This is a genomic window from Bradyrhizobium sp. A5 (assembly GCF_042076515.1).
Lineage (GTDB): Bacteria > Pseudomonadota > Alphaproteobacteria > Rhizobiales > Xanthobacteraceae > Bradyrhizobium > Bradyrhizobium cosmicum.
The window spans coordinates 2712040-2769710 of sequence record NZ_CP148990.1 but is presented as its reverse complement, the minus strand read 5'-3'; the positions used below and the strand labels follow the sequence as shown (position 1 = coordinate 2769710).

Genomic DNA, 57671 nt, shown 5'->3' with positions numbered 1-57671 from the left:
GCCGCACCGATCTGGACGCTCGACGGCGTCGTCAGCGAGAGCGAGCCCTGCAACGGCAATTGTCCGTTGCTGATCTGCCGCTCACCCGCCGTCGAGCCGAAATACATCGTCCCGAGCAGTGACGGATTGACGGTGACCAGGCCGACGCTGCCGGCGTCGTGGCCTTCGGTGTAGCCGGCCGAATAGACCTGGCTCTGCGAGGACCAGTATTCGGTGACGCCCCAGCGTGCATGATTGACGACATACTGGCCCGCGATCCCGACATAGGTCATGTTCGGGTCGGCCTTGGCGATGTTGTAGATGCGGCCGTCGCTGCCGATCAGGCGCGTGGTGTTGACCATCCCGGGCAGGAACTTGACGCTGCCGCCGGCGACGTTCATGACCGATCCATCGGTCTTGACGCTGGAAGCGCCGTTGTTGGTGCCGAGATCGGTGTTGAGGCTGATGCTTCCGCCGACCGTCATCAACTGGTAAATGCTGCGCGGCACCTTGGCGACATAGCCGCTCGCATCCGCGAGCGGCGTTCCCACCCATGTGGTGCCGTCGGCGTAAGTTCCGGTGTTGCGGATGTCGATCCACAGCGTCTGGCCGTACACCACGCCGGTCCCGTCGGCGTTCACAGTGGCGTAAGGAGGACGCTGCAGCGGCGAGTCGGCGAATTCCGACTGAAGCTTGACGGCGATGATATTGTAGCTCGCCGGCAGCTCGACGTTTTGGAGGCCAGCAACGTCGATCGTCGCGCCGGGCGCGAGAAGGACGGACTGGGGGTCTTGAGAATTGGAAGAGACGCCGTTCTGGTTGCCTCCAGTCACGCCGTTGCTACCCTGTTGAAAGAGGCCCGGCGGCAGTTTGTTATCTGCGTTACCTAACGGCAATACTTTCGCGTTCAGCGAGACCTGGGCGGATGGTGCCGAGATCAGGCCGGTCGAACCGACCGTGACATTGGTTTGCGCCGTGGCCTCGATATAGGCCGGCGTGAAACTCTGCGTGCTCGGCAATCCCGCCGCGCCGTCGTCGAGCGGCAGGCTTGAGATCACACCGTTCATGGTGACGCTGGTGGCCGCGCGCAGCAGCACGAAGCTGTTGCGGTCGATGCTGGTGTCGACGGAGATCACGCCCTGGAGGAGTTTTCCGGCACTATCGGTCAGGGCATGACCGCTTACATCGGTGGGATTACCGATGGTGACGGTATCGCCGTTCATCACGACGATGCCGCGCGCAGCATCGATCAGGCCATCATGAACGACGGCGCCGGTGCCCGGCACATAGCGACCGATCGAGCCGGACCCCGCATAGCCAGTGGCGCTGTCGTACTTTATATCAAACTGCGACAGCCTGAACTCGGTACCGCGGAACTTGATGGTTCCCTTGTCGTCCTTGCCCAGAACGCTATCCGGAAAAGCCGAGTATCCATTCGAAACGACATCGATGGTTCGCGCTGCGACCATCGCGACCTCGCCACCGTTCACCTTGATCGAACCGGAATTAGTGACGTTGGCGCCGAACAGATAGACCGAGCCGGGCGAGCCGAGCGAGACCTGGTCGGACAGGATATTGCCGGTAATGGACGCGCCGCGCTCGACCTTGATGTCGCCGGCGATCAGATTGGTAGCCGCTCCCCCGTCCTTGTCATAGATCGAAAAGGAGTTGAGATTGGCGATGCCCTGGTCGCGGAAAAACGCGTCGCGATCGCTCAAGGAGGCGCCGAGCTTGCCGACGTCGAGGCTGGAGGCGATCAGGGTGTGGACGTTCACCTGCGAACCGGCGCCGAAGATGATGCCGTTGCGGTTGATGAGGTAGACGCCGCCCATCGCGTTGATCTGGCCGAGGATGCGGCTCGGTGAGGCGCTCGGATCCACCCGGTTGAGCGCGATCCAGTCGGACGCCGATTGCTGGAAATTGACGGTGGTGTTGGCGCCGACGTTGAACGAGTCCCAGTACAGGATGCTCTTCTGCTGGGTCTGCTTGATATTGACCGAGACGTTCGAACCATTCGTCGTCTGCACCGGTGCGTTGGCGCCGGTCCATTTCGACGAATCGGCCTTGATGCCCGCCAGCGGATCGCCGTTGGTGCCGCCATAGGGCATCAACCCGCCCGTGACCAGCCCGTTCGGAACGGACGAGGCCGCGGCCCGTGCGGCGGCCGCCGCGTCCGACTGGAGTTTTCGCGCGGCGGTGAGTGCGGCGGCCGCACGGACGAGCGAGGCTTCCGCCTGGCTGGCCGCGCCGGCCGACTGAAGCGCGGCCTGGATCGCCGCCTGCTGCGCCGCCGCCGTCGGTGCCACCGAACTGCCGCCAGGCGTCAAATTGCGCGCATGACCGAAGCCGCTCGCCAGCGACAGCGCGACCAGGCTGACGCCGCACAGCAGCGAGCGCTCGAAGGCGCGCCGCATTCCGGGGGGCTTCAAACCTTGCGGTTTCAAGCCTCGGGGAGTCTGAATGATGTCGCGATGGGGCACGCCGCAGCACTTTCCAATTGCAAGCTCCAGCCAGGCCTACCCATGCAGGCACACTGGTGCGGCGCATTTACGTATCGTTTACTAACATTCATATGTCAGATTTGTAGCATTGCTCGCATTTGACGCAGTTCCACGATGATGCTCAACAACATCATGAATCTGCGTCGAAACGGTGTGATTCCCGCGCAAACTTGCCGCGTGAGCGAAATGTTACCGGCTGTTATGAAGCGGGCGGAACCGCGTGATAGCGCGTTAGCGCTGACCCTGGGCCGCCATGGGATTCACCAGCCCTGCCGGCAGCCTGAGATTGGCAGGCTGCGCCCGGCCGACGGGCAGCTTCATGTTGGCGCCGGGATGGACATAGGTGCCCCCGTTCGGTGCGCCCGCCGGCAGCGCAGCCGGCATGGCGACCTGGGGCGCAGCCGGCATCGGCGGCGGTCCGGCCAGCATCGGCGCGCCGGGCGCTCCGCTTCCCTTCATGTCGGGCGCCGGAATATCCAGCACGACGCGGTCGAGCCCCCGGGCAAGCTCCACCTGGCGCCGCTCGACGCCACGCAGCGTCCAGCCATTGTGATTGTCGCCGGCCTTGAGCCGGACCACCGACTTGCTGGCCGGATCCATGAACAGGCCGATCTTCTCGCTGCCGATGATGGTGCCGAGCAGCGACAGCTGCGGCTTCTCCGGCTCGGGCGGCTTCGGCGGCGGACCGACCTGCACCGGCACAGGCATCGCGACGGGCACCGGTGCCGGCGGCCGCCGCGTCGGCGCGAACAGCGGCCGTTCGCGGCTGTTCGTGAGGCGGCTCAGAGGGATCGCCCATAAGGGATTGTCACTGAGAGCACGTTGCGGCGGCAGAGCAACCGGCACCCGTTCGACCGCGGCCGGGATTGGTGCAGGCGCGACGGCGGGAGCGGGATTGGCCGGCTTCGTTGCGAACAGATCGTCGCGCGATTCAGTGGAAAACGAATCCATCGATCCCGGTGCATTGACCGCAACAACCGGTCCCGTCGCAACGACGCCAGCGAGCAAGATAGCGAGAAGGCGCATCGACATGGCGGGCCGTCCTTGATCAGCCCCGAGCGATAACGTTACACCTTATCAATGATGTGACACTTGCAAATCGGATGCTGCCGCGTCGTCTCGATCACGACAGGAGCCGCGCTCGCCCTCCTCTGGCGACAAGCCTGAAAACAAAAGATGCACCCGGCGCGAGCCGGGTGCAAAGGTCATGTCGATCGTCGATCAGGCCGAAGCCCGAGCAGTGATCAGTAAGCGCCGACCTTGCCGGAGCAGCCGCTGCCCTGCGGACCGTTAGCCGGGTCGTTGAACAGCGCGTAGATCTCGTTCTGCCAGACGGCGGGCACCTGAGCGAAGCCGTTCTCGTTGAAGATACCGGTCGCACCCGTGCCGTACACGAAGTCGATCCAGGTCTTGAACCAGGTGTAGGCGTTGTTGGTGTTGCTGTGGGTCTGATAGCACTGATACATCTCGATCCAGCTGAAGCCGGCGATCGGGTACGCACCGGCAACCACCGGGTTCGGAGCAACACCCTGCAAGCTCCAGGTCAGCGGGTTCGCGCGGCTCGTGGCATCGAACTGCGGAATGGCCGTGGCAAGCGCCTTCTGCGCGCCGGCGAAGGTCGGCGGTTGGAACTTGCCGGTCGCGCCGGTGATGTCCCACTGCGACTGGATGTTGGCCGTCTTCAGGCCACCGGCCTTGACGGGCAGCCAGAAGTCGCCGGACGCGTAGCCGATCGCACCGTTCGTCGTAGTGACGAGCGAGACGAGCGCACCAGAACCCGAAGCGTTGGCGAAGGTGCCGCCGCCCGAATTGGCGTTGGCAGTGCCGCACTGGTTGGTCGCGAACTGATCCGGCCAGTTGACCTGGTTCGCACCGCGCGGAACGAGCGGGGTGGAGCAGGACTGGGCGCGATCGGTCCAGGGGAACGCGTAGGAAACGACGGTCGAATCGGTCTCGTTGTTCGGGCCGAACTCGTAGCGGCACTGCTCGACCAGGGCATTGGTGAGCAGGAAGGTGGTGCCGCTGCCGTCGGTGCGGTGCACGAAGGTGATGTTGCCGGTGCCGAGCGCGCCGCCGTTGAGCGCGGTCAGGATCGGGTTGTTCCACTTCGTGATGTGACCCGAAGCGATACCGCAGACCGCGTTACGCGACAGGTTGAGGCCGGAGCTGCCGCCGGTCGGGGTCGCCGGAAGGATGTTCAGCGTCGCGCCGGTGCCGTCCTTGCCGTTGAAGCCGAACGCAACCGCGCCGATCACCGCGGGAATCTGGATCAGGTTGCCGAACTTCGACTGCGGGCTGGTGGTGCCGCCGGTGTTCCAGGCGGTCATGTCGGCTTCGTTGACGACGTCGTCGCTGCCGATGAACTGCACGCCGTCATAATCGGCCGTGGCGCTCACGCCGATGTTGGCGCTGGTGTAGGGAGGAGCAGAGCTCGAGGGCGTGCCGATCAGGGTCTTGTCGTTGGCGCGCAGCACCGACTTGCCGTTGCCCGATCCCGTGGGAGCGTAGAGGATCATGCCGTGGAAGCCGCTGGTGTTGAAGCTGCCGCAGTTCGCGGCCTTGGCGAGCGGACCCGGCTTGCCGGAGCTGCCCTGAGCCTGGTCGTACATGCAGTCCATCAGCTGACGATAGACGATCTGCGGGAACGTCGCGCCAGCGCCGAACGCAAACGACTGCGCCTGCGCGGATTCGGAAGCGACGCCCATCGCGGCGAACGCAACCGTACCCATGAGTAGAGCCTTCATGTTTCGCATAGTCTCACTCTCCCTGTTTGGATCACCCTGAACCGCCAAGATCAGCAGAAGGGTCCCGGAGCGACGCGGACGCTATCGGCGATATGTGAGACTTTGATTGTTGTTTTGTGAATTATGTTATTCGCATCTCATCGCGATGTGAGAGCCGCCGCTCGTAGCGCGCCGAACACGCGGAAACTCCGCGAGAAAACGCTGCATTCGACACTGCGAAAAAATGTTATTCACAGGCGATCGACATCGCATCATGTCGCGCGCGCGGCGGCGGATGGACAACCCCGAGTACAGCGCGCGCAACGACAACAACCGCAAACGCCGGTTTCTTGCGTGCATCAGCCGATGACGATCAGCAAAAGCATCCTGCGCCACGCGGCGAAAGAGCGCATTGCACCGATGATTCGCCAACGCGCTCACCCGGCGCGCGTCGGGGAATGCCGCCTTCACAGACCTGTCTTGCCGGCATCACATCACCGTCAACGTCGCGTCGCTAAAAGCGCCCCGCAAACCGGCCGCGCCGTGCGCACAACGCTTAAATGTTACGAGTAACATTCAGGCACTCGCGCAAGCGTCGTGCGGATCCGGACAGTCCGTCGAAGAGGAGCCTCGCCATGAACATTCTACCCGCTTTTCGCATGCCCCGTCCGGTCACACGCACGCGTGCCGGTGCGGCGACCGTCTGGCTGGCCGTCATGCTCGGCGCCGGAGCGCCGGCACTCGCTCAATCCCCGTCGGCGGAGTCCGTTGTGGCCGTCGTCAACGGCAACAAGATCCTCGAAAGCGACCTGCAAGTCGCCGACGAGGTCGTCGGGCGGAACCTGCTGGCGCGGGAGCCGGTCGAGCGACGCGAATCTCTTCTGAAGATGCTGATCGACAGCATCCTGCTGGCGCAGGCGGCGAACGACCGCCACATCGCGGACGAGGCCGACCTCCAGCGGCGCGCGGCCTTTGCGCGCAATCAGGGTCTCGCCAACCACCTCCTGACCGTCATCGGCGAGCAGGCCGCCACCGAGGAGGCGATGCGCAAGGCCTATGAAGAGGTCGTGGTCAAGGCGGTCGCGACCGAACCCGAACTGCATCTGCGCCATCTCATCTTCATGATCGCGCCTCCCGCCGACGAAGCCGCGATCATAGCGGCTGGGCAGAAGGCCAAGTCCGCGATGGAGCGCATCAACAAGGGCGAAGACTTCGCGGCGGTCGTCGCCGACATGTCGGAAGATCCCGTCACCAAGGCCAGAGGCGGCGACTATGACTGGCGCGGACGCGGCGAGATGGGCAGAGAATATGCCGACGTCGCGTTCAAGCTGAAGAAGGGTGAGGTTTCGGCGCCGTTCAAGACCGCGGTCGGCTGGCACATCCTCAAGCTCGACGACCAGCGCACCCGCAGGCCCGCGGACTACGACAAGATCCGCGACCGGCTTGCGGCTCTCGTTGCAAACGCCGCACAGATGGAGCTGGTCGACAAGGTTCGCGCGCAAGCCAAAATCGAGCGTCTGGACCAGACGAACACCGCCGAGAAGGGAACCGTCGGGCTCAAATAGCGCCCTTCCCTCTCGCGATGACCGCACCTCCGGCTGACGCGCGTTCGCGTCCCGACGACAGCGATGGGTATTCGATATGACGCGCGCTCACGCCGCCATCGTCGCCGTGCTCCAGTGCCTCTGGAGCGCGGCGGCGGAAGCGCAGCCCGCGATGTTCTGGTTCAACGATCCCGTCGGCCCCGACCAGACGGTGCTCGTCACCGGAGCCGATCTCGACCAGATCACATCCGCAGCCGTCGTTCGGATCGGCGACGGATCGGCCCGCTATGCCGGACAGCCGACGACCGTCCCGATCCTCCAGGCCAACCCCCTCTCCCTCAAATTCGTGATCCCGGAGAGCTTCAAACCCGGCATTTACAGCTTCGCGCTGACGCATGCGCAAGGCTCCATCGGTGGCCGGATCAACCTGCCGACGATCTATTGGGCGCAGGGCAACCTCGGCGACGAGGCCTCCCCCGGCGGCTGGCTGCAGGTGTTCGGCCGCAACGTCGTTCGCGAGGCAAGCCGCGCGCAACTCTCAATGCTGCCCGACGCCGGGAATGCTCAGACCAAGGCCGTCCTGACCAGGGGCGATCTGTGGCGCGGCGCATTCCGCATCCCGGATCAGATCTCGCCCGGCCGCTACCGGCTTCGCCTGTCCAATGGCGACGGCGGCGAAAGTGAATGGGTCGATGCCGGCAACATCTCCGTGCGCGCGCCTGCGCCTGCGTCTTCGCAATCCTTCGACGTCCGCGCCTATGGCGCTAGCGGCGACGGCAGGTTCGACAACACCCGCGCGGTCAGAGCCGCGATCGACGCGGCGAAGGATGCCGGCGGCGGCATCGTCTACTTTCCGCGCGGACGCTATCTGATCTCGGACATGATCAGCATCCCGCCGGGCATCAAGCTCCAGGGCGAACGCGTCGATCTCGTCAATCTCGCATGGCCGGATCTGGAAAGTCCGCCGATGGCGCTGATCCAGGGGACGTCGCGGTTCGCGATCGAGAATCTGACCATCTACGCGTCGAACCATCCGCATATCATCTCGGGCGGCTTCCAGTTCGGCGACACGCAGGCGGCCGGCGCAGGCGACATCGCCATCAGGCATGTCCGCATTCGCGGCTCCGCCTTTCGCGGCCTGATGGAGCCGGACGCGACCGCGCGGCGCATGAACGAGTTCCATCGCGCCTATGCCGCCGGCGCGCCCGACACCATTCGATTGAGCGGAAACCGCATCGAAGTCACCGACTGCGACGTGCTCGGATCCGGGCATTCACTGCGTCTGTTCAAGGTGACCAACGCGGTCGTCTCGAACAACATCCTGAGCAACGGCCGCTACGGCGCCTATTCCCTGGTCGGGTCGCGTCAGGTGATTTTCGAGAACAACGTCGTGACGTCGGCCGACCTTCAGGCCAGCGGCGGCGGCATCACCACGCTGTCGAAATCGGTCAGCGCGTCCGAGAACATCTTCATCGGCGGCAACAGCTTCAAGGCCATCTACGGCCTCGACCGCGAAGCGATGACAACGGACGGGCCGGGCGGCTATTATTTCGGCCATGCGGAGACGATCGCGCCGGATCGCCTGTCGCTACAGGGCACGCCCAATCCTTACCCGTCGAGCCTCGATTGGACCGGCGCGGCCGTCATGGTGGTGAACGGCCGCGGTGCCGGCCAATACGCCAGGCTCAAGACGTTCCAGAACAAGCCGCCCCTGTTGTCGATCACGCTCGACCGGCCATTGGCGGTCACGCTGGACCGGAGCTCGGAAATCACGATCACCCAGGCGCAGCAGAACTATCTCGTCATCGACAATGTCTTCGAGGACACCGGCGTCGCCGCGCAGGCCTACGGAACGGCGCTCGATCACGTCATCGCCGGCAACCGCTCCAACAGGACCAGCGGCTTCGCCGCGTTCGGCCTGTCCTACGAGCAATTCCAGCCGGTATGGCGGACGCAATTCCTCGACAATCACATCCTCGAGGGGAACGTCTACCGCGCCGGCCCCGAGCGGACCGTCTTCTCCAACGAGGCCTCGATCCTCGTCCGCGGAAACCAGACTGCAACCGGTGCGGGCCGCCCACCGATGGTCCAGGCTGTCATCATCAGGGGCAACCGCCTCGATCAGGACGCTCACATCGAGATCAAGGGCTTCGCGCCGGCATCGCCGGGCGTGCGCGACGTCGTGGTCGAGGAGAATACGACCGGGGCCTCGCGCGAGGGTCTGACGATCGATCGCGGCGTCGCGTGGTGGCTCGCCCGCAAGAACGTCGAGGCGCGGCGCATCCAGAAATAGCGTCATCCCCCTCGCCTCACGCGCCGGGGAGTCAGTCACCTAAATGATAAGTTCGATTGTTAGTTACGTCTCTCGTGCGATTGCCGTCCTACCACGCCAACACAACGTTCTCTTCCGAAACTGCATTACAACCTGAAAGACCGCCCTGATGACCGCTATTCTCGGCCTCAACCTCAACCATCCTGATGCCTCCGCGGCGCTCATCCTCGATGGCAAGGTGGTCGCCGCGGCCGCCGAGGAACGCTTCGGTCAACGCATCAAGCACGATCCCTCGTTCCCGCAGCACGCAATCAAGGCCGTTCTTGCATCAGGCGGCATTTCGGCGAAGGACCTCGACTTCATCGCGGTGGCGCGCGATCCGTCGCGAAATCGCGCCGCTCAGGTCTCCTATGTCCTGCGCAATCCCATCTCCGGCGGCATGGCGGCGATGGAGCACATCCGGCGCGCCCGGGTCGATCTCGGCATCGGCGACATGGTGGCCGAAGCGACCGGCGAGGCGCCGGATGCCGTCAAGGCCAGGATCGTGAATGTCGAACATCACCTGTCGCACATCGCGAGCTCCTATTACTGCTCGCCGTACGAGACCCTGACCGCCGGCTTCTCGTATGACGGCAGCGGCGATTTCACCAGTATGATGGCGGCGCGCTGCGAAGGCACTCAGATTGAAGTGATCGACCGCGTTCATCTGCCAAGCAGCCTCGGCTTCTTCTATACGGCATGCTGCCAGTTCATCGGCTTTGACGGCTTTGGCGAGGAATACAAGGTCATGGGGCTCGCGCCTTACGGCACCGACGCCTATGTCGGCGAGATGCGCGACCTGGTCCAGACCCGGCCGGACGGGTGGTTCAAGCTGGCCGACGGCTATTTCGGCATGCATCGCGGCGGCGAGGGCGGGACGATGGACGAGAACCACCGCCTCGACATGCTGCGCCTGTTCACCGACAAGTGGACCGGAAAGTTTGGCGCGCCGCGCCAGCGCGGCGAAGAGATGACGCAGCGGGACAAGGACATCGCGCGCTCATGCCAGATCCGTTTCGAGGAAGTCTCGATGCATTGCTTCAAGCGCCTGCACGATCTGGTGCCGACCACGCAGGTCGCCTATGCCGGCGGCTGCGCGCTCAACGGCGTCATGAATGCGCGCCTGCTGCGCGAAACGCCGTTCCAGCAGACTTATATGCAGCCGGCCTCGTCGGATGACGGCCTGTGCGTCGGTGCGGGTCTGTGGGCCTGGCACAATGTCGCGGGAGGGCGCGAGCGCTTCCACATGACCCATGCCTATTGGGGGCCTTCGCACTCCGACGAAGCCATGCGGCGCGCGGCGGAATCGGCGCAGTGCCCGATGCGAGAGCTGTCCTCCGGCAACGTTCCCAAGGCCGTCGCCGCGCTCCTGCATGCCGGCCTGGTCGTAGGCTGGTATCAGGGACGCTCCGAGTGGGGCCCACGCGCGCTCGGCAACCGCTCGATCCTTGCGGACCCGACCCGGCCCAACATGAAGGACGTGATCAACGCCAAGATCAAGCGACGCGAGAGCTTCCGGCCGTTCGCCCCGAGCATTCTTCAGCCGGCGGTGTCGACCTATTTCGAACAGGACGTGTTCAGCCCGTTCATGATGCACGTCGTCAAGCTGCGCCCGGAATGGCGGGAGAAGCTTCCGGCCATCACCCATGTCGACGGCACCGGCCGCCTGCAAAGCATCGCGCGCGACACCAATCCGCTCTACTACGAGCTGATCGAAAACTTCGGTCAGCTGTCGGGGATTCCGATCGTTCTGAACACCAGCTTCAACGAGAACGAACCGATCGTCGACACACCCGAGCAGGCGATGAGCTGCTTCCTGCGCACCGGGCTCGATGCCATTTGCCTCGGCCGCTACCTCGTGGTGAAGGGCGAGCACGCCGGACTGCTGCCGGATGCCTAAAGCATGATCAGGAAAAGTGCGCAGCGATTCTCCGAAACGATCATGCTCAAACAACAACCTAAAGCGCGATGACGATTCATCCCAATCTCATCGCGCTTTGAGCCGTCAGATAAGCCTCGTAGGCGCGCTTCAAGCCATCGTGAAGCGAGGTCTTCGCGCGCCAGCCGAGCTTTTCGAGACGGCTGACGTCGAGCAGCTTGCGCGGCGTACCGTCGGGGCGCGAGCTGTCGAAAGCGATATCGCCGCTGTAGCCGACGATTTCGGCGACGACACGCGCGAACTCGGCGATGGTGATGTCCTCGCCGGTGCCGATGTTGACAAGCTCTGGGCCGGAATACGTCTTCATCAGGTGCACGCAGGCGTCCGCCATGTCGTCGACATAGAGGAATTCGCGCCGCGGCGTGCCGGTGCCCCAGACCACGACGCTTCCGGCACCCGCGACCTTTGCCTCGTGGAAGCGGCGGATCAGGGCGGCGACCACGTGGCTGAGTTCGGGATGATAATTGTCCCCAGGGCCGTAGAGATTGGTCGGCATCACGCTGATGAAGTCGCACCCGTACTGGCTGCGATAGGCCTCCGCCATCTTGATGCCGGCGATCTTTGCAATCGCATAGGGCTCGTTGGTCGGCTCCAGCGGACCGGTCAACACCGAGTCCTCGCGCAGGGGCTGCGGCGCCAGCTTCGGATAGATACAGGACGAACCCAGGAATAGCAGCTTCTCGGCGCCGCTCTGATGCGCCGCCTGGATCACGTTGGCCGCGATCGCAATGTTCTCGTAGATGAACTCGGCGCGCAGCGTGTTGTTGGCGACGATACCGCCGACCTTGGCGGCGGCGAGAAACACGACCTGCGGCCGCACTTTCGCGAACCAGTCGAACACGGCAGCCTGGTTGCAGAGATCGACCTCGCGCCGGTCCGCCGTCACGAGCTCGACGTCCTCCCGCGCCAGCCTGCGCACCAGCGCGCTGCCGACCATGCCGCGATGGCCGGCGACGTAGACGCTTCTGCCCTTCAGCTCAAACGGTACGCTTGCCACTCGCCGCGTCCCGTCTTGCGTCCGCCAGATCGCTCGCCATCATCTCCTGGACAAGCTCGGCAAACGTCCGCTTCGGCTTCCAGCCGAGCACCTCGCGCGCCTTGCTGGCATCGCCGATGAGAAGATCGACCTCGGTGGGGCGGAAATAGGTCGGATCGATCTTCACGACCGTCTTGCCGCTGTTCGTATCGATGCCGGTCTCCTCGACGCCCTTGCCGCGCCATTCGATGCGGCGCCCGACCTGGGCGAACGACAGCTCGACCATCTCGCGCACCGAGCGCGTCTCGCCTGTTGCGAGCACGAAATCGTCGGGCTTGTCGGCCTGCAGGATCAAATGCATGCCCTCGACATAATCCTTGGCATGGCCCCAATCGCGCTTGGCTTCGAGATTGCCGAGATAGAGCGTGTTTTCCAGGCCGACCTCGATGCGGGCGACGCTGCGGGTGATCTTGCGTGTGACGAAGGTCTCGCCCCGGATCGGGCTCTCGTGGTTGAACAGGATGCCGTTGGCCGCGAACATGCCGTAGGCTTCGCGATAATTCACCGTGATCCAGTAGCCGTAGAGCTTTGCGACCCCGTAAGGCGAACGCGGATAGAACGGCGTGGTCTCCTTCTGCGGGATCTCCTGCACGAGGCCATAGAGCTCGGAGGTCGAGGCCTGGTAGAACCGCGTCTCCTTCTCCATGCCGAGGATGCGGACCGCTTCCAGCAGCCGCAGCACGCCGATCGCGTCGGCATTGGCGGTGTATTCCGGGCTCTCGAAACTGACGGCGACGTGGCTCTGGGCCGCGAGATTGTAGATCTCGGTGGGTCTGATCTGCTGCACCAGGCGGATCAGATTGGTCGAGTCCGTCATGTCGCCGTAATGCATCAGGAACGGCACGTCGCCGACATGCGGATCCTGATAGAGATGGTCGACCCGCGCGGTGTTGAACGAGGACGAGCGCCGCTTGATGCCGTGCACGACGTAACCGAGCGACAGCAGATGCTCGGCCAGATAGGCGCCGTCCTGGCCGGTGATGCCGGTGATCAAAGCGATGCGCTTACTCATCTATGAACCTGCCCCGCAGCAACTCGACGACGGGCGCTGCCTTGAACCCGTCCCTCTTTGACATATCAGCCGACCGGGTCAACCCAATACGTCGGCACGATCGTGAATTTTTCCGAAAGTCGGACGCGATGCGCTTCTAGAACTGGAAGTAGATGAACTCGGCGTGTCCGAAGATTCCGAACAGGATGACGTAATACGCCATTGCAACACCGGCGCCCGTCGACAGCCAGCGCATGCTGCCCAGCGCATGAAGCCGCTGCGGCCGGAACGCCAAATGGAAATCGACGACGAGCAGGATCACGAGCGAGACGGCGAGCATCACCAGCTCGACGCTTGCGAGGCCAAGCATCTTCAGCGTGAAGTACGAGATCGGACCGAGATCGACCATGCTCCGCAAGGTCATGAGGGCATTCGCCACGCTGCTCGAACGGAAGAGGATCCATCCAACCAGCACGACTGACATCATCCACAACCAACCAAGCAACCGACGTGGCGTCTCGCCGAGCCATGCTTCAGGCCGCGCCAGGCGCGCGAATATCCGCTCGATCACCAGACCGAGCCCGTGCAGCACGCCCCAGGCAACGAACGTCCAGGCCGCACCGTGCCAGATACCGCTCACCGCGAACACGATCATGAGATTGCGTGCGGTGGCGAGCTCGTGGCCGCGGCTGCCGCCGAGCGGAATGAACAGATAGTCGCGAAACCAGGTCGACAGCGAGATATGCCAGCAGCGCCAGAATTCATTCATGCTGGTGGCGAAATAGGGTTGCCGGAAGTTGATCATGAGATCGAACCCCATGATCCGCGCCGTTCCCCGTGCGATATCCGAATACCCGGAGAAGTCGCAATAGATCTGGATCGCGAACAGCACCGCAGCAAGCAGTTGATAGCCGCCGGAATATTGCGCGGGGTTGGCATAGATTCCGTTGACGACCGGCGCGACGACGTCGGCGATGCACATCTTCTTGAAGAGGCCGTAGCCGACGAGGAACAGGCCGGACGTGACGTTCTGGTAGGTGAGCCGATGCGCGATGCGAAACTGCGGAAGCATGTGTGCCGCGCGCTCGATCGGCCCGGCGATCAACTGCGGAAAGAAGCTGACATATTGCGCATAGGTGAGGAAGTCGCGTTCGGCCTCGACCTTGCGGTTGTAGACGTCGAGCGTATAGCCCACTGACTGGAATGTGTAGAAGGAGATGCCGAGCGGCAGTATCAAGCCCAGCGCATAATCCGGGATCACATAGCCGAACAGGCCGGCGGCGCCGATCACATTGGCGATCAGGAAATCCAGATATTTGACCGTGCCCAGTACACCCAGGTTGATGGTGAGCGCGACGATCATTGCGGCCTTGCGGCCTACTTCGGTGCGCGAGCGCGCCATCATCAGCGCAGTCGCGTAGTCAACCACCGTCGTCAAGCCGAGCAACAGACCGAAGGATGGCCGCCAGCTCATGTAGAAGACGTAGCTCGCGACCAGCAGCACGATCGGCTGGGCTCGTGGCGGCAGCGCAAAGAACACCACCAGGAAGGTCACGAAGAACGCAAGGAACTCGAAGGAGTTGAAGAGCATCAGTCGAACGCTCCGCTGGCCTTCAGCAGCCGGGCGAGATCGGCAGTGTAGACCAGCGCGCCGGTCGGATTCATGTGCTGCGGATCGGCAAACAGCGCCGGCGGATAGGTGAGGTAGTCCGGTCCGAGCACGCGCATGAGCGGATGCTCCGAGATGGTGATCAATCCCGTGCCATCCGGCGCCGGCCAGGAGGCCGCCTCACCCACCCGAAAGAATGCTGGAACGAAGATCACTTGAAAGCCGTACTGGCGCGCCAGTTGCTCGAGGCGATCGCGAGCCAGCGATTTTTCCGGAATCACGCGCCGCTCGACGCGGGTGGAATGATCGCTCGGAAGCGCATAGTCGTCGGGAAGCCGGTCGCCCGGATAGTGGCTCTGCGACTTGATGAAATACCAGCCGCGGTCGTCCAGCATGGCCGAGCGTTGAGCATCCACGTCGCGGACGGCGTCCCGCAGCCGGCTTCTGTTCTGAACGAGAAAAAGCGCCGCGTCTCGAGGCAGGGTGCGAAAGGGAAACAGCTTTCCGGCCAGCGCATTGTCGTCGTGGAAGATCGCCGCCACGCCATCGGCTTCACGCTTGCCGTCCCAGGGAATCGTGAGCAGCACATGGGTGGGGATGTTGCCGGCCGCCAACGCGACTTCCAGAATGGGAAGAAAGCGCACGTCGCCGGGCAGGCCCAGATTATAGGAGCGAAAGCCGGGTCCGAGCGCGGCATCGAGAGCCCGCGGCCGCAACCCCGACAGGACCTTGCTGTAGCCGAACATCATCACCCGATACCGGTCCTGCACGCCGAACATCGGGCTCTTCACCAGGGTATCGAATTTCGCATCCGCAATTACGACCGAACCCGGCCTCAGGAAGGGCAGCAGCGCATGCGCTGCATAGAGCGACAGCCACACCGCGCCGAACAGCAGGATGAACGCGGCGACCGGCTTCAGCCAGGCGGTCGTGATAGGCCTGTCTCCGTCCTGCCGCGCCTCTGACGGCGAACGGGCGGAATCCATCATTTGCGCTGTCCGCTCCGGCACGTGCGAGACAAGCGATATCCGATCGGAGGCCTGGTGCCGGCGCGGCTTCGACATTTCCGGTCCAACTCACATGGCATTGGGAAAATCAGCTGCCGGCGGATGTGACGAACGAACCGCTTTCCCGACCTGCAAGGCCGCGCGCAACCTGCCCCTGGAAAATCGGAGCGGAAGCAGCCCAGCCCTGTTACCATTTTGTTACGTTCGCGCTGCGAGTACCAAAATAACATTACAGTTTGAAGATATCGATTGCGTGCATCTACGCGTTGCGATGCATGATAACATTGGATAGACAGACCCGCGTCCGCGGCGGCGCGGCGGGGCCGATGGACGGCCCCGAGGCGGATGAGAGTTCGGGACACGGCATTGCGGCAACGGTCACATCATCACCGGCAACCGGCGGCAGAGCGCGCATGCTGACGTCCTTTGCTGATGCCGGCGAACTCGGCGGCTGCGACGTCTGCGTGGTGGGCGCAGGACCCGTCGGCATCGCGCTGGCGCTCGCCTGCGAGCAGCGCGGCCTGTCGGTGCTGCTGCTCGAATCCGGACGCGAGGAGCAGGATCCATTCGCGGCGTCGCTGACCGCGGGACACGTCGCCAACGAGCAACGCCATGCGGCGACCGGGATCGCGATCTGCCGCGGGCTCGGCGGAACGTCGCGCTGGTGGGGCGGTCGTTGCGTTCCGCTCGACGATGTCGATTTTGCAAGCCGGTCGTATTCACCCGGCACGGCATGGCCAATCCCGCATCAGGACATCTCGCGCTGGTACGATGCTGCGGCCGACTTCTTCGGCATCGGCCCCGCCCGCTTCACCACGGCGCCGGCGGCGCCGGCTCTCGACGAGGTCAGAACCGATCAGCTCGAGCGTTGGACACCGGACATCGATGCCGGACGCCGGCACCGCGCGCATCTTGCCGCTTCCCGGTCGATCACGGCCGTGACCGGCGCGACCGTGACGGAGCTTCTTCTATCGGACGACGGCCGCCGTATCATCGGGCTCGTCGCCGGCAATGCCAGCAAGACCTGCCGGATCGCTCCGCGCCGGACCGTGCTGGCCTGCGGCGGCCTCGAAACGACCAGGCTGCTGCTATGGACACGACAGAAGCGGCCCAATCTGTTCGGCGGCGCCGGCGGCGCGCTCGGCCGTTTCTATATGGGACATGCCTCTGGCAAGATCGCCGACCTCGTGCTCGCCGATCCCGCCGCCGTCGCCGCCTATGATTTCTTTGGCGACGACGGCGCCTTTGCGCGGCGCCGCTTCACACTCGCGCGCGAGGCACAATTGCGCGAAGGACTCCTGAACATCGCCTTCTGGCTCGACAATCCGCCGTTCCATCAGGCCGGTCACCGCAACGGAGTCCTGTCGCTGGTCTGGATGGCGCTCGCGATCCCGCCGGTCGGCCGACGGCTGGTGTCGGAGGCGATCCGGATCATCCACGTCGGGGAAGAACCGCATCGCTGGGGCAGCCATCTGCGCAACGTGATGATGTCGCCCCTCGCGACGCTGCGGAACATCGCGGCCATCGTGCATGGGCGCTTCCTGACCAAGCCGCGCCGGCCGGGCTTCCTGATCAAGAGCGCGGAGGGCCGCTATGCCCTGCATTTCCTCGCGGAGCAGACGCCCATCCGCGAGTCCCGCGTCACGCTCTCGGACCGCAAGGACGCACTCGGCGTGCCCTTCCTCGATATCGATCTGCGCTATTCGGAAGCCGATGCGCGCTCGGTGCTGCGCGCCCATGAAGTCCTCGACCAATCGCTTCAAAGCGCCGGATACGGCCGTCTCGACTACCGCGTGCCGCCGGAGATGCGGCTGACGAGCATCCTGCAACAGGCCAGGGACGGTTTTCACCAGATCGGAACGACCCGCATGGGGCTCAGCCCCGACGACAGCGTGGTCGACGGCGATTGCCGCGTCCACGGCATCGAGAACCTCTACGTGTCATCGAGCGCGGTGTTCGCGTCGTCAAGCCAGGCCAATCCGACCTTCGCCACCGTTGCGCTCGCGCTGCGGCTGGCCGTGCACCTCGCGGAGAAGGCAAAGGCCGGAGATATCGGAGTGGCCGCGTGAGAATGGTGCGTGTTCCCAGGCTCGGCCGCGCCGTCTCCGCGATCGGCTTCGGCTGCGCCTCGCTCGGCTCGCGCATTTCGGCGGCCGACGGGCACCGCGCGATCGTCCGCGCGCTCGATCTCGGCGTGAGCTGGTTCGACGTCGCACCACCCTATGGCGATGGCCACGCGGAAGCTCTGCTCGGCCAGGCGCTGCGGGGACGACGCGACAAGGCCGTCATCTGCACCAAGTTCGGCATCGCCGCGCCGCAGCTCTCGCTCGCGGCACGGCTGATCCGGCCCGCGGCCCGGCAGGCGGTTGCGACATTCCCGTCGCTGCGGCGCGTCGCATCCACGGCGAGGCCGACGGGAACGCATGCGCCCATCGATCCCGCGACGATCGAGGCGTCCGTGACAAACAGCCTGCGATCGCTCGGCACAGACTATATCGACGTCCTGGCGATGCATGATCCGGCGGCGGGCGACGCGGAAAATGACGAAATTTTCGTCGTCCTCCGCCGGCTCATCGACAAAGGATATGTCCGGGCCGTGTCCATCGCCGGCGCGCCGGACAGCATCATCGCGGCCATCCGCAGCGCGAAGCCGGTCGACATCGCACAGTTTCCCGATACGCCGCTTGCGAATGCGGCGCCGCTGCTGCGGTCTCGACTTCCGGCGCCGCCGATGTTCGTGACGCATGGCGTGTTCGACTCCGATGCCGCCGAGGCCATCGCCCGCCGCGATGGCGCGGCGCGGGATCGAATCGTCGCGATCGCCGGACATCACGGCATCGACGCGTCAAAAGCGCCAAGCGACCTGCTGCTGCCCTTCGCATTCTCGAACAATCCCGAAGGCGTGGTGATCGTCTCGATGTTCAATCCGGCGCACATCGAGCGCAACATCGCGGCCGCCACGGCACTCCCCAAGCCGGGCTTTGCCGCCGCCTTGCGCGACGCGCTGGCACCGGCTCTTGCCGAGAAGCCGTGATGCATCCCCTCGCAAACATGCCGGCACACTGAACCATGTGCGGGATCAACGGCAGCTTCGCCTACCGCGCGGACGCGCCCCCTGTCGACCGGGCCGAGCTGCTGCGCGTGCGCGACGCGATGACCGCGCGCGGGCCCGATGCCGCGGGTCTCTGGTTCTCCGACGACGGCCGCGTCGGCTTCGGGCATCGGCGCCTCGCCATCATCGATCTCAGCGAGGGCGGCGCGCAGCCCATGCTCGATCCCGACACCGGCAACTGGATCTGCTTCAATGGCGAGATCTACAATCACCAGGAGCTTCGCACCCGCCTCAATCGCGACGGGATCGTAACGCGTACCCAGTCGGACACCGAGGTCCTGCTCAAGCTCTATGCCCAGCGCGGCGACGGCATGTTCGGCGATCTGCGCGGCATGTACGCCTTCGCAATCTGGGACGCGCGCCGCCGCGAAATGCTGCTGGCTCGCGATCCCTTCGGCATCAAGCCGCTCTATGTCGCGGACGACGGTGCCACCATGCGGTTTGCATCGCAGGTCAAGCCTTTGCTGCAGGCGCCGGTCGACCGCCGCCCTGAGCCGGCGGGCCATGCCGGCTTCCTGATGTGGGGATCGGTGCCCGAGCCCTACACGCTCTATCGCGGCATTCGATCGTTGCCGCCGGGGCACTGGCAGCGCTTTGCGGACGGACGTGCCGGGACACCGGTCCGCTTCGCCAGCATCGTCGATGCGCTCGGCCGCCTGCCCTCCGCCGCCGGCAGCAAGACCGACGACGCGCTCGACCAGATCGCCGCGGCTGTCAAGGACAGCGTCGCCGCGCACATGGTCGCGGACGTGCCGGTCGGCGTCTTCCTCTCGGCTGGCCTCGACTCCACCATGCTCGCGGCCTGCGCGGCGAGCGCGGGCGAGTTGCGCACGCTGACCCTCGGCTTCAACGAATATGCCGACGGCCCCTATGACGAGGCGGGACTTGCCGACGAGGTCGCCGGCCTGCTCCACGCCAAGCACGCGCTGCACCGGATTTCGGCGCGCGATTTCGAGGCCGACCGCGACAAGCTGATCGATGCGATGGACCAGCCGTCGATCGACGGCATCAATGTCTGGTTCGTCTCCAAGGCCGCCGCAGCACAAGGCCTCAAGGTGGCGATCTCCGGCCTCGGCGGCGACGAGCTGTTCGGCTCTTATCCGAGCTTCCACCAGGTGCCGCGGCTGGTAAAGCTGATGCGGCGCGCGCCGGTCGGCGAGCGCGCCGGCATTCTGCTGCGCCATCTCGCCCAACCGTTCGCCGCGCATCTGCCATCGCCGAAATATGCCGGCCTCGCCGAATACGGCCGCAGCCTGTCGGGCGCTTATCTGCTCCGCCGGGCGCTGCACATGCCCTGGGAGCTCGGCCGGCTGATGGAGCCCGCGATGGCCAGGGAGGGCCTCGACGAGCTCGCGACCATGAACCGCCTCGATGCCAGCATCGACGGGCTGGACAGCGACCGGCTCGCGGTCTCCGCGCTCGAGATGCAATGGTACATGCGCAATCAGTTGCTGCGCGACGCCGACTGGGCCGGCATGGCACATTCGCTCGAGATCCGCGTGCCACTGGTCGACATGCAATTGCTGAGGGATTTCGTCGAGCTGCCGGACCTGGACGCGGCCAGCGAGAAACGCACCATCGTCAGGCGGGTGGCACCCGAATTGCCCGAGGGCGTGCTGAACCGGCCGAAGACCGGCTTTTCCGTGCCGATCCATCAATGGCTCAATCCGGGCGCAGCCAGCGGCGTAATGCGGCATCGCGACTGGGCCCGGCAGCTCTACCGGCATTTCGCGGCGGCATGAGGTCAAGGCCATGAAGCTGCTGCACGTCGTCTCTTCCGTCGATCGCCGCTTTGGCGGGCCCATCGAGGGCGTGCTCCAGCGCGGACTACGACTGCGCGAAATGGGACACCAGATCGAAGTGGCCTCCTCCGACGATCCCGGCGCGCCGCATGTGGAGGCATTCCCGCTCCCCGTGCATGCGCTCGGGCCGCCCAGACGCGGCGGCTATTACTATGCAGCGTCCCTCCGCCCGTGGCTGCGCGCCCATGCCGGCAGTTACGACGCCGTCATCGTCAACGGCCTGTGGCAGTATCACAGCCTTGCCGCCTGGCAGGTGATGCGCGAGCTGCGGCGGCCCTACGTCGTGTTCACGCACGGCATGCTCGATCCCTGGTTCAACCGCGCCTATCCGCTCAAACGTCTCAAGAAGGCGCTCTACTGGCCCTGGGCCGAATACCGGGTGCTGCGCGATGCCGCCGCCGTGCTGTTCACCAGCGAGGACGAACGACTGCTGGCGCGTCAGTCGTTCTGGCCCTACCGGGCACGCGAGCGTGTCGTCTCCTACGGCACGCGCCTGCCGCCGCAGGACGCAGCGCCGCTGCGGGACGCCTTCCTCGCCGCCCATCCCGAATTGCGTGGCAAGCGCGTGCTGCTGTTTCTCGGGCGGCTGCACGCCAAGAAGGGTTGCGATCTCATGGTCGAGGCTTTCGCGCGCGTCGCGGCCGAGGAGCCGCATTTGCATTTGCTCATGGCCGGCCCCGATCAGACCGGCTGGGTGAGCGACCTCAAGGCGCGGGCACGCACACTCGGACTGGCCGACCGGATCACGTGGCCGGGCATGCTGGAGGGCGAAGCCAAATGGGGTGCGTTCTATTCCAGCGAGGCTTTCATGCTGCCGTCACATCAGGAGAACTTCGGCATCTCGGTCGCCGAAGCCCTCGGCTGCGGCCTGCCGGTGCTGATCTCCGACAAGGTCAACATCTGGCGCGAGGTCCTGGCCGCACAGGCGGGCCTCGTTGCCGCGGACTCCGAGGCCGGCACGCTCGAAAACCTCAGGGCATGGCTGGCGCTGCCCGCGGAAGGCCGGGCCGCCATGGGCCAGCGGACGCGCGAGCTGTTCGCGGACCGGTTCAGCGTCGAGCGGATGGCGTCGGCCCTGATCGACGTGGTGAGCGCGGTACAGGCACCGCGCGTCTGATCCGGCAACAACCATCCGGAACGTGACATATCGTTCCCCAATGACCCGCGGCATCCGGCTGCGCAAACACCCATTTTCCCCGCCAAATTCCGTCCATAACAATACACGGCCGCCCTATTGTTACTTGTCGTATCGTTATAGTGATACTGTCACAGGCTAAATGATATCAGGCACGCCAACATGCAGAAGGGAACGCGCTGAGGTCGATCCAGACCAGGATCCTCCCGGTCCCGGTTTCACCTCCAGTCTCGCTTCCGCCTGCAGGCGCCATGACCGATCCCCTAACCGGCTCGGCGGGCCGGAATTTGTCGGGCCGGTCGAAGCCTCGCGCTTCGGCCGCGGAAATGAGGGCGATCATGCGGGTCTTGGTGGTGGGGATCAATTACGCCCCTGATCTGATCGGCGTTGCGAAATACACCACCGAGTTCTGCGAAAGTCTGGCCGATTGGGGTCACGAGGTGCGCGTGGTTACGGCGCCGCCTTATTATCCCGACTGGAACGTCCCTGCGGCGTATCGTTCGGTGTGGTATCGTCGTGAATTTGTGAACGATGTCGATGTTATCAGAGCCCCCATCTACGTGCCGGGCCGGCCCTCCGGTGCCAAGCGCCTGCTTCACCACGCCTCGTTCCTGCTCTCGGCGGCCGCGCCGATGCTGTCGAGCGCGCTGTGGTGGCGTCCCGATATCGTGTTCGTGGTGGCGCCGTCGCTGCTGTCCGCGCCGATGGCGGCTCTCGCCGCCAGGATATCCGGTGCGTCGTCCTGGGTTCACGTTCAGGATCTCGAGGTGGATGCCGCCTTCGAGGTCGGACTGCTGCGCAGCGGTGTCACGCGCAGGCTGATGGCCACCGTCGAGCGGTGGATCCTGCGGGCGTTCCATCGGGTCTCGACCATCTCGCCGCAAATGATGGGTCGCCTCGAGCACAAGGGCATCGTGCGCGCCCGGTTGCGCGAATTCCGGAACTGGATCGATACCAGCCTCGTCGTACCCGGCGACAACCAGACGCAACTCCGCTCCGAGCTGAAGCTGGCGCCGAGCGACATCGTGGCGCTCTATTCGGGCGCGATGTCGAACAAGCAGGGCCTGGAGCTGATCATCGAGGCCGCCGCGGCACTCAAGGATAGCCACCCCGCGGTCAAGTTCGTCCTTTGCGGCAACGGCCCGGTCAAGCCGGCGCTGATGCAGATGGCCGATGGACTGCACAACGTCCGCTTCCTCGATCTCCAGCCGCTCGATCGCGTCTCCGAGCTTCTGAGCACCGCCGACATTCAGTTGCTGCCGCAGAAGGCGGAGATTTCCGATCTGGTGCTGCCGTCCAAGCTCGCCGGCATGCTGGCCTCGGGCCGCCCGCTGATTGCGATGGCCGAGCCCGGCACGGGCCTCGCCTCCGAGGTCGATGGCGCAGGTCTTGTCATTGCACCCGGCGATGCCAGCGCGCTCGCGGCCGCCATCGTCACGCTTGCCAAGGACGCGCCCTTGCGCGCCAGCCTGGGCGCAGTCGCACGCGCCCGCGCCGAACAGAAATGGGACCGCATCTCGATCATCCGGTCGCTCGAACGCGAATTCATGGCACTTCCCCAGCGCGCCGCCGCAACCGCCCAGCGCGTCCCGCAGCCGCCAATACCTGTGCGGTCGATCGAGCACGTCGCGACCGGCAGCCGGCGGCGGCCGGATGCGCCGGGCCGGTTATTCTCGAGACATTCGATGCGCCCTCAGGCGCGGGGCATCGGCTCCGGAAAAGAGTGAGATCAACGCGACTTGTGTGCCAGCACGAAGCGGCTTCGCTCTAGCGGCGCAAATATCGATATCCGACATACAGCGTCGTGAGGTTCACCACCGCTTCCGCCGCCACGAAAGCGAAGACGTTGAGCAGCGAAACCAGCACGTAGCTGGTCACGATTCCTGCGGCAGCGCCGATGGCGAGCGCCCGGGCAGCGGCCAGATAGGCGCCGAGCGCAGCCATGCCCTGCCACATCATCAGCACCAGCGCCATCGTCAGGATCGTCGGCGCGAAGCTGGCAATGACGATCGCGGCCCGATGCAGGCCGGCATCCGAAACCATCGCCGCGATGCCGGCAATGGACGTAGCGCCGACCGAAAACACCAGGGCGCAAAGAAGTGTCATTTTCTGCGCGCCCAACATCCCGGCAAGGCTCGGCTTTCCAACCACCGACAATTTCTCGACCAGGCTCGGGAATTCGACCCTCAGGACGAAGCCCAGGATCTGATTGGCCGCCGACAGGATCTGCTTGGCATACACGAACAACGCGGTCGTCTCCGCACCGAGATAGGCCGCGCTCAACACCAGCTGAACGCGCATGACGATCTGTCCCGGCACGATCTGGAACGCGAGCGCGGCGCCGTCCCTGATCGCGCGCACCTGACCCGCTCGTGTCAGCCCATGAAAGCGGGGATACCAGCCCCTGCGCGCCAGCGCCGTCCATTGCGCGACCACGGTCAGGAGATACCCGATCGAAAAGGCACCGCCGAGGATCGCGCCGGCGCTCTCATGCGATCCGTACATCGCGAGCATCAGGCCGACCGCATTGATGATGTAGGCGACCGAGCCCGTTATCCCGCTGATGCCGCTCAACTTCAGCCCGTCAAGCAGGCCGACGCCATTGACGGCCCACAGCAGCAATCCCGGAAAGGCCAGCGACAGATACCATTTCGAAAATCCATCGGACGAAAACGCGACGACATACGCAGCACCGGCAACGCCGATGATCAGCGCCGTCAGGACCCTGATCGCACTGGTATCGCAAAAAAGCTGCCACACCTTGGATCGTGGCCTGCCCTCGGAGGTCATCTGTGCGACGGCCCGCGCGAGCGTGATGCTTGCACCGGCGTCCACGACGATGATGCCCAAAATGGCGAAGGAATAATGCGTGCCGAACTCGGCAAGAAGCTCGTATCTGCCGGCCGCCACGAGTGCGGTCTGGACCAGGAAGATAGCCCCCTGACCGAGCGCCAGCCCCGCGATCAGCATGCCGATGTTGACGAATTGCGACCATCGGTCCCGGACCAGCCTCAGCCGTGCGGCGAGCCAGCCTCCGGTGAGTGGGGACGAAGCGCCGTTCTCGGCGGGACTGGAGCTCGCGGCACTGGTTTCAGGCATGGCACCTTCAGACGGACCGCGTCCCATTCGTCCGGTCGTCGGCAAGCAGCCCGGATGCAGCCCGTCATATGGATTGATATGATCACAGGCATATAACAGATAACAGACTCCGTGATATCGTTGGTGACAGCAAGTCGTCCCGCGAAAAGTCTTCCCCGAATCCCGGGAGCGCCCTGCCGGCGGAAGACATGTCACAGTCCTGTGCAGTTCGGCCCCTAGACGATGCGGATCGTATCTGGATCCGACGCGATCCCCGTATGACAAATTGACGTCATCGGCGCGGGCGCGATGATGAAAGCGAGTGGGTTCATGAGCCTTGCCGTCGTCATCCTCACGTACAACGAAGAGCGCCACATCGCGCGGGCCCTCGCCTCGATTGCCGGCATCGCGACCGAGGTCTTTGTCGTCGACAGCTTCTCGACCGACCGGACGGTCGAACTGGCACGCACGCACGGCGCGGCCGTGTTGCAGAACAAGTTCGTCAATCAAGCCAGGCAATTTCAGTGGGCGCTCGACAATGCCCCGATCACCGCCGAGTGGATCATGCGGCTCGACGCCGACGAGGTGATCGAGGCCGACCTCGCAGCCAGGGTTGGCGACGAATTGCCGCGCCTCGGCAAGGACATCGTCGGGGTCAATCTCAAGCGCAAGCACATCTTCCTCGGACGCTGGATCCGCCATGGCGGCCGCTATCCACTGTTGATGTTGCGGATCTGGCGGCGTGGCCACGGCCGTGTCGAAGATCGCTGGATGGACGAGCACGTCGTCGTATGGGGCGGCCGTACCGTGACGTTCGAGGGCGGCTTCGCCGACCACAATCTCTTCGACCTGACGTCCTTCACCGACAAGCACAACAAATATGCCACGCGGGAGGCGATGGAGGTCCTCAACGGGCGATACAAGCTGTTCAAGAGCGACGTCGAACTGACGGCCAAGGAGGCATCACGTCAGGCCGCCGTCAAGCGCTGGATCAAGGAGCATCTGTACAACCGGATCCCCTATCAGATCAGCGCCCCCTCCTACTTTCTCTATCGACTGATCTTCCAGCTCGGATTTCTCGACGGCAAGCAGGGCCTCGTCTATCACGGATTGCAGGGCCTCTGGTATCGCTTCCTGGTTGGCGCCAAGGTGGCCGAATTCGAAGCCGCAATCGTCCACATCAAGGACCGGGCGGAAATGCGCGCCGAGCTCCGCCGTCTCACTGGCTTTGATCTTTGACGCTTGCTACAGCTTCCTGAAATATCCGTTGATGAACATACCCTTGTCCATCAAGGACGAGACCCCCAGAAATCCTTTCAAGGCGAGCGACGGCACCGGTGACAACGCCCCGAACCTTTTCTTGAATTTTCGATAGTCGAATCTGCTCACCGTCTCGAACTTCATGGCCTGAAAGCCGCGGCTTGCGAACGCCTCGTCCAGACTCTTCACGGTAAAATAATTCAGGTGCTCCGGCGGCGAAATGAACATGTCGCCCTTGCCCTGAAGCATCGAGAGGTAGGAACGGAAATGCGGGATGGCGATCGCGCAGACCCCGTTCTTCCTGAGCAAGACATGCAGACTTCCGATCGGATCGGCATCCATCGGCAAGTGCTCGAGAACTTGCGACAGCAGGATCGCGTCGTAGCTCCCTGAATTCCTCCGCGCGAAATCCGCGTCGAACGGCTCTGCCTTCGGCTCGAAGCCAGTCATTCGAGCATGGATCTTCCGCGACGCCTCGCCGAGCTCGATTGCGTCGACGGAGAAGCCAGCGTCCAGCAGCGCCCTGGAAAAGAAGCCGTAGCCGCTGCCGACGTCCAGCGCTCTGGTCCCCGGCGCCAGGCTCTTCAGAGTCTCGGCCATCCGCTTTGCATCAACCGTCGAGTTCGGAAACTCGACTTCTTCCTGGACGGCCTGCTTGTACTGATCCAGCGGGTCGTCGGCGCGAAGGCTGAGCTCCAGGGCGCTCTGCGGGCTCGTGTAGAATTCGTGCAGCTCCTGCTCACTCGGCACAGGAAAGACAAAGGCGCCGCCGCAGTTCGAGCACCTGAAAAGCGGATAAGGCCGGTTGTTGTGCTTGGACCGCTTGGAGAACCAGTATTCGGGTTGAGGGTGCCGGCAGAACAGACAATCGTCAGGGAGGTCCGAACGATCGATCTTGCCGTGCGATGATTGCTGCGAGAGCATGCGTTCAATTCCCAATTGCGAACCGTCTGGCTTGATCAGGCCGGCCTGGCCGCGAAGATGTGCGATGCGTCAGTCCAGCTCAATTTGAATCCGCTGCGCTTGAGGGTTTCCTCGATGCGCTTTGGATCGTCGGCCCGCCCGCTGCGGTCGAGAATGCCGAAATGCACCTCGACGAAGACGTTGCGCAGGCGCTTGTTGGCAAGCGCTCCCTGAAGCCCCTTCAGCACCGACAGTTCGTGCCCTTCGACGTCGACCTTGATGATATCGGGGAGTTCGACCCTTCCGCCTTGAATGGCGTCATCTCCTGTCAGCAACTCCACCTCGACGGCGCCCTTGGGAACGGACTCGCCGGGCTGGAGCACCCGCGATGTCGTGCCGTCGCCGCCATCCCCCAGAAATGTCCTGTGCTCGGTCCTGTCCGACAAGCCGAACGGGCGGATCTCGACATTCGGCCGCTCGCCGCAAGCGGATCGCAGCCTGGGCAGGTTCATCGCGTCGGGCTCGAATGCGAAGACCTTGCCGGAGGGGCCGACCCAGTCCGCGAAGCTTGCCGTGTAGAGCCCGACATTGGCGCCGACGTCCCATACGACGTCACCCTGCCGACAGGCCAGCATGAGCTGCTTCGAAAACGGACTTTCGTAATCCCTGGTGAAGCGGCCGAGCATCCGCGGCACGCCGGCGGCACGCGCCACGCGCCGGAGCTGAAGGACATACCTATTGGACATCAACGACACGGCCGTCTCCCAACCAAATGCGCCGCGCAGGCTCATAACAGAACCCGGGACAGATGCAACGTAGCGCGCGCACTTGTTATGTTATTGCCGTCTCGTTCGACGCCTTCGTCATCTCTCTGTCGTCTGCGCGGCGAGAAATCATCGCGTGTCACAGTCCTGTGCAATTGACGCCGTACAGGACGGGGTCGGCTCGGCGGCCGAACCTCCGGACAGACGCTGTTTGACCAATGCGTGACGAAGCCCAGATCCTTGATCGCGCCCTCTCCCTGCATAACAAGGGAGATATCACCGGTGCTGCCAAGCTGTATCAACGCATCATCAGGACCAATCCCGGCAATCTCCACGCCGTGCATTTCCTCGGCCTCGTCGAGGCTGCGTCGGGAAACATCGCGCGCGCCAAGCTGCTGATGCAGCGGTCGCTGCAGGCAAAGCCGGCCAATCCGCAGTTCTTCGAGAATTACGCCGCCGTGCTGCATCGGGCCGGCGAGCATGACGAGCTGATCCGCCTATGTCAGCACGGCCTGCAATTGTCGCCTGATAGCCTCGAGCTCCTGCACGCCGCCTCCGCCGGCTATCTCGCGCTCGGCCGCTTCGCCGAGGCGATCGAGCGGCTGACGCGGCTCGTGGCGCATCATCCCGGTCATTTTCCGGCACACTTCATGCTCGGCTCGGCGCTGGCCAAGACCCAGCAATACGAGCCTGCCCTCGCTGCCTATGAGCGCGCGTTACGCTTGCGGCCGGAGCTCGCTGAAGCTCATCTCGATATCGGCACCATCCATTTCACGAATGGCCGCCATGGCGAAGCGCTCCTGTCCTACGACCGCGCGCGCGCGCTCCGGCCCGATCTCGCCGAAGCTTCGCTCGGCCGTTGCTATGCGCTGATCCAGCTTGGCCGGCGCGAGGATGCGCTCGCCGCGGCGGACGAGGCGCTGAGGCTTCGAGCCGATCTCGCCGAGGCCTGGGTCGCCCGCGGCAACGCGCTGCTCGATCTCGATCGCCGGGAGGACGCCGAAGCCGCCTACGACCGCGCGCTGGCGATCCGGCCGGAATTCGCCGCCGGCTGGAGCGGCAAGGGTAACGTCTTGCTTCGTTGCGGGCGCCAGCAGGATGCCGGGACTGCATTCGACCGTGCCATCGCCGCGGATGCCGATTTCGCCGAGGCATGGCTCGGCCGCGGGACCCTTGCACTGTCCCTCGGCCGTCACGTCGATGCTCTTGCCGCGCTCGACCGGGCGACAGCTCTCAACCCGAACCTTGCGAGCGCTTGGCTGGCCAAGGGCCAGGTCGCCTATCTCGAGAAGCGTTACGACGATGCGCTCGCCGCCTGGAACCGGACACTCGCGCTCAATCCGGATCAACCTTCAGTCGCGGCCGCGTGCCTGCGGGTGAGGATGCACCTCTGCGATTGGTCCGGCTTCGAGGCGGCCTGCACCTCGCTGCGGACCTCGGTCCAGAGCGGCAAGATCATCTCGCCCTTCATGTTCGTCGCGGTGCCGTCCACACCGGCCGAGCAGCTTCGATGCGCTCGCACGTGGATCGGGCACAATTTCCGCAACACCGCTCCGGCCATTCGAAGCAGCTACGGCCACGGCCGCATCCGGCTGGCCTATCTCTCCGCCGACTTCCACCAGCACGCGACATCGCAACTGATGGCTGGTGTGTTCGAACATCATGACAGGGCGCGCTTCGAGGTCACCGCGATCTCGATCGGGCCCAATGACGGCTCGGACATGCGTCGGCGGATCGAGGCCGCCTTCGACCGCTTTGTCGATGCCAAACCGCGTGGCGACGCCGAGGTTGCCGAGCTCGCGAGAAGCCTCCAGATCGATATCCTGGTCGACCTGAAGGGATTCACCCAGGATGCCCGCACCGCCATCCTGGCGATGCGCCCCGCTCCGATCCAGGTCAACTATCTCGGCTTCCCCGGCACCATCGGCGCCGACTTCATGGACTACGTCATCGCCGACCGGCACGTCATTCCCGAGCACGACGTCTCGGCCTATGCGGAAAAGGTCGTCTGGCTTCCCGAGAGTTATCAGGCCAACGATCGCAACCGCGCCGTCGCGGATGTGCCGGCCGTTCGCGCCGCGCACGGTCTTGCCGACGACGCCTTCGTCTTCTGCTGCTTCAACGACAACTACAAGATCACGCCGTACGTCTTCTCCTCGTGGATGCGGATCCTGACCGCCGTCGGCAACGGCGTGCTATGGCTGTTCGAGGACAATCCGGGGGCAGCGGATAATCTGCGGCGTGAGGCGGCGGCGCGCGGCATCGCGCCGCAGCGTCTGGTCTTTGCCGGCCGGCTCCCGACGCCGGAGCATCTGGCGCGGCATCGCTGTGCCGATCTCTTCCTCGATACGCTTCCCTATGGCGCTCACACCACGGCGAGTGATGCGCTCTGGACCTGCCTGCCCGTACTCACCTGCCTGGGTGACACATTCGCCGGCCGCGTCGGCGCGAGCTTGCTGCACGCCATGGGCCTGCCGGAGCTCGTGACGACGACGCCGGCCGCCTACGAACGATTGGCAATCGACCTCGCCCACGATCCTCACAGGCTCGCAACCCTCAGGGCAAAGCTCGCCCTCAATCGGTTGCGGGCGCCCCTGTACGACACCGCGCGATACACGCGCGACCTCGAGGCAGCCTACGCCGCCATGATGGAGCGGCATCTGGCGGGACTGCCGCCGGACCATATCCGGGTGCCGGGAGCGGCCGAATGCCCATGAGCGCCGCCTCCACCACAGGCGTCCGCACCGGGACGATGGCGATCCTGATGTCGTTCTGGGCATGGTGCGGCCTGCTTTGCTTTCCCATGATCGGCCTGACCGAGGACTATCTGGATGCACCGACCGCGTTCGGATCAGGCGGCGCCGTTCTGATCGGGCAGACCGCCGGGCTGATCCTGTTCCTGACGGCCGTGACCCTGGTGCGCCCGTTCCAGCTTCTCGCCAGCCTGACGCGACTGAGCCTCGCGCAGGCTGCCATCGTCGTCATCATCTATCTCTCGCTCGGGCTGCAATTGCAGGGCGACGAAGGAGCGACCTTCATCGGCATCTTCTACACCGGCCTGCTGATGATGACGGCCCTGACATTGTCTGTCGTATGGACGCTGGAACCGAATGATCTGGAAAACGGCCTCGGCCTTGCCTCCATCATCTTCTGCGTGTTCGGCATCTCCGCCCTCGCCGTGCTCGGCCTGCCTGAGAACCGCAACGTGGGGGGCATTCAGCCGAACCTGTTCGCCGCACCTCTCCTGATCGCATTCATCTTCTCCCAGTTTCGCCCCGGCCTCGTCAGTCTCGCCGTCAGGATCGCGTGCTTCGCCATGGTGGCACTGGTCAGCTCGCGCTTCGCGTTGATCGGCTGCATCACCGCCCTGCTCGTCTACGAGCTGACCTACAGGCCGCTCAGCGCGTGGAAGCTCGCAGCACTGGTTCTCGTCGTGGTGTCCGGCATCATTCTCTGGCCGCAGATCGCCAGCATGCTCGCGCTCGACGATCCCAGCCGGGACGCGTCCTCGGGTTTTTCGGGGCGCGACGAATATTGGTACAGCGCGCTCTCGGCGATCACGGATCATCCGTTCGGCATCGGCTTCAAGCGCGCGACGGCCGCGGAGGCCGGTCACAACGGCTATCTGAAGACCGTCGTCGAATTCGGCGTCGTCGGCGGCGGATTGATCATCTTCCTGCTGGCCTGCACCATCGCCGCCGCAACCCTCGATGCCGTGAAATCGGCGGGAAGGACCCTGCAGGATCACCGCATTGCCTGCGCGCGCCTGGCCGGATTGGTCGCTCTCGCCTTCGGCGCCTTCTTCCAGCCGCAACTCCTCAGCCTCGGCGACGCCTTCGGCCTGTCGCTCCTGCTGCTGCTGTTCAGACCCCGGACGAAGCCAGCTCCGTACCGCACGCCGGTGACGCAGTTGCACGCTCCGGCAATGCCGGGCTGAGCGCTCACTTCGTCGGCTGCCGCTGCGCCGAGATGCCAAGCACGAGCCGCATCCTGTCGGTGCTGCTCGCGGCAGGCTGCACCACCAATTCGTCGATGAACAGGAAAGGCATGCCTGCCTCCAGATCATAGAGCAGCGGCTGAAGCGAGGCGGAGGCGAGCTCGATGTTGAACGTCGCCGAGACGAAGCCGGATTTGGCAAGCGGCCCCTGCGTGTCGACCTGCGACGACAGCGTGTTGCCGTTGACGCGTTTGGCCGCCGCGAGCACGCGCTGGAGCAGCACGGCGCTTGCGACCGAGGCCGTCTGCCCCTCGAGGAATGCGGACCCAATGGGCACGCTCACGTCGCTCCTCGCCGCGGAGCGCTGCGCCGGATGCCGGGTTTCCAGCGTCTGGAGGATCTCCGCAGCCGAGGCCGCAGCATCGCGGCTGCCGAGGATCTCGACCACGGCCTGCACCGTCGTGAATGCAAGCAGCACCACCAGTGCCGCATAGGCCGCGACCGCGGCGATCGGAAAGCGGGTGAGATAGCCCTCGAACTTCTGCACGGGGATCATGTGCCCGATCCGAATTGCGGTTTGATCCTGGTCTCGATGTGGAAACGCTCGCCGGACTCGTTGGCGGCGCGGGTCGTCGGAGCGAAGAATCCGGCGCTCGCAAACTGCGGCGACCGCTCCAGGATCTCGATCAGCGATGGCGCATCATGGGTGAGGCCCGTGATTTGGAGCTTGTCGCCCTCGATCCGCAGTTCGGTCGCATAGGTATGGTCGGGCAGGATGCCGGACAGCTCTTCCAGCACCATCACGGCCGACGGCATCGTCTGCTTGCGGCGCGCCAGAAGTTCGATCGCCGAACCGCCCGGGCCACCCTGGCTGCCGCGCGCGATTGCGCGCCGCTCGGCGATCCGGCGCTGGATCTGCTGCTGCTCGGTATCGTAGAAATCGGTCACGATCCCGCCAAGGCCGATCGAGAGCATCGCCGGAACGCCTGCGATCGCGAGCACCGCGATCAGCGCGAAGCGGAGGCGGCTTGATCCTGTCTGCCCACCGACGCGCTGATGATGGACGGCGATGCGCTCCATCCCGTGCGTCGCCGTCGAGATATCGACCGCCGCAGCGCCGAGATCGAGGAAGGCTTGCGACAGCGACGTCACGGCGGGACGCGCCGTCGCCACCACCATCAGTTCGACATGGTCGTCGGCGATCGGCTGTGGCGGCGTCCAGTGAAATATCGCCTCCGCCGGGCTCCAGGGCGTCAACCGGTCGATCTGGGCGCGGATGATGCCGTCCAGGAATTCGACCGCTCGGCCCGGCAGTTCCAGCGGGCGAAACACGAAGCGCGAGGGACGAAGCGCGAGGTCGACGATCGCCCCCTTCATCGCCGCGGACCATTCCGTCGACAGCGGCGCACTGATCGCACCGTCGACGATGCCGATGCGGATCGGCGCCAGATCGGCATCCTTGCCCGTCTTCAAGACGAGGCGCAACGTGAGAGCGCCCTCCTCATCCTCGCTGATCGCGATCTGTCGCGCGCCGCGCGCGCGCTCAAGCCGCGCGCTCACCGTGTTTGCAACGCTGTCGATCCACAGCGACAGCGCGGCTGCGATTTGACCGGGAATGCTCATCTTACCTCTCGCGGCCGTGGCCGCCCTCCCCGCTCCGGATCGACCTCGTCCGTCCACGCCAGCACGCGGAAGGCTTCCTTTTCGCCCGGCCCCGAAATCTGGATCACCGCCTCCGGCATGCGCTGCCGGCCATCCGGCAGCGTGATCCGCATGCGCACGCGAAAAGCGTCGCTTGCGGATATCGTCGCGCCCGGCTGCCGGCCGCCGAGCGCGCCGATGACGAACTCCGGATTGTCGGGCGGCAGATCCGCGCGCTGATTGAGGAAGGCATCGAGCCTTGCCGGGCTCATGTCCGGCAACGCAGCGATCACTTCCGGCGCGGCATCGAGCACATTGACCTCCGCCATGCCGCTATAGACGGTAACGAACGGCATCGCGCGTTCGACCAGCGCGACCGGCAGGCCGAGCACCAGCCATATTTCGTCAGCGCTGGTCAATGGGGCCTGCCGCGGCGCGTAAGCGAGGCCCGCCGCATTGTAAGCCGCCAACTCTGCATTCTGCCGGTCCGATCGCGGTGGGCGACGCCACGCGATGACGCGCGCGGCATAGTCGTCCGCTGCGTCAGCCGGCGCGCCCAGCGCCCTTAACAGGCCGGAGATCATCGCGCGCGGCGCCAGGTTGAGATTGATCCGCGCCGATTCCGACATGTATTCGACGCGCACGGACGCACCCGCGAGGCGAAAGCCGAATCCGCCATGGCTCGGACGGCGCACCGTCGCGGGCGCCGACAATTGATAGGCGGCGAGCTCGACTCCGGCCGAGCTCAGCATCTCCCATTGCGTCGCGGCGTCCAGGGCCGAGAGCGCTGTGGCCGATTGCGCGATGTAGACCGACGCGACGGTCGCGAGTGCAGCAAGCCCCGCGAGCAGCCACAACGTCGCGACGACGATGAAGCCGTCCTGTGCCGCAAGCCTGCGCCGGAGTCGAGAGGCCGGACTGGTCATCATGTCGGCCCGTCCTCGGATTGCGACTGCGTCGCGTCCTGCTGAACCGACGGATCTGGCCGCGGGGCACCTCTCTCGACATGGACCCGTGCCGCGCTCGAAATCACGGTCCCGCGCTCGACGTCCCTGATGTCGAACCGGACCGAGGTCGGCAACTCGCTTGTCTCGAGCCAGCGGCCGCCCCATTTGGCGTCGAGGCCGGCATAGGCAAAGCTGATGCGATAGGGCATGCGCAGCAGCACGACGGGATCGGCGAACTGGATCTGGTCCGCCCGGGGATCTCCGGCCTGCAGCAGCACGAAGGGCGCGCGCATGCGGACCAGCGCCGCGCCGCGACTGTCGCTGATCTCCGCGATGCGGACGATCTCCAGTCCCGGGCGGCCGTTCGGACCGAGCACGGAGCGAACGAACATCACGCTTTGCTCCGAGCCGCGAAACAGCGGCAGATTGTCCGACCGCGTCACATAGTCTGCCGCCGACAGATCGGCCGTGAGCCGGTCGAGCGCGACCGCGACCTGCTCGTTGCGCTGGGCGCGGATGATGCCGCGATTCCAGCTCGGCAGCCATTGCCCGGTGACCGAGGCCAGTGCGCCCATGATCAGCCCCATCAGCGCCAGGGCTACCAGCGCCTCAAACAACGTGAAGCCGTCTTCAGCGTGCCATTTGGTGTGATTCATTGGCTCCCGCCCCTGCTCTGCAGGCGGATCGTCTCGAACGACACGATGGCCCCGCCGGGCGCCTGCACGCGCAGCTCGACGCGCTGCAGGACGAACCGCGACTCCGGTACCACAGGCACATCGTCCGTGAACGGCGTCATGCGCATCTGCCAGCGATGGCCTGCGACCCGTCCGCGCAAATCGGCGGGCATCGGCTCGCCCGCGCGCGGCAGGGTCGAGACGACGACGCGCGCCGCATTGACCAGCGCAGCGTGCTGCTCGAGTTTCCAGGCGCCGCGCGAATTGGTTGCGACCAGCGTTCCGATGGCGGCCAGCACGATCGTCACCAGCGCGAGCGCCACGACGGCCTCGATCATGGTGAAGCCGGCCTCGCCCCGGCGGCTAGAGGACGTCTTGCGCGACAATGTCCACGCCTCCCGTCAGCCAGTTCACGCGTACTTCCACGGCGTTGCCGAGCCGCGTCAGCCGGATCGTGCCGCCGCAGGACATGCCGCTGGCAAAGAAGCTGATGGTCGAGAGCGCCGGCCGGCCATTGCAGCGCTGCGGCAACAGCGCATCGAACACCACGTCCTCTGGCACCCGGACCACCCACGGCCCCGATCCCGACCGCACGGTGCGCGACCGCGCGTCGACAACGGCGTTGACCGCGCCATAGAGCGACAGCGCGGCGCTGCGGTCGGCCTTGAGCAGGGCCGCGACCTCGATCGCATACGCCTCCAGCCGCGGCCGCGACGTCGCCGACGGAAAGCGCGGCAGCAGCACAGCGGCGAGCATCGCGACGATGGCGAGCACGCAGACCATTTCGAGCAGGGTGAAGCCGGCTTCGCCGGTATCAGTTCTGTCCGGAGGTGAGATCGGCCGATGTCCCCGTGCCGCCTTCCTGCCCGTCGGAGCCGAGCGAGCGGATTTCGTAGGGCGCGCGTTCTGCGGGCTGCTTGTAGACATAGGGATTGCCCCACGGGTCGTTGGGAACATTGCCGCCCTTCAGGTAAGGGCCATTCCAGGACGCCACGCCGCTGATCGGATGAGCGAGCGCACCCAGTCCCTCCGAGCTGCTCGGGAAGCGGCCGGCGTCGAGGTAGAAGAGATCGAGCGCGCTACTGAAGCTCTGGATCTGGATCTTGGCGGCCTTGACGCGGGACTCGCTGAGATAGTTGAGCACCCGCGGACCGACCAGCGCCATGATCATGCCAATGATGGTGATGACGACCAGCATCTCCACCAGCGTGAACCCCTCCTCGCCGCGTCGGCGGCGGCGCCGCCTCGGCGGAGCGAACAGGGCCTTCCCTGGCAAGCGGATCATGTGAACACTCCCCTTCTCAACCGACGACTTGCGTCACTGACAGCAGCGCCGTCATGACCGATACGATCAGACCGCCGACCACGACACTGATCAGGATGATGGCGGCGGGCCCGATGATGGCGACGACGCGATCGAGCTGCCGCTGCAGCTTCTCCTCGTAGAACTCCGCGACCCGGCCCGACAGCGTCGGCAGCTGCCCGGTCTCCTCGCCGAGCCGCAGCATCCGCACCGCGACCGGTGGCAGCACGGCCGAGGCGGTCAGCGCCTCGGCGAGCCTGCCGCCGTGGCGCACGCGATCGGCCATCGCCGCCCAGGCCGGCGCGTTGCCGGTCGCGGTCATGATGTCGATCAGGATGCGCAGCGTCGCCGTCAGCGTCACGCCGCTGCCGAGCAGGATGCCGAGGTTGCGCGAGAACAGCGCGGCGCGATGGAATTCGACCACGGTCGAGATGACGGGCAGCCGTGCGATCTGGGTCACGATACCAGCGCGAATGGACGGCCTGCGCCAGGCCAGCCAGCCGCCGATGACGGCGATGGCGACCGCGGCGCCGACCTCGAAGCCGTGGCCGCGCAGGATGTCCGACAACGTGAGGAACACTTCGATGACCGGATCGGTCTTCGCGTTGAAGTCGCGCAGCACCGCGGAAAACTGCGGCAGCACGAACGTCACGAAGAAGATCAGCACGCCGCCGGCCGCGAGCAGCACGAAGGCCGGATATTGCAACGCGCCGGTAACCTTGCGGCGCAGCGCCTCGGCCCGCGTGCGTTCGGTCCCGATCGTCTCCAGGATGTGGTCCAGCCCGCCCGACAGCTCGCCGACCCTCACCAGGGCAATATACATCGGCGGGAACAGAGTCGGCTCGCGCGCGAGCGCCTCGGCAAAGCTTTCGCCGGACAGGATCGCGGTCTTGATATTATTGACGACCGGACGAAGCCGGCTGACATCCGTATCGCCGGCGAGCAGTTCCAGCGCATCATTCAGCCGGGCTCCGGCCTTGAGGAGCAGCGCAAGATCCCGGGTGAAGATCGTGACGTCAGCCGGTCCCGGCTTCGACAACGTCAGCGACGCCAGCGAGAGCGACCAGCCCCTGGCTTCCTCCTCGGGGCCGGCATCGATCGCAACGAGGCCGAGATATTCGATGCGCTGGGCCACCTCGGCAAGGTTGGCTGCCGTGATCGATCCGGAGACCACCTCTCCCTTCTGCGTCAGCGCGCGATAGCGAAAGTTCGGCATCCCGTCACCGCACGGTGGTCACGCGAAGGATCTCCGCGGCCGAGGTCATGCCCGACAGGCACTTGGCGAGGCCGTCCTCGATCATCGTCGTCATGCCGTTGCGGATGGCGACCTTGTCGATGGACTCCCAGTCGGACTGCTCCTCGACCAGCGCGCGGACCTCCTCGTTCATTTCCAGCACTTCGAACACGCCGATACGGCCGCGATAGCCGACATTGCCGCAGCGCTCGCAGCCGACGGGTTCGAAGATCACATTGCCGACGGGCAGGCCGACCGCCGTATAACGCGGATCGGCCTCGACGTCGGCATGGGTCAGCGGCCGGCTGCTCTTGCAGCGGTCGCAGAGCTGGCGCACCAGGCGCTGCGCGATTACCGCGCGCAAGGTCGAGCGCAGCAGAAAGGCTTCGACGCCAAGATCGAGCAGACGCGGCACGGCGGCGGCCGCCGTCTCGGTGTGCAGCGTGGTCAGCACGAGATGGCCGGTGAGCGCGGCGTGCACGGCGACATGGGCCGTCTCGGAGTCGCGGACCTCGCCGACCATGATCACGTCGGGGTCCTGGCGCACGAAGGAGCGCAGCGCGGTCGCAAAGGTCAGGCCGATCGAGGGCTTGGCCTGAGACTGCGAGACGCCGGGGATTTCATATTCGACGGGATCCTCGATGGTCAGGATCTTTCGGGTCGGCTCGTTGAGCAGCGACAGCACCGTTGCGAGCGTCGTGGTCTTGCCACTGCCGGTGGGGCCGGTGACGATGATCATGCCGTGCGGCAGCGCCAGCATGCGCCGCAACTTAGCTTGGTCGCCGGCCAGAAAGCCCAGCTTGTCGACCGACAGCAGCGCCCTATCGCGCGGCAACAGGCGGATGACGGCGGATTCGCCATATTGTGTCGGCATGATCGCGACACGCACGTCGAGTTCCGATCGCGCTGCCCGCACCCGCGCGCCACCGTCCTGCGGCAGCCGGCGCTCCGCGATGTTCAGGCCCGCCAGAATCTTGATGCGGGAGATCACCGCCGCCGGAGGAACGCCGCTCGGCGTCGCGACAACGCGCAACAGGCCGTCGACGCGCATCCGTATCACCAGCGAGGTCCGGCCCGGTTCGATGTGGATATCACTGGCGCGCAGCTCGACCGCGGTCTCGAACATGTCGTTGACGGCGCGGACCACGGGCGCGCCGCTGGCGAGGTCGCGCAGATTGTCGATATCGTCATCCTGCACCGTCGCGCTGACAGTGCTCTCGGCGCTGCTGCTCTCCTCTTCGCCGAGGCGCTGGTCGAGCGCGGTGGCGATGTCCTCGAACGACGCCACTTTGACGATGGGCGCTATTCCGAGCACGATCCCCGCCGCCTGGATGGACGCGCGGTCGGTCGGATCCGCCAGCACCAGCGTCGGCGCTCCGCCAGTCGCCTGGCAGGGAAACACGGCCATCTCGCGCAGGAACGGGCGCGAGAACTGCTGCACCCGGGACTCCGCCGCCATCATTTCCTGAAGCGTGACGCGGGGCAGCTCGAAGAACAGCGCGACTTCGTCGGCGAATTCGCTCGCCGACAATTCGCTCATCTCCCACAGCTTGCGCAGGCCGCCCTCAATCGGACCGGACCCGTTCAGCCTGCCGAGCTTGTCCGCATTCGCTTTCAGGCCCGCCTTCTGGCTGAAACGAGCTGCGAACTCGTGCGCATTCGGGGAGGCCATGAACGTCTACCGCAGTCACTCTGGTGGCCGCAGAGCGGCAAGCGGGCCGTTTACCTCAGTTTTCCGATTGGAAATGTGACGTCATGATCCGGCGTAACATCATCCCCAGGCTGTTAACAGCACGCAGTCGGCAACGCTTTCTATACTCCCCGGCAATTCCGCAAATTGCGACATCATAACAAAGCCGCGCGCCATCTGTACGCTATCTCCAACATTGGTAACACACGTCTGTCATACGAGAGGGCTAAGCAAGCCTCCTTCGGCCCGCCCCGTCTCGACGGAACGACAGCGGGCAGCGCGTGAGTGAGGTCGAGAGTGAGCCGAGCAGCATTCCGGATCGGCTTGGTTGTCCAATGCGCTGTCGTCTGCGTCCTGCTCGGATCGTGCAACACGGTGAGCGGCATCGCGGATGCCGATACCAAGGACCCGGATGTCTTCGACAAGGTCCGCTCGGTCGACCTTTTGCCGCGATATCCGAACCAGTTGCCGCAGCGCGAGCTCTCCACCGGTCCACGCGCCAAGACCGCGATCTACGCTGCGGTCGCCGGCGACGATGCGCCGACCGCCACGTCCTCGCAGCAGGCGACCGTCAGTGCCGAGCGGTTCGAGCTCAATTTCGACAATTCTCCGATTGCCTCCGTCGCCAAGATCGTGCTCGGCGACATCCTCGGCGTCGGCTATGTCATCGACCCGCGCGTCCAGGGCAATATCAGCCTCTCCTCGGGCCGCCCGATCCCCAAATCCGACGTCGTGTTCGCGCTCGAGAACGCGCTGCGGATCGGCGGCGTCGCCCTGGTGCGCGACGATACCGGATACCGGCTGATGCCGCAGGGCGATGCGGTCGGCGCCGGGGTGGCCGATGCCTCCGATCGCATGACGCCGGGCTACGGCGTAACGGTGGTGCCACTGCAATATGTCTCGGCCCAGACCGTCATCAAGCTGGTCGACAGCTTTGCCACCAAGCAAGGCATGATCCGCGCCGACACCAACCGCAATTTGATCCTGATCCAGGGCTCCGGCAGCGAGCGCCGCAATGCGGTCGATCTCGTGCTGAGCTTCGATGCCGATTTCTTGAAGGGACAATCGGTCGGGATTTTCCCGGTGCAGAACAGCAATCCGGGGCCGATCATCGCCGAACTCGAGAAGATCGTCGATTCCGGCGAAGGCGGCATGACGCAGGGCATGATCAAATTCCAGTCGATCGCCCGCATGAATGCCGTGCTTGCGGTGACGCGGAAGCCGGAGTTGCTCAATCGTGTCGAGACCTGGATCCGCCGCCTCGACAGCACCAACACCGGCCGCTCCGCGGTCCACGTCTACCGCGTGAAGTTCGGCGATGCCCGGCAGATCGCGCGCGTGCTCAACGATGTCTTCGGTGCGGGCGGCTCGTCCAGCTCTCCGTCTTCTCCGCTAGACGGCCCGGGTGGGCAGGTCGCGCCGGGATCTGGCCTTGCTTCGAGCTCGAGCGGCGGCTCAGCGCTCAGCCGCCTGTCCGCCGCCCCCAACCAATCGAGCACCGGCCTTGGCGCCAATTCGAGCGGACGCGCCGCGAGCTCCGGTGTTGCCGATGCCTCCTCCGGCGGTCAGCCCGCCTACGGCGCATCGTCCGCCTCGCAGGGCGGCGGCAGCCTGTTCGATAGCTCCGCAGCCGGACAGAATTCAGGCCGCGGCGGCGCGGGCCCAGGCAACGTCCTCGACGGCGTCCGCATCACCGCCGACAGCGTCAACAACACGTTGCTGATCTATGCGAGCCAGGAGCAGTACCGGATCATCGAGCAGACCATCAGGGAGGTCGATCAGCCGCAGCTCCAGGTCGCCATCGACGCCACGATCGCCGAAGTGACGCTCACCGACGACCTCCAGTACGGCATCCAGTCCTACATCATGAGCCGCGATGTCGGCCTCAAGCCCAATACCGGCTCTGTCGGCTTCAACGGCGCGACCTCCGTGGCCGCCGCAGCAGCCGATGTCGTGCTCCAGCGTGCCATCCCGGGCTTCAATTTCCTGGTCGGGTCGGCGCAGACGCCGCGCGCCGTGCTCAACGCACTGCATGCGATCACCGACGTCAAGGTGCTGTCGAACCCGTCCGTCGTCGTGATCGACAACCAGGTCGCGACCCTCCAGGTCGGTGACGAGATCCCGATCCAGACCGGAAGCGCGACCGTGCTGACCGGCAGCAACACCATCGCCAACACCACCGACTATCGCAGCACCGGCATCATCCTGCGCGTCGTGCCGCGGATCAATGCCAACGGCAATGTCAGGCTCGACGTCGAGCAGGAGATCAGCAATCCCGTCGCCAACTCGTCGTCGGGATCTTCGTCGACGTCGACCAACTCGCTGACGCCGACGGTGTCGACCCGCAAGGTGCGCAGCTCGGTTGCGGTCGCCAGCGGGCAGACGGTGCTGCTCGCGGGCCTGATCAGCGACACCCAGACCAAGACCCGCGCCGGCATTCCCGGGCTCGACCAGATTCCCGGCCTCGGCGAGGCCGTATTCGGCCAGACCGACAAGCAGGTCAAGCGCACCGAGCTGATCATCTTCATCCGCCCGCAGATCATCCGGGACGGTGCAGATGCGCATTTCGTCGCCGAGGAGCTGCGCACCAAGCTGCGCGGCACGATCAACGCGATCGGGCCGAAGCAGACGGCGCCGACGACTTACCGCTGAGACGAACAGGAGCGGTTCACGTGATCAGACCCAGCATCATCTTTGTCGTTGCCCTCCTGCTGGGACTGGCCTCGACGAGTATCGCTCGCGCGGATGCGCTCAGTGCCGGAACCGGCGCCTTCAATCGCGGCGACTACAACACGGCCGCCCGCCTGCTGCTGCCCCAGGCGGAGCGCGGCAATGCCCGCGCGCAAGGGATGGTCGGCTTCATGTATGCGACCGGGCAAGGCCTGCCGCAGGCGTACGACGCGGCGGGCTACTGGTACCGGCTGGCCGCCGAGCAAGGCGATACCACCTCGCAATATCTGCTCGGCCTTGCCTACGACAAGGGCCAGGGCGTGCCGCAGGACGACGTCGCCGCCTACAAATGGCTGAACCTTGCGGCCGCACATGCACCGAAGAAGACGCGCGAGAATTTCGCCAAGCTGCGCAACGCCGTCGCGTCGAAGATGAGCCGCGGCCAGATCGCGGCCGGCCAATGGCATGCGCTGCGCTGGCCCGAAGAGTCTCCGTTCTGAGCGAAGGCGACGGTCGGGACTGCCGTCACATCAAAGATATGACGGCATAGCGTCGCTCTTAACAGAGATCACACCATCACCACCCTGCCCGGCCGCGATGGACCGGATCTGTACAATTTGAAGCAATTGCTTAGCCGGATCGCGAGCTGTCTCTGCCAACCTCCCCCGCGTAGGGAGCGTCGGGGGACGACATGCCGGGAATTCACAACGCAAGACAGAAGCTGGCAAGACAAAGGCTGGCAACGCTGGCGGCAGCAGCCGGCCTCGCGGCGGCCTGTCTGTCGATGGTGCAGCCGGCCCACGCGTTCCTGGTCCGCCCCACCCTGTTCGCCGCGGTCGGCGCCGTCACCAAGGCGCCCTCCGGCTGGCAACAATTCTGCGCGGAGAATGCCGAGGAATGCCGGCCCGGTGCCGATCAGGCCCGGGATGTCGTGCTCACGCCCGAATTGTTGCAGCAGCTCTACGAGATCAACAAATACGTCAACGATCGCGTCACCTGGACCAGCGACGACGTGCTCTACGGCAAGACCGAACGCTGGACGCTACCGCTCGATCGCGGCGATTGCGAAGACATGGTCCTGCTCAAGCGCAAAATGCTCGCCAAAGCGGGCTGGCCGCAGGGCTCGCTCCTGATCACCACGGTCGAGGAGCCCACTCCGGCCAGGGGGCGTCACGCCGTGCTGACCGTCCGCTCCGATCGCGGCGAGATGATCCTCGACAACCAGACGCCGGAAATCCTGTTCTGGTACGAGACCAAATACCGGTACCTTTCGCGGCAAAGCGCGGGCGACCCGAACGTCTGGGTGTCCTTCGGCGCCGGGCAGCCGAAGCCGCCGGCCCTTCCCGTCGAGCGCTAACCCTCCGGAATCCCCATCGATACGCCTTGCGGCCCGACCGATGCGCACCCGTGCGCAGCCGGCGCTGCGCGCGTCCGTAGATGGCGCAGCTGGAATCCGGCGTTTCGCCGCACTCTCCCATCGTCAACAGCACTATAACATAGTACACAGATCATGATATAAAAACATATCATTCCGATGGAATGATTCCCATTTCGAATTGTATCACCATCGCGACCCAACCCCTTAGAGCGCTCTTTTGAGGCATCAATGACCACTGAAGTCATATTTGGCGGCCCGACGACGGTCTCCGCCACCACCACAACGACCTACATCGTGCTCTCGGGCACGCTCGACGTCGCCGGCGGCGGCGTCGTGTCCGGCGCCACCGCCATCGGCCCCGGCAGCGTCATCATGATCGAGGCCGGCGGCACCGCCAACAACTCGACCGTCGTCGGCGGCGTGCAGTTCAACTACGGCACGGCCAGCGGCGTCGTCATCTCCAATGGCGGCGTCCAGCACGTCTATGGCGGCACCGCCAGCAACGTCGTGATCAGCGCCGGCGGCTACCAGGACGTCATGAACGCCACGGTCGACGGAACGACGCTGGCGGGCTCTCAGCAAGTGCATATCGGCGGCGTGACCTACGCAACCGTCATCGTCAGCGGCGGCAACGAGTTCGTGGCGGCCGGCGGCACCACCAACGGGACGATCATCTCGTCGGGCGGCCTGCAATATGTCGGCACGGACGGCACCGCCAACGGTACCGCGATCAACAACGGCGGATACCAGTACGTCCTCGGCACCGGCAACGACAGCGTCGTGTTCGGCGGCGGCGTTCAGGAAGTCGCCGGCACGACCAACAACACCACCGTCAACAGCGGCGGCATTCAGCGCGTCGTGCTGGACGGCACCGCGGTCACGACGACGGTCCAGGCCGGCGGCTTCCAGCAGGTCAACAGCGGCAGCGCGCAGGGCAGCCAGGTCAGCGGCAGCCTCCAGGTCGTGGGCACCGGGACGTCGACCGACACCGTGATCCTGGCCGGCGGCAACGAATATATCGGCTCCGGCGCTGCGGCGACGGGAACGACGGTCAACGCCGGCGCCCTGCAATATGTCGATGTCGGCGGCTCGGCTGCTTCCACGACGGTCAACGGCGGCTTCGTTTTCGTCGCCGGCTCGGCCTCGGGTGCGACCGTCAACAGCGGCGAGTTCGATGTGGCAGGCAGCGCCAGCAACACGCATCTCGCCGGCGGCACCGAATATGTCTATGCTGGCGGCGTCCAGAACGGCGTCGATTTTGCTGGCTCAGCCTCGACGCTTTATCTCGAGGACGCGGCTGGCCTGACCGGCACGATCTCGAATTTCGAGATCGGCGACGTCATCGACTTCCGCAGCCTCGCGGTGACCTCCTACGAATTCGATGGCGCGACGCTCACGCTGACGACCGGCAACGGCGCTCTCGCCTATCAGTTCGCAGGCGTCGAGGCCGGCACCGCGTTGAACGTGAGCTCCGACGGCCATGGCGGTACCTCGGTATCGCTGTCGCTGCTGTCGCAGTTCTCGGCGAGCCTGGTGCCGGACGCCGGCGAAGGCGCGATCACGCCGCAGGGCTCCGATCCTGAGAGCGCCCAGCTCGTTCACGCCCAGAGCTGAGTCCGACGACATCGCCGTACCGGAACACGCATCCCGGTACGGCCTTCCCGCGCCGTCAGAGCCAGGCTCCGGCCAGGACCACCGGGCGAAAGCCCCGCCATTCTTCTCCCGTGAAATTGCGAACACTGCAGATCGCGACAACGCGCGAGCCGGAGCATCGGCGGCAGCGCTGACGTCATTGGCGCGTGCCTGCACGAGAGGCAGATCGGGCGATTGCATAACCCTCGAAGCACTCGCCTTGGCTGCGCCGGCAAAAGCCGCCCCATATCATTCAGATAACATTATTCCGGACATAATGCCGCACGCTGCGCAAAAATGTATCATAAAACATCATAAATAGATCGTTTAGAGCCCGTGCAGGTTCGACGCATTCCTGCCGCGTCCCGCGGCGGTCGCGTGGAATTCAGATCTTCAGCGCTCCCTTCAGCATCACTCGAGGTTATGTTATGACCACCGTCGTAAAAATGGGTACCGAATTTCAGGTCAATAGCCAGACAACCGGCGGCCAGTGGTATCCCTCCGTCACCGGTCTTTCCAATGGCGGCTTCGTCGTCACTTGGCAGGACGGTCTCGCCGGCTATAACGGCAGCGGCAGCAGCACGCTCGGCGACACCAGCGGCTCCGCGGTCAAGGCCCAGCTCTATGCGGCCGACGGCAGCAAGGTTGGCGGCGAATTCCTGGTCAACACCCAGACCACCGGCTCGCAGGCCACCCCGGTCGTGACCGGCCTGTCCAACGGCGGCTTCGTCGTCTCCTGGCAGGACCAGAACTCCACCAGCGGCGACATCAAGGCGCAGATCTACGGCGCCAACGGCGCTCCGGTCGGCGGCGAGTTCCTGATCAACTCCGTCACCGCCAACAACCAGAACACCCCCGCCATCACCGGCCTGCCCAATGGCGGCTTCGTGGTCGCCTGGACCAACCAAGGCTCGTCGGCTCCCGACGTCAAGGCACAGGTCTATGATGCGAGCGGCGCCAAGGTCGGCTCCGAATTCCTCGTCAACTCCACCAGCGTCTACGATCAGGAGCGCGCCTCGATCGCCACGCTCGGCAACGGCGACTTCGTCGTCACCTGGAACGACTTCCGCACCGGCAATTGGGAAGTCCGCGGCCAGGTGTTCCACCCGACCGCGAGCGGCGCCAGCAAGGTCGGCTCCGAATTCACCGTCGACACCGCCTTCTACAACAGCCGCATGGTTGCCGGCGTGACCGGTCTTGCCAATGGCAATTTCGTCATCAGCTTCGAGGACACCAGCGGCGAGGTGCGCGCGCAGGTCTTCACCGCGGGCGGCGCCAAGGTCGGCTCGGAATTCCAGGTCAACACCCAGACCGGCGGCAACCAGGGCTTTTCGAGCATCACCGCGCTGACCAGCGGCGGCTTCGTCGTGACCTGGTCGGACGAAGGCACCGCCGACGGCAGCGGGTCCGCCATCAAGGCGCAGGTCTATGATGCGGCCAGCGGCAAGATCGGCGGCGAGTACCTCGTCAACTCGCAGACCAACAGCTATCAGTACTATCCGACCGTCGCGGCGCTCGCCAATGGCGGCTTCGTCATCTCCTGGCAGGACTTCAGCCAGACGCTCGGCGACAGTTCCTCCTACGGCATCACCGCGCAGGTCTTCAATCTGTCGAACGCCCCGACCGCACCGGCCATCGTCTCGGTCACCGACGACGTCTCGCCGAACTCCGGCGTGCTCGCCAGCGGTGCCAGCACCAACGACACCAACCTGACCGTCCGCATCGCCACCGGCAGCAATTTTGCCGGCGACGTCGTGCAGCTGTTCGACGGCCAGACCGCGCTCGGCACCGCCGTGACGCTCTCGCTCGCCGATATCGCGCGCGGCTACATCGACATCCAGACCGGCGTGCTCGGCAATGCGGCCCACGCCATCACGGCCAAGGTCACCGACACCACCGGCGCGGTGAGCGATGCCGCCGCCGCGATCAACGTGACCGTCGACACGGTTGCCCCGGCGGTCGGCGTCACCGGCGTGACGCTCGACACCGCCAACCTGCCCACCGTGACGGTGAGCGGCACCACTGAAGCCGGACTTCTGGTCTCGGTCTATGACGGTGCGACCCTGGTCGGCACCACCACGGCCGGCGCCAATGGCTCCTGGAGCCTTGCCGGCGTGACGCTGGTGGAAGGCGCCAACAACCTGACCGCCAAGACCGCCGATGCGGCCGGCAATGCCGGCACCTCGACCGTCTTCGCGGCGCCGACGCTGGTCTCGACCAGCACGGTTTCGGTGACCTCGGCGACGACGACCTCGCAGGGCTATGTCGTGCTCGGCGACGGCACCCTCGATGTCGTCACCGGCGGCAACGTCGCCGGCCAGATCACGATCGGCAATGGCGGCGTCGTCGACGTCCTGACCGGCGCGACCACTGAGCACACCGACGTCCTCAACGGCGGCGTGCAGTTCGACTACGGCACCGCCAACGACACGGACGTGAAGTCCGGCGGCGTGCAGCACATCTATTTCGGTGGCAGCGCCACCGGCACGAGCGTTGCGGCGGGCGGCTACCAGGACGTCTACACGAACGCGACCGTCACCGGCACCACCCTCGCCGGCCAGCAGCAGGTGCTCGCGGGCGGCACCGCGATCGACACCCTCGTCGAGAACGGCGGCTACCAGTATGTCGGCGACGGCGGCCACACTGCGGGCACGGTGATCAACACCGGCGGCCTCCAGTACGTCGACACCGGCGCGAGCGCGGATGACACCGTCATCAACGGCGGCTTCCAGTTCGTCAATGGCTCGACGAACGGCGGCTCGGTTGAAGGCGGTCACGCGCAGACCGGCGGCGTTGCGACCAACGTGACGGTCAAGAACGGCGGCGCCCAGCACGTCTACAACGGCGGCAGCGCGACCGGCACGACGGTCGAGGCAGGCGCCTTCCAGGACGTCTTCCACGGCTCGGTGACCGGCACGACCCTCTCGGGTTCCCAGCAGGTGCTGGACGGCGCCACCGCCGACCAGACCGTGATCCAGAGCGGCGGCAACGCCTATGTGGGCGCGGGCGGTGCGGTGACCGCGACCACGGTCAACGCGGGCGGCCTGCTCTATGTCGACGCCGGCGGTTCGGCTGCCGGTTCGACGATCGACGGCGGCTTCGCCTGGGTTGCCGGCACGGCCTCGAACACGACGCTGAACAGCGGCGAACTCGACGTCACGGGCTCGGCCACCGGCACGCATCTGGCCGGCGGCGTCGAGCACGTGCTTGCGGGCGGCGTCCAGAACGGCGTCGACTTTGCCGGCGCGGCCGCGACGCTGACGCTCGACAACGCGGCCGGTCTCACCGGCACCGTCGCGAACTTCGAAGTCGGTGACACGATCGACCTGCTCAATCTCTCGGTCTCCTCGTTCACCTTCGACGGTTCGACCCTGACGCTTGCCACGAACTCGGGCAGTGTTGCCTATCAGTTCGCGGGCGTGCAGTCCGGCACCGAGCTCAACGTCGCCGACGACGGCCATGGCGGCACCGCGATCTCGCTGTCGCTGCTGGTGCAGCAATCGGCGAGCATCGTTCCAGATGCCGGCATCGAGAGCAGCCTCGTGTCTCCGGACACCACGCAGCAGCAGCCCACGCTGGCCAGCCAGGGCTGACCCGGCTCATACGAGGCCTGCGCACCGGGGTTCGCCCCGGTGCGCAATGCGTACGATCGCGCCGCGGACCGCCCAATCGGGCCCTTATGTGAGCGATCTGACATAGTTATCAAACCGTAACATAGCCGCGTTAGCTATCGGCCGCCCTGCCGTCCGGCCGGACACCCGTCCGTGAGATCGTCCGGACCCGACCCGCGGAAATGTGCTGCCGATGAGCCTGAACGAGACCATGTCGCGGGATGCCGCCGCAAAGGAGCCGCCGGTCCAGGCCGTTCCGAAGCCGCCGGCCGATCCCGGCCTCACCGCGCTCGTCATGATGCTGCAGTTCCTCGGCGTCCCCGCCGAGCCGGAGCAGCTCCGCCATCAGCTCGGCGTCACCGAGGTCGGCATCACCGAGATTCTGCGCTGTACCCGGCAGTTCAACATCAAGTCCCGCGTGGTGAAGACGAGCTGGGACCGGCTCGACAAGACCCCGCTGCCGGCCATCGTCCCCTTGCGCGACGGCGGATTCCTGATCCTGGGCAAGGCCGGTGACGGCAAGGCCATCGTGCAATATCCGGGCTCGCCGCGCCCGCAGATTCTGACCAAGGCGCAGTTCGAGGTGATCTGGGACGGCCGCATCCTCCTGATGACCAGGCGCGCCGGCCTTGCCGATCTGTCGCGGCGCTTCGACATCACCTGGTTCATGGGCGCGATCAACCGCTATCGCGGCCTGCTCGGCGAAGTCCTGCTCGCCTCGTTCTTCCTCCAGATCTTCGCGCTGGTCTCCCCGCTGTTCTTCCAGGTGGTGATCGACAAGGTGCTGGTGCACCGCAGCCTCGGCACGCTGGATGTCCTCGTCGTCGGCATCGTCGCTATCTCGATCTTCGAGGTCGTGCTTGGCGCGCTGCGCACCTATCTGTTCTCGCACACCACCAACCGCATCGACGTCGAGCTCGGCGCGCGGCTGTTCCGCCATCTGCTGGCGCTGCCGCTGTCCTATTTCCAGGCGCGCCGTGTCGGCGACACCGTGGCGCGGGTGCGGGAGCTGGAGAATTTGCGCAATTTCATCACGGGGTCTGCGCTGACGCTGGTGATCGATCTGTTCTTCACCTTCGTCTTCCTCGGCCTGATGGCGTTCTACTCGCCGCTGCTGACCGCGATCGTGCTGGCGTCGTTCCCGCTCTACATCGTGATCTCGGCCGGCGCCACGCCGCTGTTCCGCCACCGTCTCGACGAGAAGTTCAAGCGCGGCGCGGAGAACCAGTCGTTCCTGGTCGAGAGCGTCACCGGCGTCGAGGCGCTGAAGGCGATGGCGGTCGAGCCGCAGATGCAGAAGCGCTGGGAGGAGCAGCTCGCCGGCTACGTCGCCTCGAGCTTCCGCGTCGTCAATCTCGGCAATGTCGCGAGCCAAGCGGTGCAGTTCGTCAGCAAGATCAACATGGCGCTGCTGCTCTATTTCGGCGCCAAGCTGGTGATCGACGGCAACCTCACGGTCGGCGAGCTCGTCGCCTTCAACATGCTGTCGGGCCGCGTCACCGCCCCGGTGCTGCGGCTCGCCCAGCTCTGGCAGGATTTCCACCAGGCCCGGCTGTCGGTCGAGCGGCTCGGCGACATCCTCAACACCACGCCCGAGCCGAGCCATCGTCCCGGGCGCGCGGCGCTGCCCGCCATACGCGGCGACATCACCTTCGAGCATGTCGGCTTCCGCTATCGCATCGACGGACCGCAGATCCTGAACGACATCACCCTGAAGATTCCGGCCGGCCAGATCGTCGGCATCGTCGGCACCTCCGGCTCCGGCAAGAGCACGCTCGGAAAGCTGATCCAGCGGCTCTATCTGCCGGAGAGCGGCCGCGTGCTGGTCGACGGCAACGATCTTGCCGCCGTCGATCCGACCTGGCTGCGCCGGCAGGTCGGCGTCGTGCTGCAGGAGAACGTGCTGTTCAACCGCTCGGTGCGCGACAACATCGCGCTGGCCGACCCCGCGCTGCCGATGGAGCGCGTGGTGGCCGCGGCCAAGCTTGCCGGTGCGCACGAGTTCATCCTCGAACTTCAGGACGGCTACGACACCGTGATCGGCGAGCGCGGCAGCACGCTCTCCGGCGGCCAGCGCCAACGCATCGCGATCGCACGCGCGCTGACGACCAATCCGCGCGTCCTGATCTTCGACGAGGCTACATCCGCGCTCGATTATGAGAGCGAGCGCGTGATCCAGCAGAACATGCGCGAGATCACCGCGGGCCGCACCGTGCTGATCATCGCCCACCGTCTCTCGACCGTCCGCACCGCCGACCGCATCATCACCGTGGAGCGGGGCCGCATCGTCGAGGACGGCTCGCACGACCAGTTGATCCGCAGCGGCGGCCGCTACGCCACGCTGCACCGTGTCCAGGCAGGCATCCATGAAGTCGGCTAAGGCCTTGATGGACGCTCTGCGCAGCCCGACGCACACGCGCGACGAGCTGGCGTTCCTGCCCGCGGCGCTCGAGATCGTGGACACCCCGCCCTCCCCGGTCGGACGCGCCATCTCCGCGTCCATCTCCGCGGTGTTCCTGATCGCGCTGGTGTGGGCCAGCATCGGCACCGTCGACATCATCGCGACCGCCACCGGCAAGATCGTGCCCGACGGCCGCACCAAGGTGATCCAGCCGTTCGAGACCGCGGTGGTGCGCGCCATCCACGTGCAGGACGGCCAGCGCGTCAAGGCGGGCGACCTCCTGATCGAGCTCGATCCCACCATGAGCCAGGCCGAGCTCGGCCATCTCCAGAGCGATCTGCTCGCAAGCGAGCTCGACATCGCGCGCCTGCACGCTGCGCTCGCTGGCGGCGATCCCGGCAAGTTCATCGCGCCCGCGCGCGCGACCACCGAGCAGATCCGCACCGCCAAGCGCTTCCTGGCCTCGCAGGCCGCCGAGCAGGCCTCGAAGATCACCTCGCTGGAATGGCAGGGCACGCAGAAGAAGGCCGAGCGATCGACCACCGAGGCGACGATCGGCAAGATCAGCGCGCTGATCCCGATCATGCAACAGCGGGTCGACGTGCGAAAATATCTCGTCGACCGCGAGTTCGGCTCGAAACTGCAATATTTGACGGAGACGCAGGATCTGGTCGCGCAACAGCAGGAACTGCTGGTCCAGAAGAGCCACTATGCCGAGGCCGATGCCGCCGTCGGCGGCATCGAGGAGACGCTGCGGCGGACCGAGGCGGAATATCAGCGCGGCCTGTTCGACGAGCTCGCCAAGGTCGAGCAGAAGGCGGCAGGCCTGCGCCAGGACATCGTCAAGGCCGAGCAGCGCACCAGCCTGCTCCGCCTCACCGCGCAGGAGGACGGCATCGTCCAGCAGCTCGCGGTGCATTCGGTCGGCGGCGTCGTGACCCCCGCGCAGACGCTGATGGTGGTGGTGCCGACCAGCGGCGGCCTCGAGATCGAGGCGATGATCTCGAACAAGGACATCGGCTTCGTCCAGCCCGGCGAGGAAGCCGCGATCAAGGTCGACACTTTCAGCTTCACCCGTTACGGCCTGCGCAGTGGCAAGGTGCTCAGCGTCTCCCAGGACGCCATCGTTCGCCAGAAGCCGCCGGAAAAGCCCGGCGACACCCCCGCCGGCACCGACACCGCCTCCAGCGAGCCCAAGGGCCAGGAGTTGGTCTACTCCGCCCGCGTCTCGCTCGACCGCTCGCAGATGGACATCGACGGCCGCACGGTCAACCTCGCGCCCGGCATGGCGGTGACGGTGGAGATCAAGACGGGGACGCGGAAGATCATCAGCTACGTGGTGTCGCCGCTGATACGTTATGGGCAGGAGAGCTTGAGGGAGCGGTGAGCGAGCGATTGACCCGCAAGAGGCGCTGGGCTGCTCAGTCCAGACCAGCGCTGGAGCGGGTGAAGGGAATCGAACCCTCGTATTCAGCTTGGAAGGCTGCTGCTCTACCATTGAGCTACACCCGCATCACCGGCTCCCTAACACGGCCGGGCGGCGGTCTCAACTGCCCCAGCTATGGCTTTATCGCCTGGAAAGCGGCCCGGGGCCGCCTTCCTCCCCTTGTGCACAGGGCCGGTTCCCCCCGCTGCCACCCTCCCCTTAACAGCGGCGGCCTGCCGGCCTATATTGGAATCTTCCGCAACCAACGAAAGGAGGTGATCCAGTGTCTCTTACCAAGCGCTGTCACCTCGCTGGGATCGCCCGCTAAGTTCTGAGAAGGGCTTGGCATCGGGGCGCTCTCAGCCCTGGACCAGCGAGCACGAAATCGGGCGCGACGGGGTTTTCCCCGCCGCGCCTTTTCCTTTGGGATTTGCCTTCATCGGCGGGCCGGCTCAGATCGTGCGGAGCCATTCGCGCATGGCGACGGCGGCGATCAGCGTGCCGACGCACCAGGCCATGACCGCCCGGTGGGGCTCATCGCCGAGCAGCACGGTGAAGATGCTCGCGAGCAGGCATGGCGCGATCGCCTTGCTGGACCTGCTCACGAGCGAGAGCAGGAGCGGCATCGCGGCAATCGATATCTGCAGGATGCTCATTGTCGCAGGCTGTCTCAAAGCGCGCAGCTTCAGAAGCCGCAGACGTTCGGCGCGCGCGGGCGCTTGCCGCGGCGGCTTTCGACGATGCGCTCGCCGCCGTTCTCGGCCGAGCTGCCGTAATAGCGGTGGTGGCCGCTCTGGTCGTGCAGATCCGCGGTATCAGACTTTCCCGCCCGACGCGCGTCGCAGATGATCCTGATGGTCGACATGGCCGCCTCCGAAGTGTTCTTGGTGGCCATCAGTCGCCTCGGCTTTGGGCAGCGTTCACCCCGCAAGGCCGCAATCGGGTTTCAGGACGGTTTCGTCACGCCCGTCGCGACGCAATATTTTCGTCGGCGGGCTTGTCGGATTCGACGGCGGTGATACGTCCTTCGGACAGCGGACTCATAAGCAACCGAGGTGACGATGCTCTACGCCATCCTGGCCTATCACGTGGAAGACGAGCTCCTGGCCTGGACGCCGGAGCAGGACGCGGCCGTCGTCGCCAAGGTCATCGAGGTTCAGGCGCCCTTGCGGGCCAGCGGACATTTGGGGCCGGCCGCCCGCCTGGACGACACCAGAAAGGCCCACACCTTGCGCGGCCCCGGCGCGGGCATGGTGCTGGACGGCCCGTTTGCCGAGACCAAGGAGCAGCTTCTCGGCTTCCATCTCGTGGACTACGACACCGACGAAGAGGCCATCGCGGCGGCGCGGACGCTGCGTCAGGTCAATCCGACTGCGGTCTACGAGATTCGCCCGGTCAAGCTTTTCGTGCCGGCCGACGGGTTCGGCACGACACGGGGCTAAGAATCGGCCTTACGCGCCCGGCCCGGTCCGCGCGCCATAGAAGCGCTGGATCAGGAGGCCGCCGAAGGCAATGAACCACAGGAAGGGCGCGGCGTGCGGCGCGAAGGCCGCCACGATCGTGCCCGGAATGAACACGAGCAGCGGAAACAGCGAGGCCATGATCTCATGGCTCCAGCCGCCCAATATCCGCCACCAGAGCCAGGCGTTGAGGCCGGCGATCGCGCTCAGATGCACGCCATAGAGCACGGCGACAGCGCTGCTCATGGGATAGTTGGTGTAGAGGCCGTTGGTCACCGGCAGCAGCACGATCGACAGCAGGAAGAACAAATTGAGCATTACCGCGCCGCGGCTGCCCACCGGCTGGCGCGCCAGCCGCCGGTGATGGCTGATCCAGAACACGCCGGCGATGATGAAGCTGAGCGCGAAGCCGATCAGCTTGCCCGAATAGACCCGGGCCAGATCGTTCCAGTCGGGCGCGCCGGTGAACACGGCCGCCTTCGGCAAATCGTAGGCGAGCAGCGTCATGGCAACGCCGAAGATGGTGTTGCTGAGCGACTCCAGCCGCCGCATCTCGAACTGCTCGGGCTTGGACTCGGGCTTGGGTTCGGTCATGCCGGGTGCGCCGCTTCTCGGGCTGGAACTTTTATCCTGCTTTTCCCTAGGTGTTAAATCGAGCTCCGTCCAGCCGCATTGCGATTCGCGCCGCGATAGCCGATTCTCGCCGTTTCACCGGGGCGATTCGTGGCGACATATCTGGATACGCTCAATGCTGAGCAGCGCCGCGCCGTGGAGCATGGCGTGGCCGACGGCGTGACCGTGGGCGCCCCCCTGCTCGTCATTGCCGGTGCCGGCTCCGGCAAGACCAACACGCTGGCCCACCGCGTCGCGCATCTGATCGTCGCAGGCGCCGATCCGCGCCGCATCCTGCTGATGACGTTCTCCCGCCGCGCCGCCGCCGAGATGGCCGGCCGGGTCGAGCGTATCGCCCGAAAGGTGCTCGGCGAGAACAACGCCGCGATCATGCGCGATGCCCTCAGTTGGGCCGGCACCTTCCACGGCATCGGCGCGCGGCTGCTCCGCGAATATGCCGAGCGCATCGGTGTCGATCCCGCCTTCACCATCCACGACCGCGAGGATTCCGCCGACCTGATGAATCTCGTCCGGCACGAGCGCGGATTGTCGAAGACCGAGAGCCGCTTTCCCGCCAAGGGCACCTGCCTGTCGATCTACTCCCGCTGCGTCAATGCCGAGATGGAGATCGAGAAGGTGCTGGGGGCGCACTATCCCTGGTGCGCCGGCTGGGCGGCCGAACTGAAGGGCCTGTTCTCGGCGTATGTCGAAGCCAAGCAGTCTCAGCACGTGCTCGATTACGACGACCTGCTGCTCTACTGGTCGCAGATGATGAGCGACGCGCTGATCGCCGAAGAAATCGGCGGCCGCTTCGATCACGTGCTGGTCGACGAATATCAGGACACCAACCGCCTGCAATCCTCGATCCTGCTGGCGCTGAAGCCCGACGGCCGCGGGCTCACCGTGGTCGGCGACGACGCGCAGTCGATCTACTCGTTCCGCGCCGCCACCGTGCGCAACATCCTGGACTTCCCGCAGAGCTTCTCGCCGCGGGCCGAGATGATTACGCTCGACCGCAATTACCGCTCGACGCAGCCCGTGCTGGCGGCGGCCAACGGCGTCATCGGCCTTGCCCGCGAGCGCTTCACCAAGAACCTCTGGACCGACCGCACCGGCTCGCAAAAACCGCAGCTCGTCACCGTGCACGACGAAGCCGACCAGGCCCGCTACATCGTCGAGGAAGTGCTGGCCAACCGCGAGCAAGGCGCGCTGCTCAAGCACCAGGCGGTGCTGTTCCGCACGTCCTCGCATTCGGGCCCGATCGAGATCGAGCTGACCCGCCGCAACATTCCCTTCGTGAAGTTCGGCGGGCTGAAATTCCTCGACGCAGCGCACGTCAAGGACGTGCTGGCGCTGCTGCGCTTCGCCGAGAATCCGCGCGACCGCGTCGCGGGCTTTCGCATCCTGCATCTGTTGCCCGGCGTCGGCCCGGCGACCGCGCAGCGCGTGCTCGACCAGATGGCGGAGAGCACGGATCCGCTGTCCGTACTAGGCCAGCTCCCGGTGCCCGCGCGCACCGGCACCGACTGGACCGACTTCGTCCACACGGTCGAAAACCTGCGCTATTCGGAATGGCCGGTTGATCTCGAGCGCGTGCGGCTCTGGTACGAACCGCATCTCGATCGTATCCACGAGGAGTCCGAGACGCGCCGCGCCGACCTGATGCAGCTCGAGCAGATCGCGAGCGGCTATCCCTCGCGCGAGAAATTCCTCACCGAGCTCACGCTCGATCCGCCGGATGCAACCAGCGACAAATCCGGGCCGCCGCTCCGCGACGAGGATTATCTGATCCTCTCCACCATCCATTCCGCCAAGGGCCAGGAGTGGAAGTCGGTGTTCGTGCTCAACGTCGTCGACGGCTGCATGCCGTCCGACCTCGGCGCCGGCACCAGCGCCGAGCTCGAGGAGGAGCGACGCCTGCTCTATGTCGCGATGACGCGGGCCAAGGACGATCTGCACCTCGTCGTTCCCCAGCGCTTCTTCGTCCACGGCCAGGCCGCCAAGGGCGACCGCCACGTCTACGCCTCGCGCACCCGCTTCATTCCGGAATCCCTCGTCTATCTGTTCGAGCGCACCGCCTGGCCGAAGGCCGCCGCTGGCGCTGCGCGTACCGGCGCGCAGGGGCCGAAGGTCGACATCGGCGCGCGGATGCGGGGGATGTGGCGGTAGACGCAAGAGACCGGCGTCGGGACCTGTCAGGATAAAAGGAACCGCAGAGGTCCGCCATGAAAGCCGTCGTCGTCGAGCAATACGCCCCCATCGATCAGATCGCGCTGAAGGACGTTCCGTCTCCGCGGCTCGAGCCCGGACAGTTGCGCATTCGGGTTGAAGCGGCAGGCATCGGATTTGTCGACGGCTTGAAAATCCAGGGCCTTTACCAGACCAAGGATCCCCTACCTTTCATTCCCGGAACGGAGTTCGCGGGCGTTGTGGCGGAGGCTCCGGGCGAGCCGGCAGGCTATCGGCCCGGCATGCGCGTGATGGGCATGACGCGCTCGTGCGCGCTCGCCGAAGAGATCGTGGTCAAGCCTGAAGCACTCCACCCGCTGCCGGATGGCGTTGCAGCCGAGGTCGCCGCTTCATTCCGCGCCAATTATCTCACTGCGCTCTACGCACTGAGGCGCGCGCCATGATCGTCGCAGGCGAACAGTTGCTCGTGCTGGGCGCGGCCGGCGGCACCGGCACCGCGGCCGTGCAGATCGGCAAGCTGCTCGGCGCCCGCGTGATCGCGGCGGCATCGACAGAGGAGAAGCGCGCGTTCGCACGGGCGCACGGCGCCGACGCGGTGATCGACTACACGCAGGCCGGCTGGCGCGACACGTTCAAGGAGTTGACGGGAGGACACGGCGCAGACGTGATCTTCGATCCTGTCGGCGGCGAAATCTCGGTGCAGGCGTTTCGGTCCATCGCCTGGCGCGGACGCCATCTCGTGGTCGGCTTTGCCGCCGGCGCCATTCCCGCGCTGCCTTTCAATCTGCCGCTGCTCAAGGGCGGCGCCCTGCTCGGCGTCGACCTCGCGCAAATCCCAACGCGCGAGCCTGACATTCAGAAGCGCCTGATGTCGCAACTGACCGGATGGCTCGCCGATGGCAGACTGAAGCCCGCGGTCGGCCGCGTCTTCGCACTGGAAGACTTTCGCGAAGCATTCAAGACGATGCAAACGCGCTCCGCGCTCGGCAAGATGGTCGTGCGGATCTCGAAATAGGCCTCACGAACGGAAACCGAGCATTTCCGAAAGCCGCCTTGTGGCCTGGCTGCGGTTCATTACATCTCGCCGATCATCCCACAGAGACCTGATCGATGACCGCACCGCTCGAATTCGGACTGGATACCTTTGGCGACGTCACCAGGGATGCCTCCG

General features: G+C 65.4%; 43 protein-coding genes, 1 tRNA gene and 1 pseudogene (2 of these 45 only partly in view). 22 read left to right on the top strand and 23 right to left on the bottom strand.

The features are described from left to right. The 3 genes from WHZ77_RS13155 to WHZ77_RS13145 all read right to left on the bottom strand — a co-directional run. Nucleotides 1–2393: the start of a filamentous haemagglutinin family protein gene (locus WHZ77_RS13155; RefSeq protein WP_375314044.1), read on the bottom strand. It extends 10813 nt beyond the left edge of the window; the window shows 2393 of its 13206 coding nt (coding positions 1–2393); it begins with the start codon at nt 2391–2393; the stop codon falls past the left edge of the window. Nucleotides 2394–2711: 318 nt separating this feature from the next. Further along, nucleotides 2712–3512 carry a hypothetical protein gene (locus tag WHZ77_RS13150; protein WP_375314043.1) on the bottom strand — a complete coding sequence of 267 codons (801 nt, stop codon included), beginning with the start codon at nt 3510–3512 and terminating at the stop codon, nt 2712–2714. 212 nt (nt 3513–3724) lie between these two features. Continuing rightward, the gene (locus WHZ77_RS13145; RefSeq protein ID WP_375314042.1) at nt 3725–5209 is read right to left on the bottom strand and encodes a substrate-binding domain-containing protein; all 1485 of its coding nucleotides are present in this window, start codon (nt 5207–5209) and stop codon (nt 3725–3727) included. Nucleotides 5210–5838: 629 nt separating this feature from the next. Here WHZ77_RS13145 and WHZ77_RS13140 point away from each other — a divergent pair. From WHZ77_RS13140 to WHZ77_RS13130, 3 genes are all read left to right on the top strand, one after another. Next, nucleotides 5839–6768 carry a peptidylprolyl isomerase gene (locus tag WHZ77_RS13140; RefSeq protein ID WP_375314041.1) on the top strand — a complete coding sequence of 310 codons (930 nt, stop codon included), beginning with the start codon at nt 5839–5841 and terminating at the stop codon, nt 6766–6768. Between the two features lie 76 nt (nt 6769–6844). Continuing rightward, the gene (locus tag WHZ77_RS13135) at nt 6845–9040 is read left to right on the top strand and encodes a glycosyl hydrolase family 28-related protein (protein WP_375314040.1); all 2196 of its coding nucleotides are present in this window, start codon (nt 6845–6847) and stop codon (nt 9038–9040) included. Nucleotides 9041–9188: 148 nt separating this feature from the next. Further along, entirely contained in the window at nt 9189–10958 is a 1770-nt protein-coding gene (locus WHZ77_RS13130) for a carbamoyltransferase (RefSeq protein WP_375314039.1), read from the top strand. Between the two features lie 76 nt (nt 10959–11034). Here the strand turns inward: WHZ77_RS13130 and WHZ77_RS13125 are convergent, their stop codons facing one another. From WHZ77_RS13125 to WHZ77_RS13110, 4 genes are all read right to left on the bottom strand, one after another. Next, complete coding sequence (locus WHZ77_RS13125; protein WP_375314038.1) at nt 11035–11994, bottom strand: GDP-L-fucose synthase family protein; 960 nt, start codon at nt 11992–11994, stop codon at nt 11035–11037. Further along, on the bottom strand, nt 11975–13045 hold the full coding sequence (gene gmd, locus WHZ77_RS13120; protein ID WP_375314037.1) for a GDP-mannose 4,6-dehydratase: 1071 nt from the start codon (nt 13043–13045) through the stop codon (nt 11975–11977). The genes WHZ77_RS13125 and gmd overlap by 20 nt, the downstream gene beginning before the upstream one ends. 136 nt (nt 13046–13181) lie before the next feature. Continuing rightward, nucleotides 13182–14615: an MBOAT family O-acyltransferase gene (locus WHZ77_RS13115; protein ID WP_375314036.1), complete on the bottom strand. Its 1434-nt coding sequence runs from the start codon at nt 14613–14615 to the stop codon at nt 13182–13184. Continuing rightward, nucleotides 14615–15622, bottom strand: a complete 1008-nt coding sequence (locus WHZ77_RS13110; RefSeq protein WP_375314035.1) for a hypothetical protein — start codon at nt 15620–15622, stop codon at nt 14615–14617. Before WHZ77_RS13110 ends, WHZ77_RS13115 begins: the two co-directional genes overlap by 1 nt. A gap of 431 nt (nt 15623–16053) precedes the next feature. On the opposite strand from WHZ77_RS13110, the gene WHZ77_RS13105 reads away from it, so the two are divergent. From WHZ77_RS13105 to WHZ77_RS13085, 5 genes are all read left to right on the top strand, one after another. Next, nucleotides 16054–17709 (top strand): GMC oxidoreductase, encoded by a 1656-nt coding sequence (locus WHZ77_RS13105; protein WP_375314034.1) that lies wholly within the window; start codon nt 16054–16056, stop codon nt 17707–17709. Between the two features lie 2 nt (nt 17710–17711). Beyond that, nucleotides 17712–18674: an aldo/keto reductase gene (locus WHZ77_RS13100; RefSeq protein ID WP_375314718.1), complete on the top strand. Its 963-nt coding sequence runs from the start codon at nt 17712–17714 to the stop codon at nt 18672–18674. A gap of 35 nt (nt 18675–18709) precedes the next feature. Further along, a complete protein-coding gene (gene asnB, locus WHZ77_RS13095) occupies nt 18710–20494 on the top strand; it encodes an asparagine synthase (glutamine-hydrolyzing) (RefSeq protein WP_375314033.1) in 1785 nt (594 codons plus the stop codon). Nucleotides 20495–20504: 10 nt separating this feature from the next. Next, nucleotides 20505–21671: a glycosyltransferase gene (locus WHZ77_RS13090; protein WP_375314032.1), complete on the top strand. Its 1167-nt coding sequence runs from the start codon at nt 20505–20507 to the stop codon at nt 21669–21671. A 356-nt stretch (nt 21672–22027) separates the two neighbouring features. Further along, the gene (locus WHZ77_RS13085; RefSeq protein ID WP_375314031.1) at nt 22028–23416 is read left to right on the top strand and encodes a glycosyltransferase WbuB; all 1389 of its coding nucleotides are present in this window, start codon (nt 22028–22030) and stop codon (nt 23414–23416) included. Nucleotides 23417–23456: 40 nt separating this feature from the next. On the opposite strand, the gene WHZ77_RS13080 is transcribed toward WHZ77_RS13085, so the two are convergent. Then, complete coding sequence (locus tag WHZ77_RS13080; RefSeq protein WP_375314030.1) at nt 23457–24788, bottom strand: hypothetical protein; 1332 nt, start codon at nt 24786–24788, stop codon at nt 23457–23459. 309 nt (nt 24789–25097) lie between these two features. Between WHZ77_RS13080 and WHZ77_RS13075 the strand changes: the two genes are divergently transcribed. Then, on the top strand, nt 25098–26006 hold the full coding sequence (locus WHZ77_RS13075; protein WP_375314029.1) for a glycosyltransferase family 2 protein: 909 nt from the start codon (nt 25098–25100) through the stop codon (nt 26004–26006). 6 nt (nt 26007–26012) lie between these two features. On the opposite strand, the gene WHZ77_RS13070 is transcribed toward WHZ77_RS13075, so the two are convergent. After that, nucleotides 26013–26951, bottom strand: coding sequence for a class I SAM-dependent methyltransferase (locus tag WHZ77_RS13070; protein ID WP_375314028.1), 939 nt, complete (start codon nt 26949–26951; stop codon nt 26013–26015). 35 nt (nt 26952–26986) lie between these two features. Further along, entirely contained in the window at nt 26987–27676 is a 690-nt protein-coding gene (locus WHZ77_RS13065; protein WP_375314717.1) for an FkbM family methyltransferase, read from the bottom strand. Nucleotides 27677–27912: 236 nt separating this feature from the next. Here WHZ77_RS13065 and WHZ77_RS13060 point away from each other — a divergent pair, with 236 nt between their 5' ends. Beyond that, nucleotides 27913–30411, top strand: coding sequence for a tetratricopeptide repeat protein (locus tag WHZ77_RS13060; protein WP_375314027.1), 2499 nt, complete (start codon nt 27913–27915; stop codon nt 30409–30411). Continuing rightward, the gene (locus WHZ77_RS13055; protein ID WP_375314026.1) at nt 30402–31631 is read left to right on the top strand and encodes an O-antigen ligase family protein; all 1230 of its coding nucleotides are present in this window, start codon (nt 30402–30404) and stop codon (nt 31629–31631) included. Before WHZ77_RS13060 ends, WHZ77_RS13055 begins: the two co-directional genes overlap by 10 nt. Nucleotides 31632–31635: 4 nt before the next feature. Here the strand turns inward: WHZ77_RS13055 and gspM are convergent, their stop codons facing one another. From gspM to WHZ77_RS13010, 9 genes are read right to left on the bottom strand one after another with little or no spacing between them, the layout of a single operon-like run. Next, on the bottom strand, nt 31636–32187 hold the full coding sequence (gspM, locus tag WHZ77_RS13050; protein WP_375314025.1) for a type II secretion system protein GspM: 552 nt from the start codon (nt 32185–32187) through the stop codon (nt 31636–31638). Next, entirely contained in the window at nt 32184–33254 is a 1071-nt protein-coding gene (locus tag WHZ77_RS13045) for a PilN domain-containing protein (protein ID WP_375314024.1), read from the bottom strand. Before WHZ77_RS13045 ends, gspM begins: the two co-directional genes overlap by 4 nt. Continuing rightward, nucleotides 33251–34201, bottom strand: a complete 951-nt coding sequence (locus WHZ77_RS13040; protein ID WP_375314023.1) for a general secretion pathway protein GspK — start codon at nt 34199–34201, stop codon at nt 33251–33253. Before WHZ77_RS13040 ends, WHZ77_RS13045 begins: the two co-directional genes overlap by 4 nt. After that, complete coding sequence (locus tag WHZ77_RS13035) at nt 34198–34875, bottom strand: type II secretion system protein J (RefSeq protein ID WP_375314022.1); 678 nt, start codon at nt 34873–34875, stop codon at nt 34198–34200. The genes WHZ77_RS13040 and WHZ77_RS13035 overlap by 4 nt, the downstream gene beginning before the upstream one ends. Further along, nucleotides 34872–35279, bottom strand: a complete 408-nt coding sequence (locus WHZ77_RS13030) for a type II secretion system protein J (protein ID WP_375314021.1) — start codon at nt 35277–35279, stop codon at nt 34872–34874. Before WHZ77_RS13030 ends, WHZ77_RS13035 begins: the two co-directional genes overlap by 4 nt. After that, nucleotides 35257–35676, bottom strand: a complete 420-nt coding sequence (locus WHZ77_RS13025; protein ID WP_375314020.1) for a Tfp pilus assembly protein FimT/FimU — start codon at nt 35674–35676, stop codon at nt 35257–35259. Before WHZ77_RS13025 ends, WHZ77_RS13030 begins: the two co-directional genes overlap by 23 nt. Nucleotides 35677–35707: 31 nt before the next feature. Then, nucleotides 35708–36178 carry a type II secretion system major pseudopilin GspG gene (gspG, locus tag WHZ77_RS13020; RefSeq protein ID WP_151649585.1) on the bottom strand — a complete coding sequence of 157 codons (471 nt, stop codon included), beginning with the start codon at nt 36176–36178 and terminating at the stop codon, nt 35708–35710. Between the two features lie 16 nt (nt 36179–36194). Then, entirely contained in the window at nt 36195–37412 is a 1218-nt protein-coding gene (locus WHZ77_RS13015; protein WP_375314019.1) for a type II secretion system F family protein, read from the bottom strand. A 4-nt stretch (nt 37413–37416) separates the two neighbouring features. Continuing rightward, nucleotides 37417–39102, bottom strand: coding sequence for a GspE/PulE family protein (locus tag WHZ77_RS13010; protein WP_375314018.1), 1686 nt, complete (start codon nt 39100–39102; stop codon nt 37417–37419). A 315-nt stretch (nt 39103–39417) separates the two neighbouring features. On the opposite strand from WHZ77_RS13010, the gene gspD reads away from it, so the two are divergent. The 7 genes from gspD to WHZ77_RS12975 all read left to right on the top strand — a co-directional run bounded on the left by gspD (nt 39418) and on the right by WHZ77_RS12975 (nt 52199). Next, entirely contained in the window at nt 39418–41772 is a 2355-nt protein-coding gene (gene gspD, locus WHZ77_RS13005; RefSeq protein WP_375314017.1) for a type II secretion system secretin GspD, read from the top strand. 20 nt (nt 41773–41792) lie between these two features. Beyond that, on the top strand, nt 41793–42290 hold the full coding sequence (locus WHZ77_RS13000; protein WP_375314016.1) for a tetratricopeptide repeat protein: 498 nt from the start codon (nt 41793–41795) through the stop codon (nt 42288–42290). A 191-nt stretch (nt 42291–42481) separates the two neighbouring features. Continuing rightward, complete coding sequence (locus tag WHZ77_RS12995; RefSeq protein ID WP_375314015.1) at nt 42482–43147, top strand: transglutaminase-like cysteine peptidase; 666 nt, start codon at nt 42482–42484, stop codon at nt 43145–43147. 249 nt (nt 43148–43396) lie between these two features. Beyond that, nucleotides 43397–44782, top strand: a complete 1386-nt coding sequence (locus WHZ77_RS12990) for a hypothetical protein (protein ID WP_375314014.1) — start codon at nt 43397–43399, stop codon at nt 44780–44782. A 446-nt stretch (nt 44783–45228) separates the two neighbouring features. Beyond that, entirely contained in the window at nt 45229–48393 is a 3165-nt protein-coding gene (locus WHZ77_RS12985) for a hypothetical protein (protein ID WP_375314013.1), read from the top strand. Between the two features lie 229 nt (nt 48394–48622). Next, entirely contained in the window at nt 48623–50791 is a 2169-nt protein-coding gene (locus WHZ77_RS12980) for a type I secretion system permease/ATPase (protein WP_375314716.1), read from the top strand. Beyond that, nucleotides 50778–52199, top strand: coding sequence for an HlyD family type I secretion periplasmic adaptor subunit (locus tag WHZ77_RS12975; protein WP_375314012.1), 1422 nt, complete (start codon nt 50778–50780; stop codon nt 52197–52199). The genes WHZ77_RS12980 and WHZ77_RS12975 overlap by 14 nt, the downstream gene beginning before the upstream one ends. A 51-nt stretch (nt 52200–52250) precedes the next feature. On the opposite strand, the gene WHZ77_RS12970 is transcribed toward WHZ77_RS12975, so the two are convergent. The 3 genes from WHZ77_RS12970 to WHZ77_RS12960 form a co-directional block, all read right to left on the bottom strand. Next, nucleotides 52251–52324 (bottom strand) — tRNA-Gly (locus tag WHZ77_RS12970). Nucleotides 52325–52690: 366 nt separating this feature from the next. Continuing rightward, entirely contained in the window at nt 52691–52894 is a 204-nt protein-coding gene (locus WHZ77_RS12965; protein ID WP_375314011.1) for a hypothetical protein, read from the bottom strand. A gap of 29 nt (nt 52895–52923) precedes the next feature. After that, nucleotides 52924–53133: a hypothetical protein gene (locus WHZ77_RS12960; RefSeq protein WP_375314010.1), complete on the bottom strand. Its 210-nt coding sequence runs from the start codon at nt 53131–53133 to the stop codon at nt 52924–52926. 166 nt (nt 53134–53299) lie between these two features. Between WHZ77_RS12960 and WHZ77_RS12955 the strand changes: the two genes are divergently transcribed. Then, a complete protein-coding gene (locus tag WHZ77_RS12955) occupies nt 53300–53680 on the top strand; it encodes a YciI family protein (protein ID WP_375314009.1) in 381 nt (126 codons plus the stop codon). Between the two features lie 9 nt (nt 53681–53689). Here WHZ77_RS12955 and WHZ77_RS12950 read toward each other — a convergent pair whose 3' ends face one another. Next, entirely contained in the window at nt 53690–54292 is a 603-nt protein-coding gene (locus WHZ77_RS12950) for a TMEM175 family protein (protein ID WP_375314008.1), read from the bottom strand. A 129-nt stretch (nt 54293–54421) separates the two neighbouring features. Here WHZ77_RS12950 and WHZ77_RS12945 point away from each other — a divergent pair, with 129 nt between their 5' ends. The 3 genes and pseudogenes from WHZ77_RS12945 to WHZ77_RS12935 all read left to right on the top strand — a co-directional run. Beyond that, a complete protein-coding gene (locus tag WHZ77_RS12945; RefSeq protein ID WP_375314007.1) occupies nt 54422–56479 on the top strand; it encodes an ATP-dependent helicase in 2058 nt (685 codons plus the stop codon). A 56-nt stretch (nt 56480–56535) separates the two neighbouring features. Next, nucleotides 56536–57515 (top strand): annotated as a pseudogene (locus tag WHZ77_RS12940) (NADPH:quinone oxidoreductase family protein). A gap of 95 nt (nt 57516–57610) precedes the next feature. Continuing rightward, on the top strand, nt 57611–57671 hold the 5' end (the start) of the coding sequence (locus WHZ77_RS12935) for an LLM class flavin-dependent oxidoreductase (protein ID WP_375314006.1). 971 nt of this gene lie beyond the right edge of the window; the window shows 61 of its 1032 coding nt (coding positions 1–61); it begins with the start codon at nt 57611–57613; its stop codon lies off the right edge, out of view.

Excerpts from the sequence above, each read along its gene's own strand:
- WHZ77_RS13150 (WP_375314043.1), bottom strand. The coding sequence starts at position 3,512 with ATGTCGATGCGCCTTCTCGCTATCTTGCTCGCTGGCGTCGTTGCGACG.
- WHZ77_RS13145 (WP_375314042.1), bottom strand. The coding sequence starts at position 5,209 with ATGGGTACGGTTGCGTTCGCCGCGATGGGCGTCGCTTCCGAATCCGCG.
- WHZ77_RS13140 (WP_375314041.1), top strand. The coding sequence starts at position 5,839 with ATGAACATTCTACCCGCTTTTCGCATGCCCCGTCCGGTCACACGCACG.
- WHZ77_RS13135 (WP_375314040.1), top strand. The coding sequence starts at position 6,845 with ATGACGCGCGCTCACGCCGCCATCGTCGCCGTGCTCCAGTGCCTCTGG.
- WHZ77_RS13130 (WP_375314039.1), top strand. The coding sequence starts at position 9,189 with ATGACCGCTATTCTCGGCCTCAACCTCAACCATCCTGATGCCTCCGCG.
- gmd (WP_375314037.1), bottom strand. The coding sequence starts at position 13,045 with ATGAGTAAGCGCATCGCTTTGATCACCGGCATCACCGGCCAGGACGGC.
- WHZ77_RS13115 (WP_375314036.1), bottom strand. The coding sequence starts at position 14,615 with ATGCTCTTCAACTCCTTCGAGTTCCTTGCGTTCTTCGTGACCTTCCTG.
- WHZ77_RS13110 (WP_375314035.1), bottom strand. The coding sequence starts at position 15,622 with ATGATGGATTCCGCCCGTTCGCCGTCAGAGGCGCGGCAGGACGGAGAC.
- WHZ77_RS13105 (WP_375314034.1), top strand. The coding sequence starts at position 16,054 with ATGCTGACGTCCTTTGCTGATGCCGGCGAACTCGGCGGCTGCGACGTC.
- WHZ77_RS13100 (WP_375314718.1), top strand. The coding sequence starts at position 17,712 with ATGGTGCGTGTTCCCAGGCTCGGCCGCGCCGTCTCCGCGATCGGCTTC.
- asnB (WP_375314033.1), top strand. The coding sequence starts at position 18,710 with ATGTGCGGGATCAACGGCAGCTTCGCCTACCGCGCGGACGCGCCCCCT.
- WHZ77_RS13090 (WP_375314032.1), top strand. The coding sequence starts at position 20,505 with ATGAAGCTGCTGCACGTCGTCTCTTCCGTCGATCGCCGCTTTGGCGGG.
- WHZ77_RS13085 (WP_375314031.1), top strand. The coding sequence starts at position 22,028 with ATGCGGGTCTTGGTGGTGGGGATCAATTACGCCCCTGATCTGATCGGC.
- WHZ77_RS13080 (WP_375314030.1), bottom strand. The coding sequence starts at position 24,788 with ATGCCTGAAACCAGTGCCGCGAGCTCCAGTCCCGCCGAGAACGGCGCT.
- WHZ77_RS13075 (WP_375314029.1), top strand. The coding sequence starts at position 25,098 with ATGAGCCTTGCCGTCGTCATCCTCACGTACAACGAAGAGCGCCACATC.
- WHZ77_RS13070 (WP_375314028.1), bottom strand. The coding sequence starts at position 26,951 with ATGCTCTCGCAGCAATCATCGCACGGCAAGATCGATCGTTCGGACCTC.
- WHZ77_RS13065 (WP_375314717.1), bottom strand. The coding sequence starts at position 27,676 with ATGTCCAATAGGTATGTCCTTCAGCTCCGGCGCGTGGCGCGTGCCGCC.
- WHZ77_RS13060 (WP_375314027.1), top strand. The coding sequence starts at position 27,913 with ATGCGTGACGAAGCCCAGATCCTTGATCGCGCCCTCTCCCTGCATAAC.
- WHZ77_RS13055 (WP_375314026.1), top strand. The coding sequence starts at position 30,402 with ATGCCCATGAGCGCCGCCTCCACCACAGGCGTCCGCACCGGGACGATG.
- gspM (WP_375314025.1), bottom strand. The coding sequence starts at position 32,187 with ATGATCCCCGTGCAGAAGTTCGAGGGCTATCTCACCCGCTTTCCGATC.
- WHZ77_RS13045 (WP_375314024.1), bottom strand. The coding sequence starts at position 33,254 with ATGAGCATTCCCGGTCAAATCGCAGCCGCGCTGTCGCTGTGGATCGAC.
- WHZ77_RS13040 (WP_375314023.1), bottom strand. The coding sequence starts at position 34,201 with ATGATGACCAGTCCGGCCTCTCGACTCCGGCGCAGGCTTGCGGCACAG.
- WHZ77_RS13035 (WP_375314022.1), bottom strand. The coding sequence starts at position 34,875 with ATGAATCACACCAAATGGCACGCTGAAGACGGCTTCACGTTGTTTGAG.
- WHZ77_RS13025 (WP_375314020.1), bottom strand. The coding sequence starts at position 35,676 with ATGGTCTGCGTGCTCGCCATCGTCGCGATGCTCGCCGCTGTGCTGCTG.
- gspG (WP_151649585.1), bottom strand. The coding sequence starts at position 36,178 with ATGATCCGCTTGCCAGGGAAGGCCCTGTTCGCTCCGCCGAGGCGGCGC.
- WHZ77_RS13015 (WP_375314019.1), bottom strand. The coding sequence starts at position 37,412 with ATGCCGAACTTTCGCTATCGCGCGCTGACGCAGAAGGGAGAGGTGGTC.
- WHZ77_RS13010 (WP_375314018.1), bottom strand. The coding sequence starts at position 39,102 with ATGGCCTCCCCGAATGCGCACGAGTTCGCAGCTCGTTTCAGCCAGAAG.
- WHZ77_RS12995 (WP_375314015.1), top strand. The coding sequence starts at position 42,482 with ATGCCGGGAATTCACAACGCAAGACAGAAGCTGGCAAGACAAAGGCTG.
- WHZ77_RS12990 (WP_375314014.1), top strand. The coding sequence starts at position 43,397 with ATGACCACTGAAGTCATATTTGGCGGCCCGACGACGGTCTCCGCCACC.
- WHZ77_RS12985 (WP_375314013.1), top strand. The coding sequence starts at position 45,229 with ATGACCACCGTCGTAAAAATGGGTACCGAATTTCAGGTCAATAGCCAG.
- WHZ77_RS12980 (WP_375314716.1), top strand. The coding sequence starts at position 48,623 with ATGTCGCGGGATGCCGCCGCAAAGGAGCCGCCGGTCCAGGCCGTTCCG.
- WHZ77_RS12975 (WP_375314012.1), top strand. The coding sequence starts at position 50,778 with ATGAAGTCGGCTAAGGCCTTGATGGACGCTCTGCGCAGCCCGACGCAC.
- WHZ77_RS12965 (WP_375314011.1), bottom strand. The coding sequence starts at position 52,894 with ATGAGCATCCTGCAGATATCGATTGCCGCGATGCCGCTCCTGCTCTCG.
- WHZ77_RS12960 (WP_375314010.1), bottom strand. The coding sequence starts at position 53,133 with ATGGCCACCAAGAACACTTCGGAGGCGGCCATGTCGACCATCAGGATC.
- WHZ77_RS12955 (WP_375314009.1), top strand. The coding sequence starts at position 53,300 with ATGCTCTACGCCATCCTGGCCTATCACGTGGAAGACGAGCTCCTGGCC.
- WHZ77_RS12950 (WP_375314008.1), bottom strand. The coding sequence starts at position 54,292 with ATGACCGAACCCAAGCCCGAGTCCAAGCCCGAGCAGTTCGAGATGCGG.